Source organism: Microbacterium sp. KRD172 (assembly GCF_017168295.1).
Lineage (GTDB): Bacteria > Actinomycetota > Actinomycetes > Actinomycetales > Microbacteriaceae > Microbacterium > Microbacterium profundi.
In genome coordinates, this window is sequence record NZ_JABFAS010000002.1 from 935286 (window position 1) to 992956 (window position 57671).

48 protein-coding genes, 2 tRNA genes, 1 other RNA gene and 1 pseudogene are annotated in these 57671 nt (G+C 66.9%); 37 read left to right on the top strand and 15 right to left on the bottom strand.

Annotation, left to right across the window (positions count from 1 at the left end; genetic code table 11):
- Window positions 1–153: 153 nt before the first annotated feature.
- Both J1M43_RS04800 and J1M43_RS04805 read right to left on the bottom strand, forming a co-directional pair.
- Window positions 154–720 (bottom strand): dihydrofolate reductase family protein, encoded by a 567-nt coding sequence (locus tag J1M43_RS04800; protein WP_206476079.1) that lies wholly within the window; start codon window positions 718–720, stop codon window positions 154–156.
- Window positions 721–776: 56 nt separating this feature from the next.
- Entirely contained in the window at window positions 777–1394 is a 618-nt protein-coding gene (locus tag J1M43_RS04805; protein WP_033106583.1) for a LysE/ArgO family amino acid transporter, read from the bottom strand.
- A gap of 70 nt (window positions 1395–1464) precedes the next feature.
- On the opposite strand from J1M43_RS04805, the gene J1M43_RS04810 reads away from it, so the two are divergent.
- Window positions 1465–2352, top strand: coding sequence for a LysR family transcriptional regulator ArgP (locus J1M43_RS04810; RefSeq protein ID WP_033106584.1), 888 nt, complete (start codon window positions 1465–1467; stop codon window positions 2350–2352).
- Between the two features lie 24 nt (window positions 2353–2376).
- Here J1M43_RS04810 and J1M43_RS04815 read toward each other — a convergent pair whose 3' ends face one another.
- Window positions 2377–3057: a YqaJ viral recombinase family protein gene (locus tag J1M43_RS04815; protein ID WP_033106585.1), complete on the bottom strand. Its 681-nt coding sequence runs from the start codon at window positions 3055–3057 to the stop codon at window positions 2377–2379.
- A gap of 81 nt (window positions 3058–3138) precedes the next feature.
- Window positions 3139–4503 (bottom strand): glucose-6-phosphate dehydrogenase, encoded by a 1365-nt coding sequence (locus J1M43_RS04820; protein ID WP_206476081.1) that lies wholly within the window; start codon window positions 4501–4503, stop codon window positions 3139–3141.
- 76 nt (window positions 4504–4579) lie between these two features.
- Here J1M43_RS04820 and J1M43_RS04825 point away from each other — a divergent pair, with 76 nt between their 5' ends.
- From J1M43_RS04825 to rplL, 3 genes are all read left to right on the top strand, one after another.
- A complete protein-coding gene (locus tag J1M43_RS04825; RefSeq protein WP_206476083.1) occupies window positions 4580–6370 on the top strand; it encodes a glycoside hydrolase family 15 protein in 1791 nt (596 codons plus the stop codon).
- Between the two features lie 255 nt (window positions 6371–6625).
- The gene (rplJ, locus tag J1M43_RS04830) at window positions 6626–7114 is read left to right on the top strand and encodes a 50S ribosomal protein L10 (protein ID WP_033106588.1); all 489 of its coding nucleotides are present in this window, start codon (window positions 6626–6628) and stop codon (window positions 7112–7114) included.
- Window positions 7115–7163: 49 nt separating this feature from the next.
- Window positions 7164–7544 carry a 50S ribosomal protein L7/L12 gene (gene rplL, locus J1M43_RS04835; protein WP_033106589.1) on the top strand — a complete coding sequence of 127 codons (381 nt, stop codon included), beginning with the start codon at window positions 7164–7166 and terminating at the stop codon, window positions 7542–7544.
- A gap of 66 nt (window positions 7545–7610) precedes the next feature.
- On the opposite strand, the gene J1M43_RS04840 is transcribed toward rplL, so the two are convergent.
- On the bottom strand, window positions 7611–8615 hold the full coding sequence (locus J1M43_RS04840; protein WP_206476085.1) for a LacI family DNA-binding transcriptional regulator: 1005 nt from the start codon (window positions 8613–8615) through the stop codon (window positions 7611–7613).
- A 268-nt stretch (window positions 8616–8883) separates the two neighbouring features.
- Between J1M43_RS04840 and J1M43_RS04845 the strand changes: the two genes are divergently transcribed.
- The 8 genes from J1M43_RS04845 (at window position 8884) to J1M43_RS04880 (ending at window position 17910) form a co-directional block, all read left to right on the top strand.
- Window positions 8884–10203 carry an ABC transporter substrate-binding protein gene (locus J1M43_RS04845; protein WP_033106907.1) on the top strand — a complete coding sequence of 440 codons (1320 nt, stop codon included), beginning with the start codon at window positions 8884–8886 and terminating at the stop codon, window positions 10201–10203.
- A 101-nt stretch (window positions 10204–10304) separates the two neighbouring features.
- Window positions 10305–11444: a carbohydrate ABC transporter permease gene (locus J1M43_RS04850; protein WP_206476087.1), complete on the top strand. Its 1140-nt coding sequence runs from the start codon at window positions 10305–10307 to the stop codon at window positions 11442–11444.
- Window positions 11441–12418, top strand: coding sequence for a carbohydrate ABC transporter permease (locus J1M43_RS04855; RefSeq protein WP_033106591.1), 978 nt, complete (start codon window positions 11441–11443; stop codon window positions 12416–12418). Before J1M43_RS04850 ends, J1M43_RS04855 begins: the two co-directional genes overlap by 4 nt.
- Window positions 12419–12458: 40 nt before the next feature.
- The gene (locus J1M43_RS04860; protein WP_206476089.1) at window positions 12459–13967 is read left to right on the top strand and encodes a cystathionine beta-synthase; all 1509 of its coding nucleotides are present in this window, start codon (window positions 12459–12461) and stop codon (window positions 13965–13967) included.
- A gap of 64 nt (window positions 13968–14031) precedes the next feature.
- Window positions 14032–15186 (top strand): cystathionine gamma-synthase, encoded by a 1155-nt coding sequence (locus J1M43_RS04865; RefSeq protein ID WP_033106593.1) that lies wholly within the window; start codon window positions 14032–14034, stop codon window positions 15184–15186.
- 210 nt (window positions 15187–15396) lie between these two features.
- Window positions 15397–16623: a multidrug effflux MFS transporter gene (locus J1M43_RS04870; RefSeq protein ID WP_033106909.1), complete on the top strand. Its 1227-nt coding sequence runs from the start codon at window positions 15397–15399 to the stop codon at window positions 16621–16623.
- 33 nt (window positions 16624–16656) lie between these two features.
- On the top strand, window positions 16657–17307 hold the full coding sequence (locus J1M43_RS04875) for a phosphatase PAP2 family protein (RefSeq protein ID WP_052166970.1): 651 nt from the start codon (window positions 16657–16659) through the stop codon (window positions 17305–17307).
- Window positions 17308–17910, top strand: a complete 603-nt coding sequence (locus J1M43_RS04880) for a GNAT family N-acetyltransferase (protein ID WP_033106594.1) — start codon at window positions 17308–17310, stop codon at window positions 17908–17910.
- A gap of 59 nt (window positions 17911–17969) precedes the next feature.
- Here J1M43_RS04880 and J1M43_RS04885 read toward each other — a convergent pair.
- Window positions 17970–18057 (bottom strand) — tRNA-Ser (locus J1M43_RS04885).
- 108 nt (window positions 18058–18165) lie between these two features.
- Between J1M43_RS04885 and J1M43_RS04890 the strand changes: the two genes are divergently transcribed.
- Window positions 18166–19467 (top strand): LssY C-terminal domain-containing protein, encoded by a 1302-nt coding sequence (locus J1M43_RS04890; RefSeq protein WP_206476092.1) that lies wholly within the window; start codon window positions 18166–18168, stop codon window positions 19465–19467.
- Between the two features lie 9 nt (window positions 19468–19476).
- Window positions 19477–20373: a rhodanese-related sulfurtransferase gene (locus J1M43_RS04895; protein ID WP_033106595.1), complete on the top strand. Its 897-nt coding sequence runs from the start codon at window positions 19477–19479 to the stop codon at window positions 20371–20373.
- Between the two features lie 29 nt (window positions 20374–20402).
- Here J1M43_RS04895 and J1M43_RS04900 read toward each other — a convergent pair whose 3' ends face one another.
- The 3 genes from J1M43_RS04900 to J1M43_RS04910 all read right to left on the bottom strand — a co-directional run bounded on the left by J1M43_RS04900 (window position 20403) and on the right by J1M43_RS04910 (window position 24815).
- Entirely contained in the window at window positions 20403–22637 is a 2235-nt protein-coding gene (locus J1M43_RS04900) for a DUF3488 and transglutaminase-like domain-containing protein (protein ID WP_206476094.1), read from the bottom strand.
- Window positions 22624–23769 carry a DUF58 domain-containing protein gene (locus J1M43_RS04905; RefSeq protein WP_307823257.1) on the bottom strand — a complete coding sequence of 382 codons (1146 nt, stop codon included), beginning with the start codon at window positions 23767–23769 and terminating at the stop codon, window positions 22624–22626. Before J1M43_RS04905 ends, J1M43_RS04900 begins: the two co-directional genes overlap by 14 nt.
- A gap of 68 nt (window positions 23770–23837) precedes the next feature.
- Entirely contained in the window at window positions 23838–24815 is a 978-nt protein-coding gene (locus J1M43_RS04910) for a MoxR family ATPase (protein WP_206476096.1), read from the bottom strand.
- A 135-nt stretch (window positions 24816–24950) separates the two neighbouring features.
- On the opposite strand from J1M43_RS04910, the gene ffs reads away from it, so the two are divergent.
- The 5 genes from ffs to J1M43_RS17060 all read left to right on the top strand — a co-directional run bounded on the left by ffs (window position 24951) and on the right by J1M43_RS17060 (window position 29243).
- Window positions 24951–25047: signal recognition particle sRNA small type (gene ffs, locus J1M43_RS04915), an RNA gene on the top strand.
- 62 nt (window positions 25048–25109) lie between these two features.
- Entirely contained in the window at window positions 25110–25721 is a 612-nt protein-coding gene (locus J1M43_RS04920) for a rhomboid family intramembrane serine protease (protein WP_033106598.1), read from the top strand.
- 155 nt (window positions 25722–25876) lie between these two features.
- Window positions 25877–26428: a hypothetical protein gene (locus J1M43_RS04925; protein ID WP_235272410.1), complete on the top strand. Its 552-nt coding sequence runs from the start codon at window positions 25877–25879 to the stop codon at window positions 26426–26428.
- A 9-nt stretch (window positions 26429–26437) separates the two neighbouring features.
- Window positions 26438–28564, top strand: coding sequence for a phosphate acetyltransferase (gene pta, locus J1M43_RS04930; protein WP_206476097.1), 2127 nt, complete (start codon window positions 26438–26440; stop codon window positions 28562–28564).
- Window positions 28565–28586: 22 nt separating this feature from the next.
- Complete coding sequence (locus J1M43_RS17060; protein WP_206476099.1) at window positions 28587–29243, top strand: type I restriction-modification system subunit M N-terminal domain-containing protein; 657 nt, start codon at window positions 28587–28589, stop codon at window positions 29241–29243.
- On the opposite strand, the pseudogene J1M43_RS04940 reads toward J1M43_RS17060, so the two are convergent.
- Window positions 29240–29344 (bottom strand): annotated as a pseudogene (locus J1M43_RS04940) (IS982 family transposase); the annotation flags it as partial. The gene J1M43_RS17060 and the pseudogene J1M43_RS04940 overlap by 4 nt on opposite strands.
- A gap of 129 nt (window positions 29345–29473) precedes the next feature.
- On the opposite strand from J1M43_RS04940, the gene rhuM reads away from it, so the two are divergent.
- The 16 genes from rhuM to J1M43_RS05020 all read left to right on the top strand — a co-directional run bounded on the left by rhuM (window position 29474) and on the right by J1M43_RS05020 (window position 50100).
- On the top strand, window positions 29474–30001 hold the full coding sequence (gene rhuM / locus J1M43_RS04945; protein WP_206476101.1) for a RhuM family protein: 528 nt from the start codon (window positions 29474–29476) through the stop codon (window positions 29999–30001).
- Window positions 29977–32934, top strand: coding sequence for a type I restriction endonuclease subunit R (locus J1M43_RS04950; RefSeq protein WP_241245191.1), 2958 nt, complete (start codon window positions 29977–29979; stop codon window positions 32932–32934). Before rhuM ends, J1M43_RS04950 begins: the two co-directional genes overlap by 25 nt.
- A 30-nt stretch (window positions 32935–32964) precedes the next feature.
- Complete coding sequence (locus tag J1M43_RS04955; RefSeq protein WP_206476103.1) at window positions 32965–34185, top strand: acetate/propionate family kinase; 1221 nt, start codon at window positions 32965–32967, stop codon at window positions 34183–34185.
- 108 nt (window positions 34186–34293) lie between these two features.
- A complete protein-coding gene (locus J1M43_RS04960) occupies window positions 34294–35082 on the top strand; it encodes a beta-phosphoglucomutase family hydrolase (RefSeq protein WP_052166974.1) in 789 nt (262 codons plus the stop codon).
- Window positions 35079–37562 (top strand): glycoside hydrolase family 65 protein, encoded by a 2484-nt coding sequence (locus tag J1M43_RS04965; RefSeq protein ID WP_033106604.1) that lies wholly within the window; start codon window positions 35079–35081, stop codon window positions 37560–37562. The genes J1M43_RS04960 and J1M43_RS04965 overlap by 4 nt, the downstream gene beginning before the upstream one ends.
- Before the next feature lie 41 nt (window positions 37563–37603).
- Entirely contained in the window at window positions 37604–39853 is a 2250-nt protein-coding gene (locus tag J1M43_RS04970) for a DNA polymerase III subunit gamma and tau (protein ID WP_206476105.1), read from the top strand.
- Entirely contained in the window at window positions 39853–40446 is a 594-nt protein-coding gene (gene recR / locus J1M43_RS04975) for a recombination mediator RecR (RefSeq protein ID WP_033106606.1), read from the top strand. Before J1M43_RS04970 ends, recR begins: the two co-directional genes overlap by 1 nt.
- A gap of 40 nt (window positions 40447–40486) precedes the next feature.
- Window positions 40487–41416, top strand: coding sequence for a DMT family transporter (locus tag J1M43_RS04980; protein ID WP_206476107.1), 930 nt, complete (start codon window positions 40487–40489; stop codon window positions 41414–41416).
- A gap of 136 nt (window positions 41417–41552) precedes the next feature.
- Window positions 41553–42755, top strand: a complete 1203-nt coding sequence (locus J1M43_RS04985; protein ID WP_206476108.1) for a sensor histidine kinase — start codon at window positions 41553–41555, stop codon at window positions 42753–42755.
- Window positions 42752–43369 carry a response regulator transcription factor gene (locus tag J1M43_RS04990; RefSeq protein WP_033106608.1) on the top strand — a complete coding sequence of 206 codons (618 nt, stop codon included), beginning with the start codon at window positions 42752–42754 and terminating at the stop codon, window positions 43367–43369. Before J1M43_RS04985 ends, J1M43_RS04990 begins: the two co-directional genes overlap by 4 nt.
- Window positions 43370–43461: 92 nt before the next feature.
- Entirely contained in the window at window positions 43462–44748 is a 1287-nt protein-coding gene (locus tag J1M43_RS04995; protein WP_033106917.1) for an aspartate kinase, read from the top strand.
- 43 nt (window positions 44749–44791) lie between these two features.
- Window positions 44792–45862 (top strand): aspartate-semialdehyde dehydrogenase, encoded by a 1071-nt coding sequence (locus tag J1M43_RS05000; protein WP_033106609.1) that lies wholly within the window; start codon window positions 44792–44794, stop codon window positions 45860–45862.
- A 99-nt stretch (window positions 45863–45961) separates the two neighbouring features.
- Window positions 45962–47392 (top strand): malate dehydrogenase (quinone), encoded by a 1431-nt coding sequence (gene mqo, locus J1M43_RS05005; protein ID WP_234000803.1) that lies wholly within the window; start codon window positions 45962–45964, stop codon window positions 47390–47392.
- A gap of 9 nt (window positions 47393–47401) precedes the next feature.
- Window positions 47402–48055, top strand: coding sequence for a thymidine kinase (locus J1M43_RS05010; RefSeq protein WP_033106611.1), 654 nt, complete (start codon window positions 47402–47404; stop codon window positions 48053–48055).
- A 64-nt stretch (window positions 48056–48119) separates the two neighbouring features.
- A complete protein-coding gene (locus J1M43_RS05015) occupies window positions 48120–48830 on the top strand; it encodes a FadR/GntR family transcriptional regulator (protein ID WP_033106612.1) in 711 nt (236 codons plus the stop codon).
- A gap of 13 nt (window positions 48831–48843) precedes the next feature.
- Window positions 48844–50100, top strand: a complete 1257-nt coding sequence (locus tag J1M43_RS05020) for an alpha-hydroxy acid oxidase (RefSeq protein WP_033106613.1) — start codon at window positions 48844–48846, stop codon at window positions 50098–50100.
- 16 nt (window positions 50101–50116) lie between these two features.
- On the opposite strand, the gene J1M43_RS05025 is transcribed toward J1M43_RS05020, so the two are convergent.
- The 4 genes from J1M43_RS05025 to J1M43_RS05040 all read right to left on the bottom strand — a co-directional run bounded on the left by J1M43_RS05025 (window position 50117) and on the right by J1M43_RS05040 (window position 54629).
- On the bottom strand, window positions 50117–50872 hold the full coding sequence (locus J1M43_RS05025) for an HAD-IIB family hydrolase (RefSeq protein WP_033106614.1): 756 nt from the start codon (window positions 50870–50872) through the stop codon (window positions 50117–50119).
- A gap of 91 nt (window positions 50873–50963) precedes the next feature.
- Window positions 50964–51040, bottom strand: a tRNA-Pro gene (locus tag J1M43_RS05030).
- A gap of 59 nt (window positions 51041–51099) precedes the next feature.
- Window positions 51100–52050 carry a metallophosphoesterase gene (locus J1M43_RS05035; protein WP_033106615.1) on the bottom strand — a complete coding sequence of 317 codons (951 nt, stop codon included), beginning with the start codon at window positions 52048–52050 and terminating at the stop codon, window positions 51100–51102.
- The gene (locus J1M43_RS05040) at window positions 52041–54629 is read right to left on the bottom strand and encodes a penicillin-binding protein (RefSeq protein WP_206476110.1); all 2589 of its coding nucleotides are present in this window, start codon (window positions 54627–54629) and stop codon (window positions 52041–52043) included. Before J1M43_RS05040 ends, J1M43_RS05035 begins: the two co-directional genes overlap by 10 nt.
- 78 nt (window positions 54630–54707) lie before the next feature.
- On the opposite strand from J1M43_RS05040, the gene J1M43_RS05045 reads away from it, so the two are divergent.
- On the top strand, window positions 54708–54932 hold the full coding sequence (locus J1M43_RS05045) for a hypothetical protein (protein ID WP_033106617.1): 225 nt from the start codon (window positions 54708–54710) through the stop codon (window positions 54930–54932).
- The gene (locus J1M43_RS05050; protein WP_033106618.1) at window positions 54929–55387 is read left to right on the top strand and encodes a RidA family protein; all 459 of its coding nucleotides are present in this window, start codon (window positions 54929–54931) and stop codon (window positions 55385–55387) included. The genes J1M43_RS05045 and J1M43_RS05050 overlap by 4 nt, the downstream gene beginning before the upstream one ends.
- A gap of 65 nt (window positions 55388–55452) precedes the next feature.
- On the opposite strand, the gene acs is transcribed toward J1M43_RS05050, so the two are convergent.
- Window positions 55453–57420 (bottom strand): acetate--CoA ligase, encoded by a 1968-nt coding sequence (gene acs, locus J1M43_RS05055; protein WP_206476112.1) that lies wholly within the window; start codon window positions 57418–57420, stop codon window positions 55453–55455.
- Between the last annotated feature and the right edge of the window lie 251 nt (window positions 57421–57671).

Sequence of the window (57671 nt, forward strand, 5' to 3'; positions counted from 1 at the left end):
ACCCGGAAGCTAAGCCTCACAGCGCCGATGGTACTGCAGGGGGGACCCTGTGGGAGAGTAGGACACCGCCGAACTTCTCTTAGAAGAAACAAAATGGCCACCCCACACAGGGTGGCCATTTTGCGTTTGACGACAGTTTTCGCCTGACTGTGCTCAGCGACCTGGAGGCCCGTCCACCACGGTCGGGATGTACTCGAGCAGCTGAGTGCGGCGGTCGAACGTTCGAGCCTCGACGAGTTCGAGGGTCACGTCCGGATAGCCGTCGAAGATGCGCTCGCGTCCGCTTGCCCCCGTGATCACGGGGAAGATCACAACCCGGTAGCGGTCGACGAGCCCCGCGTTCAGGAACGAGCGGCACAGCGCGACGCTGCCGATCGTGCGCAGCGGTCGATCCGACTCCTCTTTCAGGCGGCCGACGTAGTCGACGGCATCCGTGTCGACGAGCGTCGAGTTCGCCCACGTCAACGGCGCGCGGAGCGACGACGAGAACACGTACTTGGGAATGCCGTTGAGCGCATCCGTGCCCGGTTCGCCGCCCGCGGTGAGCTTGGACATCACACGATAGGTGTTCGCTCCCATAAGCAGCGGATCGTCCCCCGCCGGGGCGTCATCGAGCCAGTCGAGGTACTCGGGGCTCTCCATCCCCCACCATCCAGGCCAGCCCACCGCGGAGCCGTAGCCGTCGAGCGAGCAGATGAAGTCGATCGTCAGAGTCTGCATGTCGTCTCCTTCGCTTCGGGCAGGAGTTTATGCCTTTCGACGACCGTGCGGAACCCTCACTCGAACAGCGGCAGCACGAGGCTGACGGCGATCACGATCATGACCAGGGCGATGAGCGCATCGAGGATCCGCCACGCCCGCGCGGTGTTCAGCCAGCGCGCGAGCCCGCGCGCACCGTAACCGAGTGCGGTGAACCACAGCACGCTCGCCAGCATCGCGCCCGCCGCGAACAGCCACCGCCCATCGCCGTGCGTCGCGGCGATCGAGCCGAGCATCAGCACAGTGTCCAGGTACACATGGGGGTTCAACCAGGTCAGGGCGAGCGCGAGCGCGATCACGGCGGTCAGCCGTCCCGTCCGCTTCGCAGGGGCAGCATCCTGCAGTGTCTGGTCGGCGCCGCGCCACGCTCTACGGGCCGCGAGCAGACCATAGACGAGCAGCACTACGGCACCCAGTATGCGCGCGGCATCCACCAGCCACGGCACCCTCTCGAGCAGGAACCCGAGCCCGGCGACTCCGGTCGCGATGAGCACAGCGTCGGACAGCGCGCAGATGACGACGACGACGAGCACATGCTCGCGTCGAATGCCCTGCCGGAGGACGAAGACGTTCTGGGCGCCGATCGCGATGATGAGGGAGAGGCCGAGACCGAGGCCGGCGAAGAACGAGATCACTCTTCGACGTTATGGTGTGGGTGACATTAGCGCCAACGAACATATCTTATGAACCATTAGTATGGCTTACATGGTTGGTATCTCACCGGAGCTGGCGTCGACCATTGCGGCGATCGTCGACGAGGGCAGTCTCGACGCGGCAGCGCGTGCGCTGCACATCACCCCGTCGGCGGTGAGCCAGCGGCTCAAGACCCTCGAGCAGCAGCTCGGGCAGGTCCTGATCGTGCGCGGCCGGCCCGCGAAGGCGACGGCGGCGGGGGAGTCGGTGGTGCGGATGGCGCGCCAGATCGCGTTGCTCGAACACGACGCGCTGTCGGCGCTCGGGCTCGACGCGGCCGGCGAAAGAGTCAGCGTCCCGCTCGCCGTCAACGCGGACTCGATGGCGACCTGGTTCCTCGCGCCACTCGCGCGTCTGGCAGAGGTCCACGACATCGACTTCGACCTTCACCGTGACGATCAGACGTTCACCGCTCGGCTGCTGGAATCCGGCGAGGTCATGGCAGCAGTCACGTCCGAGCAGTCTCCGGTCGCAGGATGCACGGTCGCGCCGCTGGGCGTGCTGCGCTACGAGGCGATGGCGACCCCCGCATTCGTCGAGCGGTGGTTCCCCGACGGCGTCACCGAACCGGCGCTGCGACGTGCACCGTTCGTCGACTTCGACCGGCGTGACACACTGCAGCACAGCTGGTTGCGCTCTCGCGGAATAGATGAGCAGGGCATACCCCGGCACTACGTCCCCGCGTCATACGACTACGCCCAGGCCGTGCTGCTCGGCCTCGGGTGGGGCATGCTGCCCGGGTCGCAGGCGACCGATGCCGCGGCATCCGGTGCCGCGCGCCCACTGGGTGGCGACCCCATCCACGTGCCGCTTTACTGGCAGCAGTGGAACCTGCGATCTGCGCTGCTCGACGCGATCGCGGCAGAGGTCATCGCAGAGGCCGAACGCGTCCTGAACTGACGGAACGCGTCGCTCAGCGGTCGGTCAGTCCGCGAGGGCGAGTGCGCGGAACGCGTCGCGTTCACGCAGCGAATCGCGACGGCTGGCCGATGCCTCGACGGCGGCGCCGGGCGGGCGCTGTCCTGTGGTGCGGTGATACAGCTCGTCGATCAGTCGCGTCGCGAGTGAGACGAGCTGGCCGATCTCCTTCTCGTCGCGGTCGATCCACACGCAGCGCGGCTCATCATGGATCGGGCGGAAACTGTCGTGCTCCTCCCACACGAACAGGGTGCGCTCCGCGCCCAGCACGTGCTGCTGCCACCAGACCTGGCGCAGATAGGTGCGGGGGATCGTGCGCCAGTTCTTGTTCGTGGTCTTGATCTCGGCGAGCAGGATGCGACCTCCGCTGTCCTGGACGATGCCGTCAGGGGTGGCGAGATGGCGATGCTCGGTCTCGGCCCGGAACAGCGCCGACGACGGATGGATGCCGTGCGTGCCGGCGACCCAGGAGGCGATCTCCGGCTCGCGGCGGCGGCCATGATCGGTGTACGCGTTGCCGCCGAAGTGCGCCCCGCCGCCGAGCTTCGTATCGGCGGCGCGGGCGATCGACTTGTCTCCGGAGAGCCCGGCGACGTCAGTGGCCGTGATACCTCGGGTACGTGCCCTGAGCCAGGCGACGCGGTCACGGGAGTCCGCGACGATTCGAGCCTGCAGTTCGGGAGTCACCATTCGAGATTACCCGCGGGCACGGACGCGCGAGACCAGCCGCGCCGGGTTGCGTCGGCTCGGCCTCGCTGCGTCGGAAGCTCAGCCTGCCGCCGGCCGGCCCTCGGGGCCATGCGAGCCCACGACATACTCTTCGAGCGGCACCTTGTCGCTCTTCCACGCATCGAGAACCGGCTGAACGATGCGCCAGCACTCCTCGGCAGCATCGCCTCGCACCGCCAGCACGGGGTCTGCATCGAGAATGCACGAGAGCACCTCGGCATAGGCCTTGAGAGCGCCAGGGCCGAGTTCAGCAGACATCGTCGTCCGCTCCAACTCGAAGGGATCAGCCTCGCCGTTGACGTTGAGTTCCAGAGAGATCTCCGCCGTGCCGAGCGAGAATCGCAGCACGGCTCCCTCCGCGTCTCCGCGGAGGCCGACGGGCACATGGCGCACCGGGCGGAATCGCACGACGATCTCACGGGAGGGATCTCCGATGGCCTTTCCGGAGCGCAACGTGATCGGCACGCCGGCCCAGCGGGCGTTGCGCACTTCGAAGGTCGCCGCTCCCAGCGTCTCGGTGTTGCGCGCCGGATCGACATCGGGCTCGTCCACATACGAAGGGAACTTGCGGTCGCCGACGCTGCCCGCGGTGTACCTCGCCCGGTAGGAGTTGTGCACCGGATCGTCCTCCCACACCGATGTCGCCCGCAGCACGGCCGTCGTCGCGGCGCGGAAGTCGACCTCGTCGAGGGTTGCCGGCTCCTCCATCGCGAACACCGCCAGTACCTGCAGGAGATGACTCTGGATCATGTCGACGAAGGCTCCTGCGCGGTCGTAGTAACCGGCACGGCCCTCCAGGCCCAGGGACTCGTCGTACGTGATCGAGACCGATTCGATGTCCGTGGCCGACCACAGCGGCTCCAGCACGCGGTTCGCGAAGCGCACGCCGAGCAGGTTCAGGGTGGTCGAGCGTCCGAGGAAGTGATCGACGCGGAACACCTGGCTCTCCGGAACGAGCACGGCGAGACGCTCATTGAGCGCGCGAGCGCTGTCCTCATCGACGCCGAACGGCTTCTCGAGCGCCAGAACGATGCCCTTCGGCAGATCGATCGTCGCCATGGCATCGCACGCCGCCGCCGCGACGGATGGTGGCACCGCGAAGTACAGCGCCAGCGGTGCCTTCTTCGCGGACAGAAGCTTCTTCAGGTCGTCGACGGACGTGATGTCGGCGCGGTGATACTCGGTCTCCACCCGCGTCATCGCGTCCGCGGCATCCGATGACGTGAACGCGATCTGCACGACATCGCGCCACTTGTCGTCCGTCCAATCGTCCATACCGGCGCCGATCAGCGCAATGGTGCGCTTCGGCTCCGTCATCAGCAGCTGGCCCAACGCCGGCAGCAGCAGCCGTGAGGTGAGGTCGCCGGATGCTCCGAAGATCATGAGTGTGGTGTGCTCGGCCATGCGCCCCACCGTAGTCGGCACCGAGAGATCACGACAGGGCTGGATCCCGGATGCGGTCACTGCCAGACTCAGACGGATGCCATCTCCGATCGAAGACTACGCGCTGCTCAGCGACTGCCGCACGGCGGCTCTCGTCTCCCGTGATGGCAGCATCGACTGGCTCTGCCTGCCGCGCTTCGACGCGCCGTCGATCTTCGGCGCGCTGCTGGGGGATCCGACGCACGGATGCTGGACACTGCGGCCGCGCGACGATCAGGCGACGATGCGCCGACGCTACATTCCGGACACCTTCATCCTCGTGACCCGATGGGAGAGCGCGTCTGGTGTCGCCGAGGTGCACGAATTCATGCCGATGAGCGCGGAGCGCACCGACGTGGTCCGCCGCGTGATCGGCATCACAGGCAGCGTCGAGTTCACCACCGAGTTGCGGATGCATTTCGACTACGCCAGAGCGCTGCCGTGGGTTCGGCAGGTGGGGACCAAGACCGTGCCGGCGCTGCGTGCGACGGCCGGGCCGGATGCCGTGATCGTCCGCGGCGTCGCGCTCAGGGCATCCGACCACGTCCACACCGGCCGTGTCACGGTGTCCGAAGGCGAGACGCGCGACCTCACCCTCACCTGGTTCCTCTCGCACGAGAGCGCACCCCATCCGCTGGACATCGAAGACGCGGTCGCGCGAACCCGCTCCTGGTGGCAGGGATGGGCCAGCGGGATCGAGCACGAAGGACCGCATCGCGAGATCGTGGCGCGCTCGCTGCTGGTGCTGCGAGCCCTCACGAACAGAGACACCGGCGGCATCGTCGCGGCAGCGACGACGTCACTTCCGGAGGACTTCGGGGGATCGCGCAACTGGGACTACCGCTACGTCTGGTTGCGCGACGCCGCACTGACGCTCGAAGTGCTCATCACCCACGGCTTCCTTCCCGAGGCCCAGCACTGGCGACTGTGGCTTCTACGTGCGGTCGCCGGCGACCCGGCCGAGGTGCAGATCATGTACGGCATCGCGGGAGAGCGCGACCTCGCCGAGCGCGAGCTCGTAGGGCTGCCCGGATATCAGGGGGCCTCGCCCGTTCGGATCGGCAACGGCGCCGTCGATCAGTACCAGGGCGACGTGATCGGAGAGGTGCTCGTCGCGCTCGAGGCGGCCCGGATCGCGGGGCTCGAGGAGTCGTCGTTCTCCTGGCCCCTGCAACGGGCCCTGCTCGAACGCGTCATCGCCGGGATGGAGCGTCCGGACAACGGCATCTGGGAGATCCGCGGTGAGCCGCAGTGGTTCACCCACTCCCGCGTCATGATGTGGGCGGCCCTCGATCGCGGAGTCCGCGCGGTGCGCGAGCACTCCTTGGCGGGCGACGCCGACCGCTGGGAGGGGATGCGCGACCGGCTGCGTGCCGAGATCGACGAGCGAGGAGTGCACGCGGGCGGATACTTCGTGCAGCACTACGACTCGGACGAGGTGGATGCGTCGCTGCTCGTGCTGCCGCAGGTCGGCTACTGCGCCCCGGATGATCCCCGGATGATCCGCACCGTCGCGCAGATGGAGCAGACACTGCTCCGCGACGGGCTGCTGATGCGCTATCGCACGACGACCGGAGTCGACGGTCTCGCCGGTGGCGAGCATCCGTTCCTGGCATGCAGTTTCTGGCTCGTCGAGCAGTACGCTGCGAGCGGGCGCGTACAGGATGCCGAGGCGCTGATGACGCGACTGGTCGCTCTCTCGAACGATCTCGGCCTGCTCTCCGAGGAGTATGACGTCGACGGCGCCAGACATGCCGGGAACACACCGCAGGCGCTGTCACATCTCGCGCTGGTCCGTGCGGCGGATGCGCTCGGCGGACACTCCGGCCGCGCCGCCGACCGTCACTGAGCCGCGCCGAGCCGCCGGCGATTTGGGCGACTGCGCCGGATGCCGTATTCTTGGATCAACCGAAGACCGCCGGTCGTCGTGATGTGCGTAAGCGCAGCATGATCGAAGCACTGCTCAGCAGGGGCCCGCGCAGGTGTCACGAACAGTTTCTGAAGCTCCGTGCGCTTGCGCCGGAGCTTTTTTGTTTGGCTTGTGGGGCGGTCGAGGTCGATGCCGCACCACCGTGCGGCATCTCGTACCCACCAAGGAGTGACCATGGCGCAGAAGGATGCATCGGTTGCCGAGCTCACGAAGTCATTCGAGAACTCGAACGCCGTCCTGCTGACCGAGTACCGCGGTCTGACGGTTGCCCAGCTCAAGGAGCTGCGTAACAGCATCCGTCAGGACGCTGAGTACGCCGTGGTGAAGAACACGCTGACCAAGATCGCCGCCAACAAGGCCGGCATCTCTGCGCTGGATGACGACCTCAAGGGTCCGTCGGCTGTCGCATTCGTTCATGGCGACTTCGTCGCCACTGCGAAGGCTCTTCGTGATTTCGCCAAGGCCAACCCGCTTCTCGTGATCAAGGGCGGCGTGTTCGAGGGCAACACCCTCACCGCCGACGAGGTCAACATGTACGCCTCGCTCGAGAGCCGTGAGGTTCTGCTGGCGAAGGCTGCGGGCATGATGAAGGCGACGATGGCGAAGGCTGCGGCCACCATCGACGCGCTTCGCGAAAAGCTGGAGACCGCACAGGCCGCGTGAGCGACCGGCGATCTCTTTCCACAAACCCCATCAATCTAGGAGATACATCATGGCGAAGCTCACCACTGAGCAGCTGCTCGAGCAGTTTGCAGACCTGACCCTCGTCGAGCTCAGCGAGTTCGTGAAGGCGTTCGAGGAGAAGTTCGACGTCACCGCTGCTGCCCCCGCGGCCGCTGCTGGTGGCGCTGGCGCAGGCGCTGCTGAAGAGGTCGAGGAGAAGGATTCCTTCGACGTCATCCTCGAGGCTGCCGGCGACAAGAAGATCCAGGTCATCAAGGCCGTCCGCGAGCTCACCTCGCTCGGCCTCGGCGAGGCCAAGGCCGTCGTCGACGGTGCACCGAAGGCCGTCCTTGAGGGCGCCAACAAGGAAGCCGCTGAGAAGGCCAAGGAAGTTCTCGAGGCTGCCGGCGCTTCTGTGACCCTGAAGTAACAGCGTCTCAACGCTTTATGGATGCCCCGGGCTGATGCCCGGGGCATTCGTGCGTCACGGGGTTGCTCAGCGCGGCGCGGCCGAGGAATTGCGCACGACGAGAGCGGATGCCGCGACGACATGCTCGACGTCGGCACCAGGGTGCTCCAACTGCCGAAGCAGGAGGTCGACCGCCCGCGCTCCCTGCTCTCGAGGTTGCTGCCGAATGGTCGTGAGGGCGAACATCTCGGCATGCTGATGGTCATCGATTCCGACGACGCTCAGTTCGGTCGGCACGGCGATGCCCAGGCGGCGCGCGGCGATGATCGCGCTGATCGCCGTCTCATCGCACACACCCACCACAGCGGACGGACGGGTCCGTCGGTTTCCCAGCAGGTCGACTGCGCTCTGGTATCCGCTGGGCATGTCGCTCGCCGCGGGGCTCACGCTGACGCGGTCGCCGAGACCGGCGGCATCCATCGCCTCGCGATAGCCCTTCAGCCGGAGAGCATCTCCGAATCCCCCACGAGAGTCGTCCTCACCCGCGCCGATGAACGCGATCGCCGTGTGGCCGAGGTCGATCAGGTGCTCCGTCGCGATGCGAGCGGCAGCGGCGTCGTCGATCGACACCGAACTCGTACCAGGGTGATACGGACCGATGGTCACAAGCGGGCGCTCGAGCCCGGTCAGCCGGTCGAGTTCGTGACTGAGCGGCTGGATACCCGCGGCGATGATGCCGTCGAATCGTCGGCGGGGGAGTACCACGTCGAAGATCCGGTCTCTGGCGGCGGAGCCTTCCGGAACGCCGTAGAGGGCGAGGTCGTAGTCGTGGGCGAGAAGGGCGTACTGCACGCCGGTCAGCAGCTCGGAGAAGTACCAGCGGCTGATCGTCGGTACGACCACGCCGATCGTCAGTGTTCGTCCGGTCGCGAGACTCGTCGCTGACGAGTGCGCGACGTACGAGAGCTCGCTCGCGGCCTGCGACACCAGCGCTCTGGTCTCGGCGGAGACGTATCCTCGGCCGCTCAACGCGCGACTGGCCGTCGCCTTGGAGACGCCGGCACGCGCCGCGACATCCGCGATCGTGCTCATGCATCCTCCTCGACGTCGGCAGCCCATGGGCGCACTCGTGCACAGCGTAGTCCGACTGCCGCGCGAAAGGAACCGGTTCCAGGTGATCAGTGAGGGAGCGCTCCCATTGGCGCTCTGCTCGCGCGGACAAAGGTTGTCAGCTTGTGATGTGCCGCCATTGTGCCGGGCGGGCAGGGTCGGTAGGTTTGGCCTGGAATCGGTTCCCGAATCTGCTCGCTCTCGGGCAGGCGGCACGTATGGGGACGTGAACTCGAGGAGGAGAAGTCACATGGGACTGTCACAGCGTAATCGGCGTCTCGCGCCGCTCGCCCTGATCGGGGCGGCGGGCATCGCGCTTGCAGGATGTGGGGCTCCTGGCGCGCCGGAAGGTGGCGACGGCGGCGGCGACGGGGGCAGCAGCACGGTCACGATCTACGGCACGATCGTCGACAGCGAGGCCGAACTGCTGCAGGAGTCGTGGGCAGACTGGGCCGAAGAGAACGACATCGAGATCAAGTACGAAGGCAGCCAGGACTTCGAGACGCAGCTCGGCACGCGCGCGCAGGGTGGCAACCCGCCCGACATCGCGATCTTCCCGCAGCCGGGTCTGTTCGCCGACTTCGCTTCGCGCGACTTCCTCAAGCCGGCCCCGGAAGAGGTCGAGAAGAACGCGAACGAGTTCTGGACCGAGGACTGGGTCAACTACGGCACCTATGACGGGACCTTCTACGGCGCGCCGCTCATGGCGAATGTGAAGGGCTGGATCTGGTACTCCCCGGCGAAGTTCGCCGAGTGGGGAGTCGAGGTTCCTGAGACCCTCGGCGACCTGACCGCACTCACCGAGACGATCCAGGCCGCTACCGGCACCCCCGCGTGGTGCGCCGGTTTCGAATCCGGTACCGCCACGGGCTGGCCCGGAACGGACTGGATCGAGGACTACGTGCTCCGGCAGGCCGGCCCCGACGTGTATGACCAGTGGGTCAACAACGAGATTCCGTTCACCGATCCGCAGATCAAGACCGCATTCGACTCGGTCGGCGGGATCCTTCTGAACCCGGCGAACGTCAACGCCGGATTCGGCGAGGTGCGCTCGATCAACTCGACCGCCTTCGGCGATGTCGCGCCGAAGGTCGCAGACGGCTCGTGCGCTCTGACCCACCAGGCGTCGTTCCTTTCCGGATTCTTCCCCGAGGGGACGAACATCGCCGAGGACGGCGACGTCTGGGCGTTCATGCTCCCGGGCGAGAGTGCGGGTGAGAAGGCCGTGACCGGCGCAGGCGAGATCGTCGGCGCATTCAGCGACAGTGAGGCCACGCAGAAGGTGCTGGCGTATCTCTCCAGCCCTGAGTGGGCGAACAGTCGCGTCAGCCTCGGCGGTGTGACGTCGGCGAACAACGGGCTCGAGCCCGACGCAGCGCAGGACCCGATCCTCCAGGAGACGATCAAGATCCTGCAGGACCCCGACACCACGTTCCGCTTCGACGCCAGTGACCTGATGCCGGGTGCTGTCGGTGCCGGTACGTTCTGGAAGGGCATGGTCGCGTGGGTCAACGGTACGTCGACCGACGAGGTCCTCCAGCAGATCGAGACGGGCTGGCCCGCCGGCTGACCCGATGCGGACGGGGCGCCTTCGGGCGGCCCGTCCGGTACCGGTCCACGCGACGGCGCATGGACCGCTGATGATCTGCACGCTGTTGTAAAGGGGACTCCGTGACCGCGATCGAATTCTTCGGATGGGTCGGCTCGCTGCCGCCGGTCCTGCAGGCGGTGGCCGTCGTCATCGCCTTCGGGCTGGTGGTGGCCATCATCCTCCTGCTCGTCGACATCGCCCCTCGAACGGGGAAGATGTACACCGTCATCCGGCTGGCCATGTGCCTGCTCGTGCCGCTCGCGGTGATGTGGTTCTTCCGGTCCTACTACTGGGCGATCGGCGCCGCGGTCGTGGTGGGAGCCGTGTTCTTCCTGCTCGACTACCGCTCCAAGTCCGGCAAGGGATACCTCATCCAGCTCGTCGCGTTCATGGCGCCGGCGTTCCTGCTGCTGCTGGTGGGCCTCGTCCTGCCGTCGCTGCAGACGATGGCGGCGTCGTTCATGAACTCGTCGGGGAAGTCGTTCGTCGGGCTCGCGAACTACACCTGGATATTCGGGCAGCCGGACGGCGTCCGCGTCGTGGTCAACACGATCGTCTGGGTGCTGATCGTGCCGACGGTGTCGACGATCGTCGGACTCGCCTACGCCGTCTTCATCGACCGCACACGCGGCGAGAAGATCTACAAGGTCCTCGTCTTCATGCCGATGGCGATCTCGTTCGTCGGCGCCGGCATCATCTGGCGGTTCATGTACGAGTACCGCGGCCCGCAGTTCGAACAGATCGGCCTTCTCAACCAGCTCCTGGTCTGGTTCGGCGCTGAGCCGCAGCAGTTCCTGCTCAACCCGCCGTGGAACACCCTGTTCCTGATCGTCGTGCTGATCTGGGTGCAGACCGGATTCGCGATGGTGATCCTCTCCGCATCGATCAAGGGTGTGCCGATGGAACTGCTGGAGGCCGCGGAACTCGATGGCGCGAACGCCTGGCAGCGGTTCATCTCGGTGACCGTCCCCGCCATCCGACCGGCTCTCATCGTCGTGCTGACCACGATCTCGATCGCCTCGCTGAAGGTCTTCGACATCGTCCGCACCATGACCGCCGGAAACTACGAGACCTCGGTGCTCGCCAACGAGATGTACACGCAGTTCTCGAAGTTCGAAGCGGGGCGCAGCGCCGCCCTGGCGGTCATCCTGTTCATCCTCGTGCTGCCGATCGTCATCTACAACGCACGCCAGATCCAGAAGCAGCGGGAGATCCGATGAGCGACACCGTGAAGTCCAACGCAGTGCCCACGTCCACCCCCGCCAGTACTCGTGCGATCACCACCGGCGGCAGGCTGAATGCTTCTGCAGGACGCACGCGCAAGAAGCTGTCGCGGCCCTGGGCATCCGTCGCATCGATCATCATCGCGTTCCTGTGGACGATCCCCACCCTCGGACTCTTCATCTCGTCGTTCCGGCCCCGCGATGACATCCAATCCAGCGGCTGGTGGGAGTTCTTCCTCAATCCGCAGGTGACCGGCGAGAACTACGTCGACGTCCTGCAGTCGGGGACGACGCAGCTGACGATGATCGAATCGTTCGTGAACTCGATCGCCATCACGATCCCGGCGACGATCGTTCCGCTCATGGTCGCGTCGATGGCGGCTTACGCGTTCGCGTGGATCGACTTCAAGGGCCGCAACTTCCTCTTCATCTTCATCTTCGCGCTGCAGATCGTTCCGATTCAGATGGCGCTCGTCCCGCTGCTGAGCACGTTCTCGCGCGGGCTGAATCTGTTCGGGCTCCAGATCACGCTGCCGCTGGGAGCATCCGGTGGGTATGCGCAGGTCTGGCTCGCGCACTCGATGTTCGCTCTGCCGCTGGCGATCTATCTGCTGCACAACTTCATGTCCGAGATCCCCGGCGAGATCATCGAGGCCGCACGCGTCGACGGTGCGTCACGCGGACAGATCTTCTTCCGGATCGTGCTGCCGCTGACCATGCCGGCGATTGCGTCGGTGGCGATCTTCCAGTTCCTCTGGGTGTGGAACGACCTGCTCGTGGCACTGGTGTTCGCAGACGGCGGCGCCGCTCCGATCACGAAGCTCCTGGCCGAGATCACCGGTACACGAGGCAACGACTGGTATCTGCTCACGGCCGGGGCGTTCGTGTCGATCATCGTCCCGTTGATCGTGTTCTTCGCCTTGCAGCGGTACTTCGTGCGAGGTCTGCTGGCGGGCTCAACGAAGGGGTAACACAGCACTCACGACGGGGCCGTGGCCGTACCCTGGGAGCATGGACTACGCCGAGCACATCGCCGACCTCGTCGGTGACACGCCCCTCGTGAAGCTGCAGCACGTCACCGAGGGCGTCGAGTGCACCGTACTCGTCAAGCTCGAGTACCTCAACCCGGGCGGCTCCTCGAAGGATCGCATCGCGAAGCGGATCATCGACGCGGCCGAAGCCTCGGGTGAGCTTCGACCGGGTGGCACCATCGTCGAGCCGACCAGCGGCAACACCGGCGTCGGACTCGCGCTGGTCGCTCAGCAGCGCGGTTACAAGTGCGTGTTCGTGCTACCCGACAAGGTCGGCGAGGACAAGATCGATGTGCTGCGCGCATACGGCGCGGAGATCGTGATGACGCCGACGTCCGTGCCGGCGGACAGCCCCGAGTCGTACTACAGCGTCAGCGACCGGCTCGTGCGTGAGATCGACGGAGCCTTCAAGCCGAACCAGTACGAGAACCCGAACGGTCCGCGCAGCCATTACGAGACCACCGGACCCGAGATCTGGCGCGACACCGACGGCCGGGTCACGCACTTCGTCGCCGGCGTCGGAACGGGCGGGACGATCAGCGGCACCGGGCGATTCCTGCGTGAGGTGTCAGAGGAGCGCGTGCGCATCATCGGCGTCGACCCGGAGGGAAGCGTGTACTCGGGCGGCACCGGGCGCCCCTACCTCGTCGAAGGCGTGGGGGAGGACATCTGGCCGGGATCCTACGACCCCGCAGTGCCTCACGAGATCGTGGCCGTCGACGACGCCGAGTCGTTCGCGATGACCCGTCGCCTGGCACGTGAAGAGGGCATCCTCGTCGGCGGGTCGAGCGGCATGGCCGTCGTCGGCGCTCTGCGTGTGGCCAGGACCCTGCCGGCGGATGCCGTGATGGTGGTGCTGCTGCCGGACGGCGGTCGCGGGTATCTGTCGAAGATCTTCAACGACTCGTGGATGCGCTCGTACGGGTTCAGCGAGGTCGAAGAGGGCGAGACGGTCGCGGACGTACTCGATGCGCGCACGACCCTTCGACAGGCTCAGGGATCGATACGACAGGCTCAGGGATCGATACGACAGGCTCAGGGATCGATACGACAGGCTCAGGGATCGATACGACAGGCTCAGGGATCGATACGACAGGCTCAGGGATCGATACGACAGGCTCGGGGATCGATACCTGAGCTCGTGCACGCGCACCCCAGCGACACGGTGCTCGACGCCATCAGGATGATGACGGAGTTCGACGTCTCACAGCTCATCGTGCTCAGCGCGGAGCCGCCGGTGATGATGGGTGAGGTCGTCGGCATGGTCGACGAACGCGGACTGCTGGATCGGCTCTTCCGCGACGAGGCGAAGCCGACGGACGCCGTCGGCGCGCATGTCGACGCACGGATGCCGCTCGTCGGCATCCATGCGTCCGTCGATCAGGCACGCACGGCGCTCGCCGATGCCGACGCGCTGCTCGTCACGATCGACGGCAAGCCGCACACGCTGCTCACCCGCCAGGATCTGCTCGCCTATCTCGCGCGCTGAGCGAGAGAGGGTCACCCGGCGTAACAGGAGAGGATGCCGCGGCCTGCGGACGTAGGCTGAGGGCATGTCCGACCACTCCTTCGCCACCCGTGCCATCCATGCAGGCCAAGCGCCCGATCCTCTGACCGGTGCGATCATCCCGCCGATCTATCAGGCCTCCACGCACGTGCAGGACGGCATCGGCGGCTTCCGCGGGGGATACGAGTACAACAGGGCGGGCAATCCCACCCGCAGTGCGCTGCAGACGCAGCTCGCCGCGCTCGAGGGCGGTGCGAGTGCACTTTCTTTCGCGTCCGGTCTCGCGGCGGAGGATGCACTGCTGCGCGGCATCCTGAAGCCCGGCGACCACGTGCTGCTCGGAAACGACGTGTACGGCGGCACCTACCGACTGCTCACCAAGGTGCTCGCGCCGTGGGGCATCGAGACCACCACCGTCGAGCTCGGCGACGTCGATGCGATCCGCCAGGCGCTGCGCCCCGAGACCAGGATCGTCTGGCTCGAGACGCCCAGCAACCCGCTGCTCAAGATCGTCGACATCGCCGCGACCGCCGAGATCGCACACGCGGCCGGTGCGATCGTGGTCGTCGACAACACGTTCGCCTCACCGGCGCTGCAGCTTCCGCTCGCACTCGGCGCCGACCTCGTCGTGCACTCGACGACGAAGTACCTCGGCGGTCATTCCGACGTGCTCGGCGGTGCCGTCGTGTTCGCCGATGATCGCTTCTACGACCAGGTGAAGTTCCAGCAGTTCGCGGTCGGTGCTGTCTCCGCGCCGCTGGACGCGTGGCTCACGACCCGCGGCATCAAGACGCTCGCCGTTCGAGTGCGCCAGCACAGCGAGAACGCGCAGGCGATCGCGGAGTGGGCGGCGGCACGCCCCGAGTTCGAGACGGTGTTCTACCCCGGACTCTCCTCGCACCCCGGCCACGAGATCGCCGCGCGCCAGATGAGCGGATTCGGCGGGATGCTGTCGCTCGCGCTCGCCGCGGGCCAGGCCGCCGCACGCGCCTTCGCCGAGTCGACCGAGCTGTTCCAACTCGCGGAGTCTTTGGGCGGCGTCGAGTCGCTGATCGGCTACCCGCCGGACATGACGCACGCCTCGGTGCGCGGCACACCTCTCGCCGTGCCGGAGAACGTCGTGCGACTGTCCGTCGGAATCGAAGACGTGGCGGACCTGATCGCCGACCTCGAGCAGGGGCTGGCGCGCATCAACGGCTGAGCGACTCTGCGGCGCGGAGAGCGACGCGAGTAGCATTGAGGGATCTTGAACGATTCATCACCGCCTGACGTCCCCACTCCCGATTTCGAACGCACAGATCTCGACCGCACGCCGACCGGCAGCATCCGCGCCATCACCGGCACGATCCGCACCAGCACGCCCACCGGCGCGATCAGGGTGCTCGGGCCGAACCCGGCGACCGCGCCGATCATGCTGCACCCTGGCGATGCGATCTCGCATCGCCGCCGGGTGCTGTACATCATCCTGCTCGGAGCGCTCACCGCGCTCGGACCGTTCACGATCGACCTGTATCTGCCGGCGTTCCCGGTGCTGGAGTCCGATTTCCAGACGACCTCCGCGGCGATCCAGCTCACGCTCACCGGCACGATGATCGGCTTCGCGGTCGGTCAGCTCGTCGTCGGCCCGCTCTCGGACAAGGTCGGACGCCGCATCCCGCTGGTCAGCGTCACGGCGCTGCACGTGCTCGCCAGCGTCGCCGCGGCAGTCGCTCCGGATCTGCTGCTGCTCGGAGGCGCGCGCGTGCTCATGGGCATCGGAGCGGCAGCCGGAGGCGTGGTCGCGATGGCGGTCGTGCGCGACCTGTTCGGCGGTCGCCGACTCGTGGTGATGCTTTCCAGGCTCGCCCTGGTCTCGGGCGTCGCACCCGTGGTGGCACCGTTGATCGGATCGTGGCTGCTCGGAGTGATGCCGTGGCGCGGAATCTTCATCGTCCTCGCCGCATACGGCACAGTCATGTTCCTGGCCGCTCTGCTGTTCATCCCCGAGACCCTCCCGAAGGAGCGACGGCAGGAACGCGGAAGCACCACGATCTGGCAGCGCTATCGCAGCGTCCTCAGCGATCGGGTGTTCCTCGGCGTGCTCGTGATCGGCGGCATGACGTTCTCCGGGCTGTTCTCGTACCTCTCGGCCTCGCCGTTCCTGTTCCAGGAGACGCACGGCCTGAACGCTCAGGAGTACGGCTGGCTGTTCGCCGTCAACTCGGTCGGTGTGGTGCTCGGCGTGCAGGCCGCGTCACGGCTCGCGGCGCGATTCGGCCCGCAGTGGGTTCTTGCGTTCTCGACGGCTGTGCTGCTGATCAGCGGCACCGCGATCATCGTCTGCGACCAGCTCGGCCTGGGTTTCTGGGGCACCGTCATCCCGCTGTTCGTGTTCATGACCGCGTGCGGCTTCTCATTCCCCTGCGTGCAGGTTCTCGCGCTCGATCGTCATGGCAAGGCGGCAGGGACGGCAGCGTCGATCCTCGGCGCGAGCAACAACGGCATCGCCGCGATCATCTCGCCGGTCGTCGGCTTCGTCTCGGCAGGCGCCATCACGGCGACCACGATGGCCTCGGTCATGGTCGGCTGCGCCGTGGTCGGCACGCTCGCCCTGTGGCTGATCGTGCGTCCGCGCACGGTCGGAATGCTCGCGCCGTAGCATCCCGGACTTCACGTGGGTGAGAATGAGCGGATGACTCGACGACCGGCGCTGCTCTGGTGGGGCATCGGCTGCGTGCTCGCGGCGATGGCGCTGGGAGCGGCGATGACCGCGCCCGGCCCCGACATCCCCTCGGCGATGGACAGCGGATGGAACCGGCTGATGATCGGTATCCAGACGCCGCTGCTGCTGAGCTTCTCCGAGGTGATGAACGAGGTCGGAGGCAGTTGGGCCGCGACGTATGTGATCCCGCTCGCGATCCTGGCCGCCCTGCTGATCGCCAGGCGATGGCGGGCAGCGGTGTTCGTGGGCGTGTCGCTGCTCGCGAGCGTGCTGGCGGTGCAGCTGCTCAAGCAGCTGTTCGGTCGTGCGCGACCGGAGGAGATGCTGGTGATCTCCGATTTCGGTTCATTCCCGTCAGGGCATACGGCCAACGCCGCAACCTTGGCGGTGATCGCGGTGCTGCTGTTTCCCCGGCTGTGGGTGCTGATCGTCGGCATCATCTGGACGATCGCGATGGCTTTCTCGCGCACGCTGCTCTCGGTGCACTGGCTGAGCGACACGATCGGCGGGGTGCTGGTCGGTGTCGGCACGGTGCTGATCGTGGGCGCCCTCATGCTGACGTGGGTGCGCCGGCCGCAGAGCGCGGCGGGATATGTCGCGCACGATGAAGAGGAGCCCTGAGTGAGCAGCATCCGCCCGTACCGTCCCGAGGATCGCCAGGCGATGTTCGAGATCTGCCTGAAGACCGCGGATGCCGGCGCCGACGCGACCGGAATGTTCAGCGACGACGACCTCTGGGGGCTGCTGTTCGCGGTGCCGTATGCCGAACGGCATCCCGATCTGTGCTCGATCGTCGAGGCCGACGACGGTCGTGCGATCGGCTACATCGTCGCCACAGACGACACCGACGCGTTCGAACGGTGGTTCCGCGATGAGTGGTGGCCGCAGTTCACCGAACGCTTCCCGCGGCCGGTCCATGCGGAGAGTCCTGAGGAGAAGATGATCGAGTACGGGTATCGGCGGCGTCCGGGTCAGAATCCGAACACGGCGCAGTACCCGGCGCATCTGCACATCGACCTGCTGCCGGAGACCCAGGGACAGGGACTCGGGCGTCGGCTGATCGAGACCCTCTTCGCCGAGCTGCGCCGTCGTGGCGTGAAGGGGCTGCACCTCGGCATGAACCCAGAGAACACGGGTGCGGCGGCTTTCTACGAGCGACTCGGAATGCAGCGGCTGCCGTCCGAAGACGGCGGGCGCAGCTACGGGGAGCGGTTCACCGACTGAATCCTCAGCACAGGTTAGATGACTGAAGGGCCCCGCTGGCGCGGAGCCCTTCAGCCATTTGGCGGTGACGGCGGGATTCGAACCCGCGGTTGCTTGCACAACACACGCTTTCCAAGCGTGCTCCTTCGGCCGCTCGGACACGTCACCAAGGAACAACCTGAACAGTCTATCCGATCGCTGATGCCGCCTGCGCCAGTCGCCCTCGGCGCCATAAGGTGAGGGAGACACCGATGGCGACTCGCACAGGGGGAACGCGTGAACGAGCTTCCGCACCGCCGGCGCTGGATGCTGCAGATGCAGCAGTCACTGCCGCCGGCAACCGTGTTCGATCGGACGACGTTCCTCGTGGGAACGGCGGCGGCGGTCTGGCTTGCGGCGATCATCGCTATCCAGGGAGTGCGCACGCCCTGGGCGCTGGTCTGGTTCATCCCGATCTGGGCGATCACCGCGTACCTGGTGCTGCCACGGCTGCATCGCATGCTCTCCGACCTCTACGTGCCCGACTACTTCTTCGGGCGCACCCGAACGGCCGACGGTCTGCTCGGCGATCCGGTGAACCTCGGAGTGGACGGCTCCGGCGCCCAACTCGACCACGTCATGACTTCGGCCGGCTGGCATCGCGCGGATGAGATCACAGCGGCATCGACGTGGCGGATCATCGCGTCGACGCTCACCAGGCGCAGCTATGCCACCGCACCGGTGTCGCCACTCATGCTGTTCGGCAGGCGCCACGACGTCGCGTACCAGCAGGAGGTGAAGGGCAATCCGAAGCAGCGCCATCACGTGCGCTTCTGGCACAGCCCACCCGGGTGGCTGCTTCCGGGCGGCGCCCACGCCGATTGGCTCGGCGCGGCGACCTACGACACCGATGTGGGCCTGTCCCTGTTCACGCTCCAGGTCACCCATCGCATCGACGAGAACACCGATGTGGAGCGCGACCACGTGGTCACGACGGCGCAGTCGGCCGACAGCGACGTCCGCGTGCGACTGCTCCGCGATTTCACCACCGGATATCACTCGCGCAACGGCGGTGGAGATCGATTCGTGACAGACGGCGACCTGCCGATCGTCGATGTCTCCCGCACTGTGCCGCCCGAGCCCGTCGCCGTGCTGCAACCCGATCCGAGCACCGCACGTCAGATCGCTCGAGCACCGCTGCCGGTGATCACCGCGGTGACGCTCATCGGGCTCGTCACCGTGCTCCAGCTGGTCGATGTGCTCTCCGACGCGACGTTCTGGCAGCTGCTCTCCGCCGCCGAACCCGACGAACGTGTGCTGATCCTCGTCGTGGTCGGTCTGTTCGGGGCCTTCATGATCTGGCAGCTCGTGATGGCGTGGCTCGTGCTGCGCGGCGGCCGCCGATCTCGCGCGGTGCTGATGGTGCTCGTGATCCTCCAGATCATCTTCATGGCCATCGACTACCTGGACGGCAGCGCTGTGCTGGGCCTGGACTGGACACTGCTCACGGCATCGGTCCAGGCAATCACGCTGCTGTGCCTGTCGAGTGAGAGCGCCGGGGCATGGGCGCGCAGGCGCCGTGGATCGAAGCCCGCGTAAAATCGCAGGGTGGCCACACCCAAGATCGTCCTCTTCTACGCGTTCGCGCCGCTCGCCGACCCGGAGGCGATCCGCCTGTGGCAGCGCGACCTCGGCGAGGCGCTCGGGCTGCGCGGTCGGCTGATCATCTCGAAGGACGGCGTCAACGGCACTCTCGGCGGCGATCTTCCTGCGCTCAAGAAGTGGGTGCGCTCGTTCCGCTCCTACCCGGCGTTCAAGGATGCCGACATCAAATGGAGCGAGGGGACGGGGCTCGACGACGCCGGACTCAGCGTCGACTTCCCCAAGCTCAGCGTCAAGGTGCGCGACGAGATCGTCTCTTTCGGGGCGCCGGGGGAGCTGCGGGTCGACGAGCACGGAGTCGTCGGCGGTGGTGCACGGCTGAGTCCCGACGCACTGCACGAGCTCGTGCAGTCGCGTGACGACGTCGTCTTCTTCGACGGGCGCAACGCGCTCGAAGCCGAGATCGGCCGTTTCCGCGGTGCGATCGTGCCCGACACCGAGACGACTCGCGATTTCGTCGAGCTGCTCGACTCGGGAGCGTACGACGATCTCAAGGGCAAGCCGGTCGTCACCTACTGCACTGGCGGCATCCGCTGCGAGGTGCTGTCGAGTCTCATGACGGCGCGCGGGTTCGGCGAGGTGTACCAGCTCGAGGGTGGCATCGTCCGCTACGGGGAGCGCTTCGGAGACGATGGCCTGTGGGACGGCTCGCTCTACGTGTTCGACAAGCGCGGATCAGTGGATTTCAGCGACCACACCGCCGTGATCGGCACGTGCGCCGGGTGCGGTACGCAGACCAAGCGCACCGCGAACTGCCCGGATGCCGCGTGCCGTCGCCAGTTCGTCGTGTGCGAGAGCTGCGACGCGGTGCCGTGCGATGAGCACACGGTGCAACTCGCCTGAGCGGGCGCACGCCGCCGCTCAGCCGCTGGTCAGGCCGGCGCAGGCCGTCGCGAGCTGTCGACAGCGAACAGCGAGCGCGGCAGCAGCAGAGCCGTGACGCGCCCGCGCGCATCGACATGACGGTGCATATCTGCGCTCACTCGGACGAGGGCGGGAGCGAGATCGCGCGCATCGAGCTTCTCCCTGGCGTAACTGGCACGCTCCACAGCATCCACCAGCGTCTGCACCGCCCGGGCGTCGGCGCCGCGCTCGATCAGATCTGCGCCCCGTTCCCGGGGAGAGTCGGCATCCGAGACCGGCACGCCCAGATCGGTCAGCGTCGCCCGCAGCTCGCGCCACGCGATCACGGCGTCTCCGCCTCTGGCGCGTGAGCGGCGCCATATCCGCACGAACAGGCGGATCAGTGCCGGTAGTAGCAGCAAGAGCAGTGCGCCGCCGACCACGAGCATCACCGGCGTGGGATCGAGTCGCTGCAGCACGCCGCCGCCCGCAGCAGAGGGGTCATCCGTCGCTTCGTCGAGCTCAGGACCGCTCGTCGGGGTCGCCGATGGTGCCGCGCTCGGCGCTGGTGTCGCCGGGCCGGTGACCGGCCCGGCCTCCACGGATGCCGGCGCGAATGCGGTCGGCACGCCAAGCGATGCGGTCGGCTCGAACGGTACCCATCCGATGCCCCCGAAACGCACTTCCGGCCAGGCGTGCAGCTGATCGCTGCTGACGACGTAGACGAATTCGTCGCCGCGCTTCTCGTCGGTCAGACGCCCTGGAAGGTAACCGACCACTATCCGCACCGGAAGATCGAGCGTCTGCGCCATCAACGCGAACGCGCCGGCGAAGTGGATGCAGTATCCCGAGCGCACATCGAGGAACTCTGCGACCGCGTCCGCACCGGTGCCGTCGAAGCCGCCGTCGACCGGGGCGTCGAGCGAGTAGGTGAACTCGGACCGGAACCACGTCTGGAGGGCGATCATGCGGTCGTAGTCGGTCTCGGCACCGGCTGTCACCTCGCGGGCGGTCTCGGCGATCACCGGCGGAAGGTCCTCCGGGACCTGTGGATCCTCGGCGCTGCGGATGGCTCCGGAGGCGCGGATCTGCTCGAGCGTCGGCTGCGCAGTGGCTGTCGTCACCGTGTAGTCCTCGCCCCCGGCATTGCGCGTCTCGGAGACCACTGTGCGGTTGCCGGGCATGATCTCCCAGCCGGAGGAGGTGCCGGTGACCTTCGTCGCCGCATACGGCACCGGCAACCAGGAACTCGAGATGCCGACGACGCGGATCGAGGTGCGCCGTTGCGTGGTGGCGATCTCCTCGGCCCAGTTGCCGTCTCCGAAGCCGTCGGAGAGCGGCCGAGTGTCTTCCTCGTCCGCTTGCCAGACTTGTCCGTCGAACCCCGACACGGTCGCGATCCGCAGGTACGGTGCGGTCACAGCCGTGGTCGCCAGCGTGATGACGTCGGTGGGTGCCGGCCGGCGCAGGTCGTCGCCCAGCCGCAGCGACGGATTCAGCGCGACGGATGTCCCCGTGCCCACCCAGCTTGCGGAGACCGGCAGGATCGGGGTGATGATGAGCGCGCCGGCGAGAGCCGCGGCGCCGACGCCGAGAGCCACAGCGACCGATGCCCGCCTCGGCCTGCGGGCATCGTGACGAGTGCTGTGCCGCAGCAGGAAGAGGATCAGGATCGCGAGCACCACGAACCACGGGACATCGGCATCGCCGAATGTGATGATCATCGGCACCACGCCGACCGCGGTGACGAGCACCGCCGCGAGCAGGGTGAGTCGCTGAGCGATCAGGTGGTCGATGATGATCGTGATGACGGCGAACCCCACGGCGAGCATGGCGCGAACGGCCAGGGTGTCGTTCAGCGGGGCGGTGCCGAACTGCACCTGCTCGAATGCCTGGGCCGCCAGCGGAGCGAGGGCCTGCAGGGTCGAACCGGTCGGGATGAATCCGAGCAGAGCTCCCTGCGGGACCAGCATCAGGGTGAGCGCGCACACTGCGACGACCAACTGAGCGAGCAGCGCCCACGCATCCCGCCCGCGGCGGCGTGCGCCCAGGTGACGCATGAGAGCGCCGGTGGCTGTGATGAGGACGATGACGGTGATGCTCACGAGCGACCACGGTCCCGCCGCGATGGCCGACGAATACGGCCACAGCGCGACGAAACCTGCGCAGGCTGCGAGCATCGCGATCGCCAGCGTGCGGGTCTGCCGGTCGGCGGCAGCGGCCTCTTCGGCCCACGGCGTGCGACGCTGCTCAGCGGGCGACATGCCCGCCTCCTGTCGCCATCCGGGCGGGGAGGGCGTCCTCCCAGGCGGCGGCGATGTCCTCTGCCAGCGGAGCGGATGACCACCCCAGTCGCGCAGCGGCGTCTCCGGCGCCGGGACCGAGGTCGGTTGCGAGGAGGATCGGAGCCGCGGCCCCGCCATGGCGCAGCAGCGCAGCATCCTCCTCGTCGAGGTGCCCCGTGATCAGCACCAGCGGACCGGGCGGCGTTCCATCGAAGAGGGTGATGATGTCGCGACCTTCACCCTGCGGCCGAGTGAGCGCCAGCGCCACGAGCAGGCCGTCGCGGTCATCCTCGTGCCCGCGGAGCCTGCCGAGCACGGCTCCCGCCGAATCGAGCACATCCACGCTGTACCCCTCCTGCACCAGGTGAAGGGCGACGGATGCGCACGCGGAGACGGCAGCCTCGAACGCGGGGTCGGCCTGCTCACGCTGGATGTCCCAGTGCCGGGCTGTGCGATCGAGGACGACCAGCGCGTCAGGGCTGGATTCCTCCTCTTCCTGTCGCACCATCAGGTCGCCGCGGTGGGCGGTCGCGCGCCAGTGGATGCGGCGCATCGAATCGCCGGACACGTAACGCCGGGGAGACAGGTTGTCGCTGCCCTGTCCGAGCCGTGTGGATGACGTGTGCGCGGTTCCGCCGGCCGCTCCGAGATTCGAGCTGAGCGGAGCGAGCGGCACGACCTCTGGGACCACGGTGACCGTGCGAGTGTCTCCGAACTCCTGCGTGCGCTGAGCGAATCCGAACGGGTCGATCGTCTGCAGCGACAGCGGCCCCACCGCCCACACGCCACGGCGCACGCCCGTGATCGCATAGCCGATGCTGGTGCCGTTGTCGGTGGGGAACTCTCCCGTGGCATCGCCGGAGACCGCGGCGGGCAGTTTGTCGCGCCAGATGCCGAGCGGGATGCGCAGGGCGCGCATGTCGAATCGCACGGCGACCTGCGACTCCTCACCGACGGTGAGCAGATCGGTGGAGATGCGTCTGCTCACCGCACCGGTGCGCCGGGGGACGTGCACGACGAGGACGGCGACGACCACGAGCAGGAACAACAGCATCGCGACGTAGAGCAGAATCGGCGCTGCCAGCAGATTGGCCGCGATCGTCAACAGCACACCGGTCAGGAGCGCGGCTGCCCCCCCGGCCCGTGAGCAGATGACGTCGAGGCATGGCCGGACTCGGATCAGAACCTGGCGGCCAGTGGAACGCGTACACGGTCCACTATCTGAGCGAGCGCGGCCTCGACGGGCTGCGCACCCGCACGGTGTACGCCGCGGGCAGGGAGAAGCCGATGCGCGAACACGGGTGCGAGCAATGCGGTGAGGTCGTCCGGGATCACGAACTCCCGTCCGTCCAGCGCCGCCCACACCTTGGCCGCGCGCACGAGCTGAAGAGTGGCGCGCGGGCTCGCGCCCAGATGCAGGCTCGGATCGGTGCGGGTGGCCTGTGAAAGTGCGACGGCGTACTCCTCGACGGTGGGGGAGACATGCACTGCGCGGGCGAAGCCGATCATCCGCCTGATCGCTCGGGCATCGGCGACCGGGGTGATCGAGGCGAGTGGATTGACGCTGTCGCGCTGACGGAGCATGAGGGCCTCTGCCGCGGCATCCGGATAGCCCATCGAGATGCGCATCATGAACCGGTCGCGCTGCGCCTCCGGAAGTGCGTAGGTGCCCTCCATCTCGAGCGGGTTCTGCGTCGCGACGACGAGGAACGGATCCGGCAGGGGGTGCGTGCGGCCGTCGACGGTGACCTGCCCCTCCTCCATGGCTTCGAGAAGGGCGGACTGGGTCTTGGGGGACGAGCGGTTGATCTCGTCGGCGATCACGATCTGCGCGAAAACCGCACCGAACTTGAACTCGAACTCGCGGTCGACGGGGTTGTACACCGAGACGCCGGTGACATCGCCCGGCAGCAGATCAGGGGTGAACTGGATGCGACGCACCGTCGCGTCGACGCTCGCGGCGATCGCACGGGCGAGCATCGTCTTGCCGACCCCTGGGACGTCCTCGATGAGCAGATGGCCCTCGGCCAGCATGCACGTCAGGGCGCTGCGCACGGCATCCGGCTTGCCGTCGATGACCTCGCCCACCGATGTCAGGATGGCGGAGGTCTGCGTCCGGAACTGCTCGGCCGTGATCTCGGGTGCGGTGTCGTCCATGCGTTCCCTCTCGCCCCGGCACTTCTGTGCGCGTGAATCGATCGTAACCCGCGCGCGCGGCCTGCGCTCCTGTGGATTCGTGGTTCACGATGCCCGTCCCGGTTCGTCTCTCCGCCGAACGCCGGGTAGACTGTCCGAGGCTCTCCGCGTGGCAGCATCCAGGCCAATTCCCCCAGGACGGAAACGTAGCAAGGGTAACCGGGCTCTGCTGGGTGCGCGGAGGGTCCTTTCTTCTCTCCGGGCACTTTGCCGCCCGACGGCCCACCGTTCAGCTTCGCCTGCGAGGATCGTGGTGTGAGCACATCCACCACTCCTGCGCGTTCCGCGGCGATCGGGCGCTTCGCCTCTCCGATCGCTCTCGTCGCGCTGATGTGGGTGATCCAGATCGCTGACGCCGTGCTCCCCGGCTCCTTCACCGGTTTCGGCTTGCGGTCATGGGACTTCGGCAGCCTGCAGGGGCTCGTGCTCGGACCGCTGCTGCACGCGGGATGGGCGCACCTGATCGGCAACACCCTGCCGTTGCTGGTGCTCGGCTGTCTCATCGCCATCGAAGGCGCCGGCCGCTTCTGGATGGTCACCGCGGTCACCGCGCTCGTGGGGGGCGTCGGCACCTGGCTGCTCAACGCACCGGGCACGCTCACGGTCGGTGCGTCCGTGCTCGTCTTCGGGTACTTCGCGTACATCGTCGTGCGCGTGTTCTCGCCTCGGCCGATCGCGCACCGCATCGCGCACGCCCTCATCGCTGTGATCGTGCTCGTCCTGTACGGCGGGTCGATGCTCGCCGGCATCGTCGGCGTGGGCCCCGGCGTCTCCTGGCAGGCGCATCTGTTCGGCGCGGTCGGCGGCGGTGTGGCGGCGCTCGCGGGAGCGCGTGGTCCTCGCAGCCGCGGAGCGCGCGGCACGTGAGCGCAGGCTCGAAGCGCGCCGCCTCCGGCACGCGGGGTCGTGCCGGTTCGCGCGGGCGGGCGGGGCAGCGGACGAGAAGGCGCACGACGAGACGACGGAGACCGGGCGGGCGGGCGGCCTCCCGCGCGACGCGTCGGCCGAAGGACGCACGTCTCATGATCGCGGCGCTCGGCGGGCTCACCCTCGCCGCGCTCCTCATCGTTCTCGTGCCGATGGCGACGTCGAGCGATCCGGTCGCGGTGTGCGTGGACGCGCCGGGCGATCTGCCGGACGCAGGGGTCGAAGGCTGGCAGGGTGAGCAGCTCCACAACGCCGCGATCATCGTGCGCACGGCCTCGGAGCAGGGGTTCGAGCGCGACGGCCAGGTCCTCGGCGTCATGGCGGCGATGGGCGAGAGCTCACTGCAGAACATCGACTACGGCGACTGGGAGACGTCCGGCTTCACCAATCCGGACGGCACGCGCACCAGCAGCATCGGCCTGTTCCAGCAGCAGGAGTGGTGGGGGAGCGTCGAGACGAGGATGGATCCGGCAGCATCCGCCGCCCTCTTCTACGGACGTCTCGCCGGACTCGAGGGGTGGCAGGGCATGGAGCCCACGCATGCGATCCATCGCGTGCAGGTCAACTCCGACCCGAACCACTACGCCCGGTTCGAAGATGACGCGGGCGCGGTGGTCGACGCGCTTTCCGGTCCATGTCCGGCGTAGGGTGGCACCGTGGCGCGGAGCATCTACATCACCTCGGCCGAGGGGCACACAGGCAAGTCCACCATCGCACTGGGCGTGCTCGACGCGCTCATGCGCGTGACGCCGAGGGTGGGTGTCTTCCGGCCGATCGCGCGGTCCTCCGCTGAGCCCGACTACGTGCTCGAGCTGCTGCTCGCGCACGACGGCGTGCATCTCGACTACGACGACAGCCTCGGGGTGACCTATGACGACGTGCGCGACGACCCCGATCGGGCGCTGGCGACCATCGTGTCCAGGTTCAAGGCCGTGGAGGCGCAGTGCGACGCCGTGGTCGTGATCGGCAGCGACTACACCGACGTGGCCAGTCCTGCCGAGCTCGGCTACAACGCCCGCATCGCCGCGAACCTCGGTGCCCCCGTGCTGCTCGTGCTGAGCGGCCGCGACCAGCAGGGCGGTGGTGAACAGCTCGGCACGTCGACAGCGCGTACGGCCGACGCGGTCGGCCAGATCGCCGCGCTCGCGCTCGCCGAACTGCATGACGAGCGGGCAGAGCTGTTCGCCGTCATCGTCAATCGCGCCGATCCGGACGCCCTGCAGCCGGGCGTCGACGCCGTGCGCACAGCGCAGGCCGAGCACACGCCGGTCTGGGCCATCCCCGAGGACCGCACACTCGTCGCGCCGTCGATACGCGGCATCCTCGCGGCCGTCGACGGACGGCTCATCAAGGGCGATCCCGACCTGCTCACTCGCGAAGCACTGGACGTGGTGGTGGCGGGCATGTCGATGGTCAACGTCCTGCCCCGCCTCACTCAGGATGCCGTCGTCGTCATCCCCGCTGATCGCACCGAGGTTCTGCTCGCGACGTTGATGGCGGATGCGGCAGGCACGTTCCCGTCGATCGCGGGGATCATCCTGAACGGACCCTTCCCGTTGCCCGAGTCGATCGAGCGACTGCTCGGCGGTCTGGCCTCGACGGTCCCCATCATCGCCACCGACCACGGCACGTACGACACCGCCGTGCGGGTGATGGGCGCGCGGGGACGGCTGGCCGCCGACTCGCGGCACCGCTACGACCGTGCGCTCGGGCTCTTCCAGACCCACGTCGACATCGCCGAGCTCGCGACGCAGCTCGGACTCGCCGAGGCGCATGTGGTGACGCCGCTGATGTTCGAGTACGGGCTCATCGAGCGGGCGAGCGCGGATCGCAAGCGCATCGTGCTGCCCGAGGGCGAGGACGACCGCATCCTTCGCGCCGCATCGAGTCTGATCGCCCGTGACGTCGCCGACCTGACGATCCTCGGCGACGAGAGCGAGATCCGCGCTCGCGCCACCGAGCTCGGCATCGACATCGGCGCCGCGCAGATCATCAGTCCGACCGACCCGTCGTACATCGAACGGTTCGCCGAGGAGTATGCACGCCTGCGGGTGCACAAGGGAGTGACGCTGTCGCAGGCCGCCGACACCGTCACAGACGTGTCGTACTTCGGAACGCTCATGGTGCACCTCGGTCTGGCGGACGGCATGGTCTCGGGCGCGACCCACACCACTGCGCACACGATTCGTCCGTCTTTCGAGATCATCAAGACGCGTCCTGGCGTGGAGGTGGTCTCCAGCGTCTTCCTGATGGCTCTCGCCGACCGCGTGCTCGTCTACGGCGACTGCGCGGTGATCCCCGATCCCACCAGCACTCAACTCGCAGACATCGCGATCTCCTCTGCCGAGACCGCGCAGCAGTTCGGCATCGAGCCGCGCGTGGCGATGCTGTCGTATTCGACGGGGGAGTCCGGGACCGGCGCCGACGTCGACAAGGTGCGTGAGGCGACGGCGTTGGTGCGCGAGCGCGCCCCCGAGCTGCCGGTCGACGGACCGATCCAGTACGACGCCGCGGCCGATGCCGCCGTCGCCAAGGCCAAGATGCCGGATTCGGCGGTCGCCGGACGCGCGACGGTGTTCGTCTTCCCCGATCTGAACACGGGCAACAACACGTATAAGGCCGTGCAGCGCTCGGCAGGAGCCGTCGCGATCGGGCCCGTGCTGCAGGGGCTGAACAAGCCTATCAACGATCTCTCGCGCGGCGCGCTGGTCGACGACATCGTCAACACGGTCGCGATCACCGCGATCCAGGCTCAGGGAAGTGCCTCGGTGTCGGAGGTCTGAGGCCTCTCATATAGTCAAAGGTGTGAACAGCACCACCAACCAGCGCCTCGCTCAGCTCATCTGGAACATCGCCGACGACGTGCTGCGTGACCTGTACGTGCGCGGCAAGTACCGCGATGTGATTTTGCCGATGACGGTGCTGCGCCGACTCGACAGCGTGCTGGCCGAGACGAAGCAGAATGTGCTGAGTACCAAGAAGACGTTGGATGCTGCGAGCATCGTGAATCAGGATGCTGCGCTGCGACAGGCCGCTGCCCAGGACTTCTACAACACCAGCCCTTTCCTGCTGAAAGATCTGCGTGCGGCGAGCACGCAGATGCAACTGCGCCAGAACTTCGAGGCGTACCTCGACGGCTTTTCGCCGAATGTGCAGGAGATCCTGGAGAACTTCGAGTTCCGCAACCAGATTCCGAGGCTCACCAAGGCTGATGCGCTCGGCACGCTGATCGAGAAGTTCCTTGACCCGACGCTCGATCTGTCGCCGAAAAGCCTCGACAACCACGGTATGGGCAGCCTCTTCGAAGAGCTGGTGCGCCGCTTCAACGAAGAGAACAACGAAGAGGCGGGCGAGCACTGGACACCCCGCGATGTCGTCAAGCTCATGACACGGCTGATGTTCGAGCCGATCGCCGATTCGATTCCCGACGGCACCTATATGAGTGAGTCCGATTGGGTTTAGTGGTCGTAGGCGATGAGTGAGCGTTTGACGGGTGCTCCGATGAGCCAGTTGTGCCAGATTCCGGCTGCGAGGGCGAGGAGCCGTGCGGCGACGCGGGAGTAAATGATCAGCAAGCTCCTTCTGCCTCCGACGACGCTCCTCGCGCTCCGGGCTGATCGCATCCATAGTCACAGTGTTTCTCCTTCAGGGGGGTGAACCTCACCCCCTTACACAGACCATTTGACAGGCTCATGGACGATGACAAGCTCAAGGGCGTCGACAACTGGGACTACTTCGACGAGTGGCTGCAGCGCATCCGCGACATCCGTGCCTCAGAGAAGCGCTTCTATCAAAAGGTGCGCGATCTCTACGCCACCGCCGTGGACTACGAGAAATCCAGCGATCTCGCCAAGACCTTCTTCGCGAAGGTACAGAACAAGATGCTCTGGGCGGTCACCGGTCACACCGCGGCCGAGATCGTCAGCCTGCGCAGCGACCCGCACACCACCAACATGGGGCTCACCTCGTGGAGCGGAACCGTCGTCCGCAAAGCCGACGTAGCTGTCGCCAAGAACTACCTTCAAAATGATGAGATCACGGAACTCGACCTCATCGTGACGATGTACCTCGATTACGCGGAACTGCAGGCGAAGAACCGTCGGCAGATGACGATGGCCGACTGGGCCGCACGGCTGGATGCCTTCCCCGATCACTCATGTTCGCCGCCTGCTCCAGTGCAGCCAACGATTGCGAGATGCAGATGGTGCCGACAAATCTGAATGAAGCAAGCCTCGAAGAGCTCATCGTGGCGCAGATGGTCGCCACCGACGGCACACCTGGCTGGGTGCAAGGCGATCCGAAGAACTTCAACGCCGCATACTGCCTCGACCTCGCCGTGTTCCGCGAGTTCGTCCGCGACACCCAACCCGCGCTGATCGACGTGCTCCACCTTGACAGCGACTCCCCGACCACGCACAAGTTCCTTGCCCGCCTGCAGGGCGAGATCACCAAGAACGGCATCGTCGCCTCCCTGCGTGACGGCGTCACCCACGGGCCGCACCACATCGACCTGTACTATCCGACACCCTCGGCGCACAACGCGAAGGCTGTCGAACTCTTCGCGCAGAACAGGCTTACGATCACCCGGCAGGTGCACTACAGCATCCGCGAAGCCAGCAAGTCGCTTGACCTCGTGGCATCCGTCAACGGCCTGCCCGTCGCAACCTTCGAACTGAAGAACAACATCACCAACCAGACCGTCGAAGACGCCGTCAAGCAGTACAAGACCGACCGTGATCCGCGCGAGCCGATCTTCGCCTTCGGCCGCTGCATGGCACATTTCGCCGTCGACGATCGCCACGTGCGGTTCAGCCCGAAGCTGAGCGGCACCTCGTCGTGGTTCCTGCCGTTCGATCAGGGGCACAACGGAGGAGCGGGCAACCCACCGAACCCCGATGGGGTGATGACCGACTACCTCTGGAAGCGCGTGCTCGCACCGCACAGCCTTGCCAACATCATCGAGAACTTCGCCGCCGTCGTCACCACGAAGGATCCCAAGACCGGCAAGAAAACCTCCTCGGCGATCTTCCCGCGCTTCCACCAGCTCGACGTGGTGCGAAAGCTGCTCGCCGACGTGCAAACACACGGCAGCGGCATCCGCTATCTCATCCAGCACTCCGCCGGCTCCGGCAAATCGAACTCCATCGCCTGGCTCGCCCACCAGCTGATCGGTGTCGAACACGACGGTGCACGCGCGTTCGATTCGATCATCGTCGTCACCGACCGGGTGATCCTGGACAGCCAGATCCGCGACACGATCAAGGGCTTCACACAGGTCGGATCCACGGTGCAGCACGCCGAAAGCTCGAAAGGGCTGCGCGAGGCGATCGAAGCCGGCAAGAAGATCATCATCACGACCGTGCAAAAGTTCCCCTACATCGTGCAGGGTTTGAAGGGCGTGCAGCGCGAGAAGAGTTTCGCGATCATCATCGACGAGGCGCATTCCAGCCAAGGCGGCAAGGTATCCGCGGCACTCGCGAAAGCCCTGTCGAAAGACGGTCTGGACACCGACGTCGAAGACGTGGAAGACGCACTCAACCGGCTCATGGAGTCGAAGAAGATGCTGCCCAACGCATCGTATTTCGCCTTCACCGCCACGCCAAAGAACAAGACGCTCGAGACCTTCGGGCATCCGCACCCGGTGGACGGAGTGATCAAGCATCGCCCCTTCCACACCTACACGATGCGGCAGGCGATCGAAGAGAAGTTCATTCTCGACGTGCTCGCCAATTACATCCCCGTCGACACCTACTACAAGCTCATCAAGACCGTGGAAGACGACCCGGAATTCGACGCGAAACGGGCATCGAAGAAGCTGCGCACCTACGTCGAAGGGCAGAAGCACGCGATCCGGCAGAAAGCCGAGATCATGATGGATCACTTCCACGCCCAGGTGATGCAGCCGCGCAAGATCGGCGGCCAGGCACGCGCCATGATCGTCACCACCTCGATTGCCCGCGCCATCGACTACTACGAAGCAGCCAGCGCGTATCTGGCCGAGACCAAGCGGCCATACGAAGCGATCGTGGCCTTCTCCGAATTCAAGGACGAAGAGGGCAACAAGGTCACAGAGTCCCAGTACAACGGATTCCCCAGCGCCGAGATACCTGCGCGTATCCAGCAGGACCCGTACCGCATCCTCATCGTCGCCGACAAGTTTCAGACGGGATACGACGAACCGCTGCTGCACACGATGTACGTCGACAAGACACTCTCCGGAGTCAAGGCGGTGCAGACGCTGTCACGCCTGAACCGCGCGCATCCACAGAAGCACGACTGCTCGGTGCTCGACTTCGCCAACGAGACCGACGTCATCCAGGCCTCCTTCCAGGACTACTACCAGACCACCGTCCTGGCAGATGAGACCGACCCGAACAAGCTCAACGACCTGGCGGCAGAGCTCGTACGCGAGGCCGTGTTCACACAGGAGGGCATCGACCACTTCGTCGAGCGCTACCTCGCCGAAGCTCCGATCGACGAACTGCACGCGCTGCTGGATGCCTCGGTAGACGAGTACCGCGAAACCATGGACGAAGATCAGCAGGTCGAGTTCAAAGGCGCGGCGAAGGCGTTCGTGCGCACCTACGGATTCCTCTCCGCGATCCTCCCCTACTCGAACGTCTGGTGGGAGAAACTGTCGATCTTTCTCGGGTTCCTGGTGCCCAAGCTCCCCACTCCCGCGGGAGAAGACCTCTCGGCGGGTGTGCTGGAGAGCATCGACCTCGACTCGTTCCGCGTCGAGAAGCGCACGGCTCTCACAATCGCGCTCGCCGACGGCGAAGTCGAGATCGACCCGGTGCCAGGCGCAGGCGCGGGCGGTCGTCCCGACCCCGAGATGGAGCGGCTGAGCGAGATCTTGGCATCGTTCAATGCGCTGTTCGGCAACATCTCGTGGCAGGACGAAGAGCGCATCCGCCAGCGCGTCACCGAGGAGGTACCGGCCTTGGTCGCCGAAGACCCGGTCTATCAGACGGCGATGGCCAACAACGACCAGGCCAATGCCAAGGTCGCTATGGTCGACGCGCTGGGCAAGGTGATGCTGAGCCTCGTGCAAGACGAGACCCAGTTGTTCAAGGAGTACTCGGACAACAGCGACTTCAAGAGGTGGTTCGAAGACGCGGTCTTCCGGGCGACGTATCGACAAAGCGCGTGATGGGGGTGGCTCGTGTGGTTGAGTGAAAGCGTGAGCGTCGTCCTGATCATCAACAGCGGCTCCTCGTCGCTGAAATACAGCCTGATCGACATGGACCGCGAGTCGCCGCTCGGCGAGGGGCTCATCGAGCGCATCGGTCAGGACGTCAGCGCGATCTCGCACACCGCCCGGCGCCGCAGCGACGGTGAAGCCGCACCGACGGTGCTCGACGTCACCGAGAAGAGTGAACGGACGATCGCCGATCATGATGAGGCGTTCGCCGTCATGCTCGAGCAGTTCGAGGCGCACGGCCCCGCACTGGACGAGCACGCGCCGGTCGCCGTCGGGCATCGCGTCGTGCACGGCGGCGCGCGGTTCTTCTCGCCGACGCTCGTGACGGATGCCGTGGAGCAGTCGATCGGCGAGCTCGAGGTGCTGGCGCCGCTGCACAACCCCGCCAACCTCGCCGGCATCCGCGCCGCACGCGCGGTGTTCCAGGACGTGCCTCATGTCGCGGTGTTCGACACCGCATTCCACCAGACGCTGAAGCCCTCGGCGTACACCTACGCGATCGATGCGGCGTTCGCCGAGAAGCACCGCATCCGCCGCTACGGATTCCACGGCACGAGCCACAAGTACGTCAGCGAGCAGGCCGCGGACTTCCTCGGACGCGATCTCGCCTCGCTGCGCCAGCTCGTCTTCCACCTGGGCAACGGAGCTTCTGTCACGGCGATCGACGGAGGCCGCTCTGTGGAGACCTCGATGGGGTTCACCCCGCTCGAGGGGCTGGTGATGGGCACGCGCTCCGGCGACCTCGACCCCGCGGTTCTGGTGCACATCGCCCGTGTGGCCGACTACTCGATCGACGAGATCGACACGCTGCTCAACACGCGCAGCGGGTTGAAGGGTCTGGCCGGGCACAGTGACATGCGCGACATCCTCGCCGGTGTGGATGCGGGTGAGGAGGCGGCCACGCTGGCATTCGACGTCTACATCCATCGCCTGCGCGCCTACGCGGGCGCGTACATCGCGCAGCTCGGCGGAGTCGATGTCATCTCGTTCACCGCGGGCGTGGGCGAGAACGCGGCCCGTGTGCGAGCCGAGGCGCTCTCGACACTCGGTTTCCTCGGGATCGAGATCGACCGGGCCCGCAACGAGGCGCGCAGCCACAGCATCCGGCGCATCTCGACCGACTCATCATCGGCCTCGGTGCTCGTGGTGCCGACGGACGAAGAGCTCGAGATCGCGCGGCAGACCCTGAGTCAGGTCTGAGCGTCGGAACGCGCTTCAAGGGGTTATGCTCGCGAACCCTGCGCCATTACGCTGGCTGGGTGGCACAGTGAGGTGCCGGTCCCTTCGCGCGAAACCCTGGAGGCCCGCATGCCCGAATCTCTGCCAGACCTCGGCCTCACCGAAGGAGTCCTGTTCGATCTGGACGGTGTGCTGACGCCGACCGCCGAAGTGCACATGCGCGCGTGGCAGGCGGTGTTCGACGACGTGTTCGCCAATTGGGGGATCGAACCGGCGTACACCGACGACGACTACTTCGCGTACGTCGACGGCAAGAAGCGCTACGACGGCGTCGCGAGTCTGCTGCGCAGCCGCAACGTCGAGATCGCCTGGGGACAGGTCGATGATCCACCGGATGCTGAGACGATCTGCGGCATCGGCAACCGCAAGAACGCCGCGTTCTCGGTGTCGCTGCGCCGCGAAGGCATCTCTGCCTACCCCGGATCGCTCGCGTTGATCGAGCAGCTGCGGGATGCCGGCATCCGCCAGGGTGTCGTGTCGAGTTCGAAGAATGCCGAAGAGGTGCTGGCGACGGCAGGGATCCGTGAATTCTTCACCGTGGTGGTCGACGGAACGGTCGCCGAGCGCGACGGGCTGGCCTCGAAGCCCGCCCCTGACATGTTCCTCGCCGGTGCCGCCGCACTGGGAGTGGATCCCGCCCGCAGCATCGCCGTGGAGGATGCCGTCTCCGGCGCCGCGTCCGCCGCAGCCGCCGGTTTCGCCACCGTCGTCGGAGTCGATCGCGGAGCCGGCGCCGAGGCCCTGCGCGCAGCCGGCGCAACATGTATCGTCGATGATCTTGCCCGTCTGCTTCTGAACTCGAACGACAACCCGGAGACCGCATGCGATGTACTGAGCGACCGGAGGGAGTCGAAGTGATCGATCGCGAACGCTTCCCTGTCGAACCCTGGCGTCTCACCGAGACCCGCTACGACGAGGACGGTCTCTCCGAGACGCTCTTCGCCGTAGGAAACGGCTATCTCGGCCTGCGCGGCAACCACATCGAGGGTCGCGGCGCGCACGAGCACGGCACATTCCTGAACGGCCTGCACGAGACGTGGCGCATCCGTCACGCCGAGCAGGCGTTCGGCTTCGCCGAGGTCGGGCAGACGATCGTCAACGCTCCCGACGCGAAGATCATGCGTGTGTACGTCGACGACGAGCCGATCTCGTTCGACGAGTCGGACGTCAGGGACTATTCGCGTTCGCTCGACATGCGCACCGGTGTGCTCGAGCGGAGCTTCATCTGGGAGACGCCGTCGGGAAAGCGCATCCGCATGCGTGACGAGCGACTGGTCAGCTTCGAGGAGCGTCATCTCGCGATCCTGAGCCTCGAGGTGACGGTCGAGAACTCGGATGCGCCAGTCACCATCAGCTGCCAGCTGCTGAACAGGCAGGACGGTGGCAGCGTGTACGGCGGTACGCCGAGGGCAGCCAAGAAGGCGGGATTCGACCCCCGCAAGACCGAGAAGATCACCGAGCGGGTGCTGCAGCCGGTCGAGTTCTGGCAGGACGGACTGCGATCGGCGCTGTCCTACGAGACCACGGAATCGGGGATGACCGTGGCGGTCGTCGCCGACCACGTGATCGAGACCGAGAACGAGTACAGCGCGCGCAGGCTCGTCGAGCAGGACGTCGCGAAGAACGTCTTCCGGGTGCAGGCGAAGGCCGGAGTGCCGATCCGCATCACCAAACTCGTCAGCTACCACACCTCACGCGGCGTGCCGGCGAGGGAACTCGTCGATCGCTGCCGCCGCTCGCTCGACCGGGCGCGCGTCGAGGGCGTAGAGGCGCAGTTCCATCGTCAGCGGGAATGGCTCGACGCGTTCTGGGAGCGGTCCGACGTCGTGATCGAGGGGCACGACGATCTGCAGCAGGCCAGCCGCTGGTGCCTGTTCCAGCTCGCGCAGGCGTCGGCACGTGCCGACGGTTCGGGCGTGCCGGCGAAAGGCCTTTCGGGGTCGGGCTACAGCGGGCACTACTTCTGGGACACCGAGATCTACGTGCTTCCGTTCCTGACGTACACGAGCCCGCAGTGGGCGCGCAACGCGCTGCGCGCGCGGGCGCTCATGCTGCCGGCTGCACGGCGCAGGGCCGCGCAGCTGAACGAGGCCGGGGCGCTGTTCCCCTGGCGCACGATCAACGGCGAAGAGGCATCGGCCTATTACGCGGCGGGGACGGCGCAGTACCACATCAACGCCGACATCAGCTTCGCGCTCGGCAAGTACGTGCGCGCCACGGGGGATGTGGAATTCCTCCGCCGGGAGGGCGTCGACATCGCCGTGGAGACGGCGAGGCTCTGGGCGACCCTCGGCTTCTGGCGCGGCACGAACGGCGACGCCACGTTCCACATCCACGGCGTCACCGGCCCCGACGAGTACACGACGGTCGTGAACGACAATCTCTTCACGAACGTCATGGCGCGGTACAACCTGCGCTATGCCGCCCGGGTGGTGCGCGAGATCGCCGCCGCGAATCCGCGTGCGTACGACGCACTCGTGGAGCGCGTCGGACTGGATGCCGGTGAACCGGACGCCTGGGATCGCGCCGCGGAGGCGATGTTCATCCCGTTCAGCGAGAGTCTCGGCATCCATCCGCAGGACGCGATGTTCCTGGAGCGCGAGGTGTGGGATCTCGAGCACACCCCGGACGACCAGCGGCCGTTGCTGCTGCACTACCACCCGCTCGTGATCTACCGGTTCCAGGTCCTCAAGCAGGCCGATGTCGTGCTCGCGCTGTTCCTGCAGGGCAACCACTTCACGCCGGAGGAGAAGCTCGCCGACTTCCAGTACTACGATCCGCTGACCACTGGCGATTCGACGCTGTCGGCCGTCGTGCAGTCGATCCTCGCGGCCGAGGTCGGATATCAGGACCTCGCGCGGGAGTACTTCGAGCATTCGCTGTTCGTCGACCTCGGCGATCTGCACCACAATGCGTCCGACGGCGTGCACGTGGCGTCGGCCGGCGGCGTGTGGACCGCGCTGGTCTGCGGATTCGGCGGGATGCGCGATCATGCCGGCGAGCTCAGCTTCGACCCGCGGCTGCCTGCTGACTGGCCCTCGCTGTCGTATCCGCTGCAGTGGCAGGGCACCGCGCTGCAGGTGACCGTGACCCGCGATCAGCTTCGTGTGGTCGCGCGATCGGGAGAGCCGGTGACGTTCACCGTTCGCGGTGGTGAGCACACGGTGAGCACGGACGACGAGGTCATCGTGGCACTCGCCGATCAGGGGCCGGTGCTGTCGGGGCGTCCGGCGCTCGGGCAGTTCGTGGACGCGCGTCGCGATGACGGCACGCTGATCTCCGCTTCCGTGCCGGTGGTGACGACGACGATCCCGGTGATCAGCGTGTACGAGGACTGAGCCGGAGGTCCGGTGTCTGCGGTACGCCGTAGGCTGGAGCAGTGACCACAGCCCTGTACCGCCGCTACCGGCCCGAGAACTTCGGCGAGATGATCGGGCAGTCGCAGGTGACCGATCCGCTCATGACGGCTCTGCGCAGCGACCGCGTCGGTCACGCGTATCTGTTCTCCGGTCCTCGCGGCTGCGGAAAGACGACCTCCGCGCGCATCCTCGCCCGCTGCCTGAACTGCGCCGAGGGTCCGACGGACACCCCGTGTGGCACGTGCCCCAGCTGCGTGGAGCTCTCGCGCGCCGGCGGCGGATCGCTCGACGTCGTCGAGATCGACGCGGCCAGTCACAACGGCGTCGACGATGCGCGCGACCTGCGTGAGAGGGCGACTTTCGCCCCCAGTCGCGACCGCTTCAAGATCTTCATCCTCGACGAGGCGCACATGGTGACCCCGCAGGGCTTCAACGCCCTGCTGAAGCTCGTCGAAGAGCCGCCTGCGCACGTCAAGTTCATCTTCGCGACCACCGAGCCCGACAAGGTGCTCGGCACCATCCGCTCTCGCACGCACCACTATCCGTTCCGGCTCGTGCCGCCAGCGGCGATGCTCGAGTACGTCGAGAAGCTCTCCGCCGAAGAGGGCGTGAAGGTCGACAAGGGCGTGCTGCCGCTGGTCGTGCGCGCCGGTGGCGGATCTCCTCGTGACACGCTGTCGTTGCTCGACCAGCTCATCGCCGGCTCGGACGGCGACTCGGTCGCGTACGAGCGCGCGGTGTCGCTTCTCGGCTACACGCACGGCGCCCTGCTCGATGAGATCGTCGACGCGCTCGCCGCGGGCGATGCCGCTGCCGCCTTCCCTGCGATCGATCGAGTGGTGCAGACCGGGCAGGATCCGCGGCGCTTCGTCGACGATCTGCTCGAACGGCTGCGCGACCTCATCGTGATCGCCGCGGTCGGCGCAGGTGCCGGCGCGGTGCTGCGCGGCCTCGCTGAAGACGAGCTCGCACGCATGCGCACCCAGGCCACGGCTTTCGGTACCGCACGCCTCTCACGCACCGCCGATGTCGTGAGCGCAGCTCTCGACGACATGACCGGGGCGACCTCACCACGGCTGCACCTGGAACTCATGATCGCGCGAGTTCTGAACGCCGCGGGCGGTGGCGCTGCGGGCGGTGGCGGCTTCGACTCGCCAGGGCTCGCTCAGCCCGTTTCGTCTCCGGCGCCTTCGGCGCCTGCGCTCAACGACCCGCCGAGCGCTCCCACGGCTGCTCCTGCGGCTGCTCCTGCCGCGCCCGCCCCCGCCGCGCCCGCTCCTGCCGCTCCTGCCGCGCCCGCCCCCGCCACGTCCGCTCCTTCCACGTCCGCTCCTGCTGCCGGGGCCCCTTCGCGGGTCGTTGAGCGAGCCGAAGGCGAGACGAAACGCGTTGAGCGAGCAGAGCGAGTCGAAACGTCATCCGTCGCCGGGCCCGCAGCACCTGCCGAGCCGACCCCCGCCGCATCCGGCCCGGTCGACTTCGACCGCATCCGCTCGTCATGGCCCGCCATCCTCAAGCGACTCGAAGGCGTCAGCCGCACCGCATGGCTGACGGTCACGACCGTGCAGCCGCTCGATTACGCCACAGAGTCCGAAGTGCTGACGCTCGGCTTCGCGAGTCCGCAGGATGTCAAGGCGTTCAAGGGATCCACGCCCGGTCCCGGTCCGTCAGACCACCTGCGCACGGCGATCGAGCAGGAACTCGGCGTGCGGGTGAAGTACCTCCCGAAGCCGCTGCCGCCGGTGGCGTCGTCCGAATCAGCCGCCCCAGAACCCGAGCGCCCCGCTCCAGCCGCGCCGGCTCCTGCCGCATCGACGCCGGTGACCGAATGGGCGGTCGCGTCGATCCCCAGCGCAGAGCCGCAGTCGATCGCACGCCCGCTCCCGGTCGACGAGGAGCCGGCGGACGTCGAGTCCGCGGCAACCGCGCCGCTGCCGCCGCAGGACGGCGCGATCGACCAGGACATTCCGCCGTTGCCCGACGATGCGGATGCGCCGGACGACGCCGACGCCCCTGATGAGGAACCGCCGTACGAACCGCCGGCGCGATTCCCCTCAGCGTCGGCGCCTTCGCAGCCCACGCCACCGGCCCAGGCCTCGGCCGCGCAGCCGGCCACGCCGGCTGCCGTGACGCCGCAGCGCTCCGCTCCTGTCAGCACCGAGCGTGCCGCGGGCGGCGTGCAGCGCTACGGCGAAGCCGTGATCCGTCAGGTGCTCGGCGCGACGTTCGTGCGCGAAGAGCCGTATGAGCCGCCGACGAGGTTCGCCTGATGTACGACGGCATCGTTCAGGAACTCATCGACGAATTCGGCCGGCTACCAGGCATCGGCCCGAAGTCGGCGCAGCGCATCACCTTCCATATCCTGCAGACACCGACGTTCGACGTCGCCCGGCTCGCCGAGCTGCTCACCGACGTCCGAGAGCGCGTGCGCTTCTGCGAGATCTGCGGCAATGTCTCCGAGCAGGATCGCTGCACGATCTGCCGCGATCCTCGTCGCAACCCCGCGCTGATCTGCGTCGTCGAAGACGCCAAGGACGTCTCCGCGATCGAGCGCACCCGCGAGTTCCGCGGCCTCTATCACGTGCTCGGCGGGGCCATCAGCCCGATCGCCGGCGTCGGGCCCGACGACCTGCGCATCACGCAGTTGATGTCGCGTCTCGCCGACGGCACCGTGCAGGAGGTCATCCTCGCTACGAACCCCAACCTCGAGGGCGAGGCGACCGCCAGCTACCTCAGCCGTCTGCTGACCACGATGCAGATCACGGTGTCGCGCCTCGCATCCGGTCTCCCGGTGGGCGGCGACCTCGAATACGCCGACGAGGTCACGCTCGGCCGCGCCTTCGAAGGTCGACGGACGTTGTGAGCGTCCTCGCGGCTGTCGTCATCGCCGCGGCAGCGGCCGGATGAACCCCGGCGGAGGCTTCACGCGAAGAGGCTGGATCCTCTTCGCGATCGTGGCCTTCGTGTGGGGCATCACCTACCTCTTCATCAAGGAGGCGGTGCAGTCGTTCACCCCGCCGGCCGTCGTCGCCGGACGCACGCTGCTGGGCGGACTCATCCTGCTGCCCTTCGCGATCCGCAGCGGGGCGCTGAAGGCGGCCTGGCGGCACTGGCCGTGGGTACTCGCATTCGGACTGGTCGAGATGGCGGGTCCGTTCCTGCTGCTCAGCCACGCCGAGACGCAGCTGCCCTCAGGGGTCACCGGGCTGCTCGTCGCGACCGTGCCGCTGTTCGCGGTCATCATCGCGCTGCTGCGGGGCGACCGGACCGTGCTCGCGCCAGTGCGCCTGGGCGGACTTCTGCTCGGCTTCATCGGTGTCGCAATCGTCGTGGCCGGACCCGGGCTGTTCCCGCACGGTCAGGCCAGCGTCTTCGCGATCGGCGAGATCCTGCTCACTGCGCTGCTGTACGCCATCGCGCCGTTCATCATCGTCCACAAGCTCGCAGACGTCCCCTCGATCGGCACCATCACGCTCGCACTGTTCGCGATCGGCCTCGGCTACCTGCCTGCCGCGCTTCTCACGCAGCACGAGGTGCCGACGATCCGTTCGACGGTGTCGCTGGTGCTGCTCGGTGTCATCTGCACGGCGGTCGCGTTCATCGCCTTCTTCGCGCTGATCCGCGAAGTCGGACCGGTGCGAGCGCCCCTGTTCACCTACATCAACCCCGTCGTCGCGATCGTGCTCGGAGCGATCGTCCTCTCCGAGCCGGTGACCCCTGGGCTGCTCATCGGCTTTCCCGTGATCCTCGCCGGATGCTGGTTCGCCGCGACGGGCGGGCGCCTTCGCGCCCGCCCTCCGGTCATGCCCGACGGATCGCCTTCCGCAGGCTGAGCAGCGCGGGAAGCGGTGCGGGAAACAGCGTCAGAAGTCACGTCTTCAGCCCGATCGCCGCTTCCAGGAACGGGATCCATCGAATGATCGATCTTGCCGTCCGGCATCCCGCGCGAGATAGAGGGAGAATCGGATCATGTCCGAGCTGACCGTCGCAGATCCCCTGAGGGGTCGGATGCTGCGGTCCGCGCGCTTCGCGTTGCACCTGATCACGGTGCTGCTGGCTGTCGTGACGGCATTCCGCGCCGCGGCGGTGGGCGTGCCGCTGCTGCCCGCTCTGATGCTGCCGGGAATCTTCCTCGGCTGGTACGGCGCAGGGGCGGCGTTCGCCAGCGGGCGCTTCGCCCGCTGGTGGCTGTTCGGTCTCGGCGCCATTTGGTTCGTCATGCTCGCAGTCTCCGCCGAGTTCGTGTGGTTGTCGTTCCCGCTGCTGCTGCTCGCCGGGCATCTGCTGCGCGCATGGGCGTCGATCGCGTTCGCCGTGCCGGTGCTGGCCGCGGCGATCCTCGCGCCGATCCTGCATCAGTCATCGATCACGTTCGCGCACATCGCCGGTCCTCTGCTCGGCGGCGGGTTCGCGCTCGCGATCTCGCTCGGCTACGACGCGTTGCTGCGCGATGCGGTCGAGCGCGACCGGCTCATCGCGTCGCTGGTGCGTGCCCGAGACGAGATGGCCGCCTTGCAGGAGGAACTCGCGCAGACTCAGCGAGAGGCCGGCGCGACGCACGAGCGCACCCGGCTCGCCCGCGACCTGCACGACACGATCGCCCAGGAGCTCAGCTCGATGGCGATACTGGCGCGCAGCGAGGATGTCGAGCGGATGCCGCAGATCGAATCCCTCGCTCAGCACTCGTTGACCGACCTGCGCCGCATCGTCGCAGCCCTCGCGCCGGCGGAACTGGAAGGATCGGCGCTCGCGGCGGCGATCGAGCGGATGCTGGACGCCCTGCGCTCCGACACGGGTATCGACGTCTCGCTCGAGATCGACCCTGCCCTGTCCGCACTGCCCACGCCGGTCGAGGTGGTGTTCCTGCGCGTCGCACAATCCGCGCTCGCGAACGTGCGCCAGCATTCCGACGCCAACGCCGTGCGCGTCGGACTCGCGATGGCCGAAGGATCTGCGCGGCTGACCGTGGCGGATGACGGCGTGGGATTCTCAGAGCCCGCGGCCGCGCCGGGCGGATCGTCGTACGGTCTCTCCGCGATGCGCTCACGGTTGCACGAGTTCGCCGGCGACCTCCAGGTGCGCTCTGCGACAGGGGAGGGGACGGTCCTCATCGCTTCGGTTCCGGTCTCCGCGGTTCCGGTCTCCTCCGTCCCCGGGGAGGCGCAGGCATGAGCATCCGCGTGCTGCTGATCGACGATCACCCGGTCGTGCGGGCCGGCCTGCGCTCCATCGTCGAGTCGCGTGGTTTCACCGTCGTCGGGGAGGCCTCCACCGGCGAGGAAGCACTCGCAGTGACATCCGATCTGCGACCCGATGTCGTGCTGTGCGATCTACGGCTGGGAGCGGGCATCGACGGTGTCGAGACCACGGCGGCACTGCGGCGGATGCCGGATGCCCCCGCCGTGCTGATCCTCACGACCTTCGACCATGACGCGCAGATCATCCGTGCGCTCGAAGCCGGGGCCGCGGGCTATCTGCTCAAGGACGTCGACAACGACACGATCGCGCGCGCGATCATCGACGCGGCATCCGGTGCCATGGTGCTCACCCCCGGAGGTGACGAACGCCTGATCGCCGCGCTGCGTGCCCCGCGCGTGACACTCACCGAACGCGAACGCGATGTGCTGATGCAGGTGGACGAGGGAGCCGCGAACAAGGAGATCGCCGCACGGCTGTTCATCTCCGAGTCCACGGTCAAGACCCACATCGTGCACCTGCTCGAGAAGCTGGGGGTCGCCAGCCGCACGGCCGCCGCGAGTGAGGCACGCCGGCTCGGCCTGCTCTGAAGACTGCGAGAGCGTCACATGCGCTGAGTGGAATACGCGTCGAAAGTACAATGGCCGTGGGCGGATCTGCCCGAGATCCCTGGGAGTGTACGTTGGCCCTCATTGTGCAGAAGTACGGCGGCTCATCCGTCGCCGACGCCGAGAGCATCAAACGCGTCGCCAAGCGCATCGTCGACGCGCGTCGCGCCGGCAACGATGTCGTCGTCGCCGTGAGTGCGATGGGCGACACCACAGACGAGCTGCTCGAACTCGCGAACGAAGTCGCCCCGATTCCCGCGCCCCGCGAGATGGACATGCTGCTGAGCAGCGGGGAGCGCATCTCGATGGCTCTGCTGGCGATGGCGATCCACTCCATGGGGTTCGATGCGCGCTCGTTCACCGGCAGCCAGGCCGGCATGATCACCGATGACCACCACGGGTCGGCGCGCATCGTCGATGTCACCCCGATCCGCCTGCGCGAGGCTCTGGACGAGGGCGCGATCGTGATCGTCGCCGGCTTCCAGGGGTTCAACCGCGACACCCGCGACATCACCACTCTCGGACGCGGCGGCTCTGACACCACCGCTGTCGCGCTCGCCGCAGCTCTCGACGCCGACGTCTGCGAGATCTACAGCGACGTCGACGGCATCTACACAGCTGACCCGCGCGTCATCCCGCGTGCGCAGAAGCTCGATCACGTCTCCAGCGAGGAGATGCTCGAGCTCGCTGCGAACGGAGCGAAGGTGCTCTACATCCGCGCCGTCGAGTTCGCACGCCGTCACGGCGTGCTCATCCACGCACGCTCGACGTTCTCATCGAGCGAAGGCACATACGTTCTGGGCGAGGGCATGAAGAACCCTCGCGAAGCCGAGGGAGAAGTCATGGAAGAGCCGATCGTCGCCGGTGTCGCCACCGAACTGGGGCAGGCCAAGATCACCGTCGTCGGCGTGCCGGACGTTCCGGGGAAAGCGGCCGAGATCTTCAAGATCGTCGCCAAATCCGGTGCGAACGTCGACATGATCGTGCAGAACGTCTCGGTGGCTGCGACCGGTCGTGCCGACATCTCGTTCACGCTGCCGAAGGGCGATGCCGCCACGGCGCTCAAGGCTCTCGCGGCCGAGCAGTCGGACGTCGGTTTCGACAGCCTCATCCACGACGACCAGATCGGCAAGCTCTCGGTCGTCGGTGCCGGCATGCGGGTGCACTCCGGCGTCTCCGCGACGCTGTTCGAGGCACTGTCGACCGCGGGCATCAACATCGAGATGATCTCGACCTCCGAGATCCGCATCTCGGTGGTGCTGCGCGGCTCTGACCTCGCCGACGCGGCCCGCATCGTGCACACCGCGTACGGTCTCGACGGTGAGGACGACGCCGTCGTCCATGCCGGCACCGGCCGCTGAGACCCGCGATAGACTCGCCCAAACCCCGTAGGAAGAGCCTTTCATGACCCGTATCTCCGATTCAGGACATTCCGTCGCCATCGTCGGCGCCACCGGCCAGGTGGGCACCGTGATGCGAGAGATCCTCGCGGAGCGGTCATTCCCGATCCGCGAGCTGCGGCTGTTCTCGTCCGCTCGTTCCGCCGGCAAGACCATCGAGTTCGCCGGCGTGGACGTCGTCGTCGAGGACGTCGAGACGGCCGATGCCACGGGCATCGAGATCGCGCTCTTCTCGGCTGGTGCCACGGCGAGCCGTGCGTATGCGGAGCGCTTCGCCGCCGCCGGTGCCGTCGTGATCGACAACTCCAGCGCCTGGCGGAACGATCCAGAGGTCCCGCTCGTGGTCAGCGAGGTGAACCCGCATGCGATCGATGAGCGGCCCAAGGGCATCATCGCCAACCCGAACTGCACGACCATGGCAGTGATGCCCGTTCTCAAGCCGCTGGCGCTCGAAGCAGGTCTCGAGCGACTCATCGTCAGCACCTACCAGGCGGTCTCCGGTTCCGGCCTCGCCGGTGCGCAGGAACTGCTCGGTCAGGTCGAGGCGGCGCTCGCGCAGGGCGACGTCCTGCAGCTCGTGCACGACGGCTCGGCGATCGAGTTCCCCGCGCCGGAGAAGTACGTCGCACCCATCGCGTTCGACGTCATCCCGCTTGCGGGCTCCATCGTCGACGACGGCTTCAACGAGACCGACGAGGAGAAGAAGCTCCGCAACGAGAGCCGCAAGATCCTCGAGCTGCCCGATCTCCGTGTGGCCGGAACCTGTGTACGCGTTCCGGTCTTCACCGGGCACTCGCTGTCCATCCACGCAGAGTTCTCGCGCGACATCACGCCGCAGCGCGCGGCCGAGGTGCTCGCAGCGGCTCCCGGCGTCGAGCTGGACGAGGTCCCGACGCCGCTGAAGGCCGCAGGCAGCGATCCGAGCTATGTCGGTCGCATCCGCGCCGATCAGTCCGCGCCCGAGAACAAGGGGCTCGTGCTGTTCATCAGCAACGACAACCTCCGCAAGGGGGCGGCGCTCAACGCGGTCCAGATCGCCGAGATCGTCGGCGCTCGTCTCACCGTCGCGGCGTAGCCGCTCAGGGAGCCCGGCGTGGTTCGCGGTGCGCGGCGTGCGAACTAGACTGGTCCGGTGACTGAATCCGTCGACGTCGTCCTCATCGGTGGTGGCATCATGAGCGCCACACTGGGCACTCTGCTGCACGAACTCCAGCCAGACTGGAAGATCGTCGCCTTCGAGCGACTCTCTGATGTCGCCCAGGAGAGCTCCAACCCCTGGAACAACGCAGGCACCGGCCATGCCGCGCTCTGCGAACTGAACTACATGCCGAAGAACGACGGCGGGCCCTTGGATCCGGCCAAGGCCGTCTCGATCAACGAGCAGTTCCAGCAGAGCCGCCAGTTCTGGTCCTCGCTGGTGGAAAAGGGCGTGCTCGATGAGCCCTCGACGTTCATCAACGCCACCCCGCACATGACATTCGTGCGCGGCGAGAAGGATGTCGCCTACCTCAAGGCGCGCTACGAGGTGCTCAAGAAGCAGCCGCTGTTCGAGGGCATCGAGTACAGCGAGGACTCCCGCGTCATCAACCAGTGGGCGCCCCTGCTGATGCAGAAGCGACGCAAGGGCGAGCCGTTCGCGGCGACCAGGGTTCCGGCAGGCACCGATGTCGACTTCGGCGCGCTGACACACCAGCTCTTCGATCATCTCGCGGCCAGCGGCGTGGAGTTGCGCACGAACCAAGAGGTGCGAAAGCTCAAGAAGCAGACGGACGGCAGCTGGAAGGTCTCGTATCAGCGGGCGCTGGGACGCACGCCAGGCGAGCTCAACGCGAAGTTCGTGTTCGTCGGCGCGGGCGGCTGGGCATTGAAGATGCTGCAGCGTTCCGGCATCCCCGAGATCAAGGGCTACGGCGTCTTCCCGATCGGCGGGCAGTTCCTCAAGACCACCAACCCCGCCATCGTCGCGCAGCACAAGGCGAAGGTCTACTCCCAGGCATCCGTCGGCGCTCCGCCGATGTCAGTGCCGCACCTGGACACGCGTGTCGTCGACGGCGAGGCATCTCTGCTTTTCGGCCCGTTCGCGACGTTCAGCCCGAAGTTCCTCAAGAACGGCTCGATGTTCGACATCGTCAGCCAGGTGCGCACCCACAACCTCTGGCCGATGCTGCGGGTGGCCTTCGCCAACCCCGACCTGATCACGTACCTGGTCGGCGAGCTGCTGAAGAACCACCGCAAGAAGGTCGACGGCCTCCGCGTCTTCATGCCCACGGCCAAGGACGAGGACTGGTCGCTCATCGATGCCGGCCAGCGGGCGCAGGTCATGAAGAAGGATGCCGAGAAGGGCGGGGTGCTGCAGTTCGGCACCGAGGTCGTCTCTGCTGCCGACGGTTCGATCGCAGGGCTGCTCGGCGCATCGCCCGGAGCGTCGACCGCGGTCCCGATCATGCTCAGCCTGTTGAAGACCTGCTTCCCCGAGCAGTACGCCGGATGGGAGCCCGCGCTGCGCGAGCTGATCCCGACGTACGGGCAGAAGCTGAACGAGAACGAGGCCGCGGCGGACGAGTCGATGACAGCGACGGCGGCCGCGCTCGGCATCTCGAGGTAGCAGCGCACCGTGGCGAAGCTGTACTTCCGCTACGGGGCGATGAACTCCGGTAAGTCGACAGCACTGCTGCAGGCCGCGTACAACTACGAGGAGCGCGGACAACACGTGCTTCTCGCGAAGCCGGCGATCGACACCAAGGGCGCGAGCCAGGTGGAGAGCCGACTCGGCATGACCCGCGAGGTCGATTTCCTGATCCCGCCCGACGGTGACGCCCGCGCGCTGTTCCAGCGTGAACGCGAGCGGATGCGGCAGCGCAACGACGAGGGGTTGATCCCCGGCGAGCCCATCGATGTGGCGTGCCTGCTCGTCGATGAGGCGCAGTTCCTCACACCTGCGCAGATCGATGATCTGTTCCGGATCGCGGTGGTCGACGGCATCCCGGTGATGGCCTACGGAATCCGCAACGACTTCCTGACGCATGCCTTTCCCGGGTCTGCGCGGCTGCTCGCCATCGCGCACTCGCTCGAGGAGCTCAAGACGATCTGCCGCTGCGGCCGCAAGGCCGTCTTCAACGGGCGGGTGATCAACGGCCGCTTCGTGTTCGACGGCGATCAGGTCGCGATCGACGAGGGCGCGGCTGCCGGTGCGCCGGCCGATGTCGTCACCTATGAGTCACTGTGCGGCGACTGCTACCTGCAGGAATCCGGCGGGCGCCTGGGCTGAGCCGCATCGCGTTTGTGTGGTCAGACCACGCGATGTACGCTGTGGTCAGACCACAGGAGGTGTCGTGACGGAACGGGCATGGGAGACGGTGCTCGAGCGTATCGAGCACGACCTGCTCGACGGTCGAATCGGTCCAGGTGACCGGCTTCGATCAGAGCGGGATCTCTCCGCCGACCTCGGCGTCGGCCGCTCCAGCGTCCGCGAGGCGCTGCGCGTGCTCGAGGTCATGGGCCTGATCCGCACGGCGACCGGTTCAGGGCCGCAGGCAGGCGCGATCGTGATCGCGACGCCCTCCGGTGGCATGTCAGCGTTGCTGCGTCTTCAGGTGGCCGCACAGGGCTTCGCTCTGGCAGACGTCGTGCGCACCCGTCTCGTGCTCGAGGACGCCGTCGTGTCCGACCTCGCATCGAACCCCGCGCGCGACACCGGCGCCGCGCACCGGATGCTCGACGCGATGGATGCCGAGGGACTCACGACCGGCGAGTTCCTCGCGCTCGACGCACAGATGCATCTTGCGCTGGCCGAGTCCAGCGGCAACACCGTGATCGCCGCGATGATGGCGGGACTGCGCACATCCATCGAGTCGTACGTGCTCACCGGCTCCGCATCCATCGACGACTGGGATGCGATGGCGATCCGGCTGCGGCACGAGCACCGTGCACTGATCGCTGCGATCGACGGGGGAGACGCGGAGTCAGCGCGCACCCTCGTCCATGACCACATCACCGGCTACTACACCGCGGCCGGTCTCACCGCCGATCGTCCCACCCACTGAAAGGAAGAGGCCCATGGTCACCCGCCAGGTACCCAAGCCCTCGGAGCTCCTCGAGCTCATGAAGTTCAAGAAGCCGGAGCTGGACGGACGCAAGCGCCGCCTCGACGCGGCCCTCACGATCGGCGACCTGCGCACGATTGCGAAGCGCCGCACACCCAAGGCTGCGTTCGACTACACCGACGGCGCCGCGGAGGGCGAGCTGTCGCTGACGCGCGCGCGACAGGCGTTCCAGGACGTGGAGTTCCACCCTGGCATCTTCAAGCCGGCGCCCGACGTCGACACTTCGGTCGACATCCTCGGCGGGCCGAGCGCCTTGCCCTTCGGCATCGCTCCGACCGGCTTCACCCGTCTCATGCAGACCGAGGGCGAAGAAGCCGGCGCGGGCGCAGCAGCGGCCGCCGGCATCCCGTTCACGCTCTCCACGCTCGGCACCACGTCGATCGAGGGCGTGAAAGCGGCGACCCTTCGAGAGCGGCAGGGACCGATCCCCGGACGCAACTGGTTCCAGTTGTACGTCATGCGCGACCGCGAGATCTCCTACGAGCTCACCCGTCGCGCTGCTGGCGCGGGATTCGACACTCTGCAGTTCACGGTCGACACCCCGGTCGCCGGCGCGCGTCTGCGCGACAAGCGCAACGGATTCTCGATCCCGCCGCAGCTCACGCTCGGTACGATCGTCAATGCGATTCCCCGCCCCTGGTGGTGGTGGGACTTCCTCACCACGCCGAAGCTCGAGTTCGCCTCCCTCAGCACCACGGGTGGCACGGTCGGTGAACTGCTGGATGCTGCGATGGACCCGACGATCAGCTACGACGACCTGGCCGTCATCCGCGACCTGTGGCCGGGCAAGATCGTCATCAAGGGCGTGCAGAACGTCGAGGACTCGGTGCGACTGCGCGATGCCGGCGTCGACGGCATCGTGCTGTCGAATCACGGCGGTCGTCAGCTCGACCGGGCGCCCATCCCCTTCCATCTGCTGCCGAACGTCCGCAAGGAGGTCGGCGACGATTTCACCGTCATGGTCGACACCGGCATCATGAACGGCGCCGACATCGTGGCATCCGTCGCTCTCGGTGCAGACTTCACCCTCATCGGGCGCGCGTACCTGTACGGGCTGATGGCGGGCGGACGCCAGGGCGTGGATCGCACGATCGCCATCCTGCGCACCGAGATCGAGCGCACCATGCGTCTGCTCGGCGTCGCGTCCCTCGCCGAGCTCGAGCCCGGGCATGTGACGCAGCTCACGCGACTCGTGCCGGTGTCGGGTTGAGCTTCGTCGACGCGCGCTACAGCGTGGGGATCAGCGCGTCCAGTTCGGTCGTCGTGTGCTCCCACCCGGTGACGGCGATCGAACGGACGCCGAGCGCCTTGACCGGATAGTCGTTGCCGCCCTCGTCGAGGCGATCGCCGTAGAACAGCATGTCACTCAGCGGGATGCCGGTGTGCTCGGCGAGAGCCTTCATACCGTGCGCCTTGTCGATGCCCGCGAGGGTGATGTCGATCGAGGTCGAACCGCCAGAGCGCACCTCGAGTTCAGGAAGACGAGCCGCCACCGCAGCACGCAGCAGCCCGCGCTTGGCGCCGGTCGGATCCCATGCCTGCTTCGCCTCGTGCGGGGCCTTCTGCCCGAGCGCCGAGAAGGTGATCTGCGAGCCGCGGTCCTCGAGGATCTCGCCCCAGGGGTTCTGCTCCCACAGTCCGAGGCGTTCCGCCTCTTCACGAAGCGCCTTCAGTGCGGCGGACTTCTGCTCGTCCGAGAGGTCGTGCGCGTACACGGTGTCGAACCCGACGCCGTCGTGGCGGAGGTACCGTGTGCCGCACGTCGGCAGCAGATGCAGGCGGCCGAGATCCGTCGCATCGGCATCGCCGAGCTGAGAGATCACCTGAGTGCGGAACTGCTGTTCGTTACCGCCGGAGATGATCGCGACGTCCACGCGGCGCAGGAGCTCGAGCAACTGAGTGGCGATCCGAGGATCGATGGCGCTCTTGGACGGAGCGAGGGTGTCATCGAGGTCGAATGCGACGAGGCGGGGAGTGGTCATGATGTCTCCAGCGTAGGCGAGCGAGGCGAGGCATTCGTTCCGGCCACGAAGTGAAGAAGGCCGCCCCGGTGGGACGGCCTTCTTGCAACAGTGGTCGGGGTGACAGGATTTGAACCTGCGGCCTCTTCGTCCCGAACGAAGCGCGCTACCAAGCTGCGCCACACCCCGTTGCAACCGTTTGAGTCTACAGGGAAACGGGCGCTGCGCCGAATCGACGCTCTCTCATCTCACGCGGGCGTGTCCCGCGCCGTGAGCGTCAGGAGAGTCGTCTCCGGACGGCAGGCGAAGCGTACCGGAGCGTAGATCGAGTGGCCGCAGCCGGCGCTGACGTTCAGCGGGATGCTGCGTCCGTCGTGCGTCCAGGTGCTGAGGCCCTTGGCCTGCTTCAGCGGGATGTCGCAGTTCGCGACCAGCGTGCCGAAACCGGGCAGGCAGACCTGGCCGCCGTGCGTGTGCCCGCCGAAGATCGCCTGCGCGCCGAGGTCGGTGAACGTGTTGAGCACGCGCTGGTACGGCGCATGCGTGACACCCAGCAGGGGAGCGTTCTCATCACGAGCACCGAGTGACTCGATGGCAGCCGGCACGGCCTCGAGCTCGTCCCAGTCGCGGTGCGCGTCGTCGACGCCGAACAGGTCGACGTCGGTGCCGGCGACCTTCAGCCGCGCGGCCGTGTTGTTGAGATCGGTCCAGCCGAGCTCATCGATGAAGTACGCGTCGAGCGCATCCGTGTCGAGGTGCTCAGGCTCCTGGTGGCGTTTCGAAGGCCCGGCGAAGTAACGCAGCGGATTGCGCGGCGAGGGCCCGTAGACATCGTTCGAGCCGTGCACGAACACGCCCGGGATGCCCGCGAACGCGTCGAAAGAGCGACGGATGCCCTGCAGGCCGTCGCGGTGACCGAGATTGTCGCCGGTGTTGACGATGAGGTCGGGCTCCAGTTCGGCGAGCGACGAGAGCCAGTCCTGCTTGCGGTGCTGCCACGGTGCCATATGGGCATCGGAGACGTGCAGGATCCGGATCGACGGCGACCCCGGGGGCAGAGCCTTGACTGAGGCCTCCCTGACGGTGAACAGGTAGCGCTCGATGCCGATGCCCCATACCGCGCAGGCGGCGCCGACGGCCCCCACCGCGCCGAGCGCGATGAGGGCCGGGTGGGCGGTGCGCTGACCCGCTACGAGCACTTGACTGTCACTGCAGTCGACTTCTTAGTGGCGGTTCCGGCTGCAGGGGTGGTGCTCGTCACCGTCTTCTTGTCGTCGTCGTCACCGGCGGAGCATGACGCATGCGGGGTCACTGAGGTGAAACCGGCGGCCTTGAGCGCTTCGACGGCATCAGCGAGCCCCTGTCCGGCGACGTCGGGAACCGTCGCACCCTGTCCGTTGCTCGGCGAGATCGTGACAGTGGCGCCGCTGGATGTCTGACCTGCACCAGGATCCTGCGCGGCGACGATGCCCTCGGCAGCATCACTGTCGACGGGGGCACCGACGTTCACCGAGAAGCCCGCACCCTCGAGCGTCGCAGTCGCGTCCGCCACGCTCTGGCCGACGACGCTGGGCAGATCGACCAGCACCCGGCGGGTGAGGTTGTTGTCCGGCGGGGGGAACTCGTCGCCGCCGCCGAGTACGGCGTTCGCTGCGGCCTGCATATCGCGGGCGACGGCGTAGCGGATGTTCTGCAGCTGGTTGTCGTTGTACCACTCGTTCCAGATGTTCGCGTCGCCCTCGGTGCGGCCGATGTACACGGCAGATGCTGCTTTGGTGCTGGCCTCGATCATCATCGTCGCGTATGTCTGGTGCGAGCCGGTCTTTCCGATGAGGGGCGTGCCGTCGAACGGGTTGGCGTTCTGACCGGTACCACCGGAGTCCATGACTCCCTGAAGCGCATATGCAGCAGTGGCCGCGACCTCAGGAGAGATGACCTGCGAGCATGACGTCTCGGGGATGGGCTGCTCCTCGCCCTTCTGGTTGACCACCCGGTCGATCGCCTTCGGCTCGCAGTAGACGCCCTTGTTGGCGACGGTGGCATAAGCGCCGGCCATATCGAGCGGTGCGATGTACTTGTCCCCGAGGACGTTGTAAGGCAGGTTGGTGTCCGTCGTCTTCGCGACCTTCTGGTTATCGGGGTCCCAGGTCGTGACCCCCATGCGATCGGCGACGGCGTTGATGTCGCAGATCTCCAGCTTGGATGCCATGGCGAAGTAACCCGAGTTGAGCGAGTCCTTCGTGAAGCGCATCGGGGTGCCGTAGTAGCCGGGATTGTTGTTGAAGTTGTTGACCTCGCTGGTATCGACGGGTTGCGTCTGCCCGTCGCATACGTTCATCTTCAACGTCTGGTGGCGGCCGTTGATCGATTCGTTGACGGAGCGCCCGGTCTCGAGCCAGTCGATCAGCGTGAACAACTTGTACGTCGATCCGACCGGGAACCCTGCGGATCCGCCGTGGGCGTAGTCCGCGGCGTACACAAGACTCGAGAACGCCTGATCGTCGGTCGGAGTCTCCTTGAAGGTCGTGTTCTGCGTGATCGCGAGGATTCGCCCTGTGGCGGGTTCGATCGTGACACCGGCACCGCCGAAGTACTGGTTGTCGTAGTTCGCCGGCACCCGGTCCTTGAGGGCTGCCACGGCAGGGTCCTGAATGCGCAGATCCAGCGAGGTGTAGATATCCAGGCCGTCGCGCTGAAGCGCCTTCACGCGCTCTTCAGCACTCTCCCCGAAAGCCGGGTCGTTGCGAACCACGCTCTCGACGTACTTGCAGAAATAGGCGTTGTTCTGGGCGGCTGCGCACCCCTGCGCCGGCGCATTCAGTGCCGGGACGATCGGCTCCTCGAGCGCCGCGGCATGCTGCGCTTCGGTGATCTTGCCGTCTGCGTACATGCGATTGATGACGTAGTCGCGGCGCACCTTCGTCAGCGAATAGCCGTCTTCCTTGCTGTTCACCGCGTTACCGGCGTCGTCGGTGGCGGAACCACCCTCCTTGTCGATGCGGTACCGGTTCGGATTCTGCACGATGCCGGCGAGCGTTGCCGCCTGCGCGATCGTCAGATTCGATGCGCTGGCACTGAAGTAGTAGTTCGCGGCTGCCTCGATGCCGTAGACAGTGCCGCCGAAGCTGGCGATGTTGAGGTAGCCGAGCAGGATCTCGTTCTTCGAGTAGTCCTTCTCGATCTGGATGGCGTAGCGCATCTCCTGCAGCTTGCGTTCGATGCCGTCGGTTCCACGGGCGTTGGTCGCGTCCAGCCAGCACTGGGCGGTCTTGTCCGCGTAGTTCTTGTCGCCGGGCAGCACCTTCTGCTCGCACTGCTGCACGAGCACGTTCTTCACGTATTGCTGGCTGATCGTGGATGCGCCGCGTGACGATGTGCCGCGCACGTTGTCGATCAGGGCCTTCGCCGTCGCCCCGAGGTTCACGCCGCCGTGCTCGTAGTAGCCCTTGTCTTCACTGGAGAGGATGGCGTCGTACATGATCGGGGAGATCTGGTCGAACTCCACCTGCGTGCGGTTCTGATCGAAGAACGTCGCCATCTGCACAGGCTGGCCGTCATAGCCGATCGCGTAGAACTTGCTCGGTTCCATCGGTGCGTCCGGCTTCAGGTACGACGGCAGGTTCTCGAACAGATCGAGGGCTTGGGATCCGGCGGCTCCGGCGACGGCGAGCGCGGGCGTGACCGTCGCGGTCACCAGGATCCCGGCGACAGCGCTGAGCCCGATCAGACCGAGAAGGCCGCCGAGCACGCCTTTCGCCGTGCGATTCTTCTGAGGCATACGCTAGATCGTAGGGGAGTTCCCTGAATACCGCCTTTGACGCTCGACGTGTCGACCGTCTCTGACCGCAGGAGTGCCATGACCACGTGGGAGTACCTCACCACCCCGCTGCTGATCCACAACACCGCCGCGATCCTCAACAACTGGGGAAAGCAGGGCTGGGAGCTCGTGCAGGTCGTCCAAGGACCTGAAGGAGGCCTCGTCGCCTACTTCAAGCGACCCGTGTCGCAGGACGGGTCGAACAGTGCGGGCCTCGCGGCTGCAGCGCAGGCGTCGCGCCAGTTCGATGGCGGTGCCGCATGAGCATCGCAGCACGGCTGAGTGAGCTCGGGATAGAGCTGCCCGACGTGGCCGCCCCCGTAGCGGCCTACGTCCCCGCCATCGTGCACGCCGGACTCGTCTATACCTCCGGTCAGCTGCCGTTCGCATCCGGTGCGCTGCCCGCGATCGGAAAGGTCGGCGTAGAAGTCACCGCTGACGATGCCAAGGTCTACGCGCGCACCTGCGCGCTGAACGCTCTCGCCGCAGCAGCCGCCGCCGCAGGCGGGCTGGAGAAGATCGGCGGCGTGCTGCGCGTCGGCGGCTTCGTCGCATCCGATCCGGCCTTCACCGGCCAGCCCGGCGTCATCAACGGGGCGAGCGACGTGCTCGGCGAGATATTCGGCGACGCCGGACAGCACGTACGCGCCGCAGTCGGCGTCGCCGTGCTGCCTCTGGACAGCCCCGTCGAGGTCGAGGTGACCTTCACCCTCGCCTGAGCATTTCGTCTCTACGCGAAGAAGGTCCCCGCACCGTGAGTGCGGGGACCTTCTTCGCATCCCGGTTACTTGACCTGTGCAGAGATGATGCTCATGACGGCGGTGTCTGCCAGCGTCGTGGTGTCGCCGACCTCGCGGCCCTCCGCGACGTCGCGCAGCAGCCGGCGCATGATCTTGCCGGAGCGGGTCTTGGGCAGCTCGCCGACGATGTAGACGTCGCGGGGGCGGGCGATCGCGCCGATCTGCTCGCCGACCCACTGGCGCAGCTGCGTCGCGAGTCCCGCCGCATCGTGCGCGGAGAGGTAGCTCTCCTTGATGATCACGAACGCGACGACGGCCTGGCCGGTGGTCTCATCCGCCGCGCCGACCACGGCGGCCTCAGCGGTGGCCTCGTGAGCGACCAACGATGATTCGATCTCGGCGGTGGAGAGGCGGTGGCCGGAGACGTTCATCACATCATCCACGCGTCCGAGCAGCCACAGGTCGCCATCCTCGTCCAGGCGTGCACCGTCGCCCGCGAAGTAGTACCCCTGCTTCTCGAACTTGTCCCAGTACGTCTCCTTGTAGCGCTCCGGGTCGCCCCAGATGCCGCGCAGCATGCTCGGCCAGGGCTCGGTGATCACGAGCAGTCCGCCGTTGCCGTTGCCGACCTCTTCTCCCGATTCATCGACGACGTCGATGGTGATGCCGGGCAGCGGCACCTGCGCTGAGCCCGGCTTCGTCGCCGTGATTCCGGGCAGCGGGGAGACCATGATGGCTCCTGTCTCGGTCTGCCACCAGGTGTCGACGATCGGGGCGTTGCCGCCGCCGATGACCTCGCGGTACCACATCCAGGCCTCGGGGTTGATGGGCTCGCCCACCGAGCCGAGCAGCCGGATGGACGACAGATCGAACTTCCGCGGAACGCTGCGGCCGATCTTCATGAACGAGCGGATCGCGGTCGGCGCGGTGTAGAAGATCGTCACGCCGTACTTCTCGATGGTCTCCCACCAGCGTCCGGGATGCGGGGCGTCGGGTGTGCCCTCGTAGAGCACCTGCGTCGCGCCGTTCGCGAGCGGCCCGTAGGTGACATAGGTGTGGCCGGTGACCCAGCCGATGTCGGCGGTGCACCAGAACACGTCCGTCTCCGGCTTCAGGTCGAACACGTTCTTGTGCGTGTACGCGGCCTGGGTGAGGTAGCCGCCAGAGGTGTGCAGGATGCCCTTCGGCTTTCCCGTGGTGCCGGACGTGTAGAGGATGAACAGCGGGCTCTCGGCGGGGAACGCCTGTGCCTCGTGTTCTGCGGATGCTGCCGGAACCGCGTCGTGCCACCAGTGATCGCGGCCTTCGGTCCAATCGACCTCGTTCTCACCGCGCTTGACGACGAGGACATGCTCGACGGTCTGCTGCACACCGTCGCCTCTGTCGCTGAGTGCCTGGTCGACAGCCGGCTTGAGCGCCGAGACGCGACCCTTGCGATAGCCGCCGTCCGCGGTGATGACGACCTTCGCGCCGGCATCGTCGATGCGCGAGCGCAGACTGTCCGCGCTGAAACCGCCGAAGACGACGGAGTGGACGGCGCCGAGGCGGGCGACGGCGAGCATCGCCGCGACAGCCTCGGGAATCATCGGCAGGTAGATCGCGACACGATCCCCGGTGCCGACTCCGAATCCGGACAGCACATTCGCCACGCGCTTGACCTCGTCTGTCAGCTCGGCATAGGTGATGCGGCGCGAATCGCCCGGCTCGCCCTCCCAGAGGATGGCGACGCGGTCGCCATTGCCTGCTTCGACGTGCCGATCGAGGCAGTTGTAGGCGACGTTGAGCTCGCCGTCGTCGAACCACTTCGCGAACGGGGGAGTGGACCAGTCGAGCACGCGCGTGAACGGCTTGTGCCAGTGCAGCAGGTCTCTGGACTGCTCGCCCCAGAAGGCTTCCCGATCAGTGCCGGCGCGCTGGTACAACTCGGGCCGCGCGACGGCGGATGCGGCGAAATCATCCGAAGGCGGGAACCTGCGAGTCTCATCGAGGAGGTGATCGATCTGGCTGCTCATGGCATGCGCTCCTTTGCGGCGGACGAGATCGTGCAGAACGCACGACCGTGACACGGTGAATCTAGTCTGCGCTTCAATGCATCAATACTGCCGGAAGTCGGTAGCAGGACGGGTTTTGTGAGGACGGTCGCCTTGCGTACACTCGACGCAGCCGTGTATTCATTCGGCCTCGGCGTGCCCATCCTCCCCCGATCAGGCACGCCTCTGGGCGGCATCCCATTCCCCCCGTGAGGTGCCGCCCTCCTCTGTGT

What these genes read in the sequence shown, in the direction of transcription:
- J1M43_RS05025 (WP_033106614.1), bottom strand. Translation starts at nt 50,872, where the DNA reads ATGACCACTCCCCGCCTCGTCGCATTCGACCTCGATGACACCCTCGCT.
- J1M43_RS04960 (WP_052166974.1), top strand. Translation starts at nt 34,294, where the DNA reads ATGCCCGAATCTCTGCCAGACCTCGGCCTCACCGAAGGAGTCCTGTTC.
- mqo (WP_234000803.1), top strand. Translation starts at nt 45,962, where the DNA reads ATGAGCGCCACACTGGGCACTCTGCTGCACGAACTCCAGCCAGACTGG.
- J1M43_RS04800 (WP_206476079.1), bottom strand. Translation starts at nt 720, where the DNA reads ATGCAGACTCTGACGATCGACTTCATCTGCTCGCTCGACGGCTACGGC.
- J1M43_RS05050 (WP_033106618.1), top strand. Translation starts at nt 54,929, where the DNA reads ATGAGCATCGCAGCACGGCTGAGTGAGCTCGGGATAGAGCTGCCCGAC.
- J1M43_RS04870 (WP_033106909.1), top strand. Translation starts at nt 15,397, where the DNA reads ATGCTGCACCCTGGCGATGCGATCTCGCATCGCCGCCGGGTGCTGTAC.
- J1M43_RS04865 (WP_033106593.1), top strand. Translation starts at nt 14,032, where the DNA reads ATGTCCGACCACTCCTTCGCCACCCGTGCCATCCATGCAGGCCAAGCG.
- J1M43_RS04980 (WP_206476107.1), top strand. Translation starts at nt 40,487, where the DNA reads ATGAACCCCGGCGGAGGCTTCACGCGAAGAGGCTGGATCCTCTTCGCG.
- J1M43_RS04875 (WP_052166970.1), top strand. Translation starts at nt 16,657, where the DNA reads ATGACTCGACGACCGGCGCTGCTCTGGTGGGGCATCGGCTGCGTGCTC.
- J1M43_RS04910 (WP_206476096.1), bottom strand. Translation starts at nt 24,815, where the DNA reads ATGGACGACACCGCACCCGAGATCACGGCCGAGCAGTTCCGGACGCAG.
- J1M43_RS04810 (WP_033106584.1), top strand. Translation starts at nt 1,465, where the DNA reads ATGGTTGGTATCTCACCGGAGCTGGCGTCGACCATTGCGGCGATCGTC.
- recR (WP_033106606.1), top strand. Translation starts at nt 39,853, where the DNA reads ATGTACGACGGCATCGTTCAGGAACTCATCGACGAATTCGGCCGGCTA.
- J1M43_RS04855 (WP_033106591.1), top strand. Translation starts at nt 11,441, where the DNA reads ATGAGCGACACCGTGAAGTCCAACGCAGTGCCCACGTCCACCCCCGCC.
- J1M43_RS04840 (WP_206476085.1), bottom strand. Translation starts at nt 8,615, where the DNA reads ATGAGCACGATCGCGGATGTCGCGGCGCGTGCCGGCGTCTCCAAGGCG.
- J1M43_RS04990 (WP_033106608.1), top strand. Translation starts at nt 42,752, where the DNA reads ATGAGCATCCGCGTGCTGCTGATCGACGATCACCCGGTCGTGCGGGCC.
- J1M43_RS04845 (WP_033106907.1), top strand. Translation starts at nt 8,884, where the DNA reads ATGGGACTGTCACAGCGTAATCGGCGTCTCGCGCCGCTCGCCCTGATC.
- J1M43_RS04820 (WP_206476081.1), bottom strand. Translation starts at nt 4,503, where the DNA reads ATGGCCGAGCACACCACACTCATGATCTTCGGAGCATCCGGCGACCTC.
- J1M43_RS04985 (WP_206476108.1), top strand. Translation starts at nt 41,553, where the DNA reads ATGTCCGAGCTGACCGTCGCAGATCCCCTGAGGGGTCGGATGCTGCGG.
- J1M43_RS04860 (WP_206476089.1), top strand. Translation starts at nt 12,459, where the DNA reads ATGGACTACGCCGAGCACATCGCCGACCTCGTCGGTGACACGCCCCTC.
- J1M43_RS04950 (WP_241245191.1), top strand. Translation starts at nt 29,977, where the DNA reads ATGCAGATGGTGCCGACAAATCTGAATGAAGCAAGCCTCGAAGAGCTC.
- J1M43_RS04825 (WP_206476083.1), top strand. Translation starts at nt 4,580, where the DNA reads ATGCCATCTCCGATCGAAGACTACGCGCTGCTCAGCGACTGCCGCACG.
- J1M43_RS05040 (WP_206476110.1), bottom strand. Translation starts at nt 54,629, where the DNA reads ATGCCTCAGAAGAATCGCACGGCGAAAGGCGTGCTCGGCGGCCTTCTC.
- J1M43_RS05045 (WP_033106617.1), top strand. Translation starts at nt 54,708, where the DNA reads ATGACCACGTGGGAGTACCTCACCACCCCGCTGCTGATCCACAACACC.
- J1M43_RS04925 (WP_235272410.1), top strand. Translation starts at nt 25,877, where the DNA reads ATGATCGCGGCGCTCGGCGGGCTCACCCTCGCCGCGCTCCTCATCGTT.
- rhuM (WP_206476101.1), top strand. Translation starts at nt 29,474, where the DNA reads ATGGACGATGACAAGCTCAAGGGCGTCGACAACTGGGACTACTTCGAC.
- J1M43_RS05020 (WP_033106613.1), top strand. Translation starts at nt 48,844, where the DNA reads ATGGTCACCCGCCAGGTACCCAAGCCCTCGGAGCTCCTCGAGCTCATG.
- rplJ (WP_033106588.1), top strand. Translation starts at nt 6,626, where the DNA reads ATGGCGCAGAAGGATGCATCGGTTGCCGAGCTCACGAAGTCATTCGAG.
- acs (WP_206476112.1), bottom strand. Translation starts at nt 57,420, where the DNA reads ATGAGCAGCCAGATCGATCACCTCCTCGATGAGACTCGCAGGTTCCCG.
- J1M43_RS05000 (WP_033106609.1), top strand. Translation starts at nt 44,792, where the DNA reads ATGACCCGTATCTCCGATTCAGGACATTCCGTCGCCATCGTCGGCGCC.
- J1M43_RS04900 (WP_206476094.1), bottom strand. Translation starts at nt 22,637, where the DNA reads ATGTCGCCCGCTGAGCAGCGTCGCACGCCGTGGGCCGAAGAGGCCGCT.
- rplL (WP_033106589.1), top strand. Translation starts at nt 7,164, where the DNA reads ATGGCGAAGCTCACCACTGAGCAGCTGCTCGAGCAGTTTGCAGACCTG.